Raw genomic sequence first — 55,615 nt, 5'->3', positions numbered from 1 at the left:
GGTTGCCAGAGAGCGTAGAGCTGCAAGACTAGCTCTCCCTTTCCCAACATGAATGACAAATGAATGCGTAAACAAAAAGAAGCGGATCAATGACCGCTTCTTTTTTCATGCCTTGCGCTTATTTTTCCACGCGCTCTAAATTTCCGTTTTCATCCATTTTGAAGATCGCTTTGTTGGAATCCTCTTCCTGTAAAAAAGCAAGCTTGCGTGCACGATCCATGATCTGTACCAAGGCACGGTAGTCATCATTGACACCCTGAACCTGATCCAGCTCTTTTCTAGCGCGTTCGTGGGCTTCTTTCAATTCTTTTAACTCCAACTCTTTTCCTTCCAACTCTTGTTCCAATTGTCGCAAACGACGAGTCATTTCTTTTTGATTGCCGAGCATGCGAATGACTGCTTCAATCTGCTGCTCCTCTACATCCGCGTACTTTTGTACCTCTGCTACTGGTGTTTCAGATCGTTTTGTGTGCAACGTGACGACCTCGACCTCAGCCACCACAGGAGGCGGTGCTTGAATCCTCCCGAGCTTTTTCAGCTGCTGCCTTTGGCTTTTCGCAATCGAAATGGCCGCATCGTACCGTTTGCGTACGCAACTATTCCAGCGGAAGCCGCACGCAGCTGCTGTCCTTCCTAACCTTTGACCCACTTCTTCAAATGCAGCAAGCTGTGTGCCGCCTTCGCGTATGTGGCGCAAGGTGACTTCCGCCAACACTAGATCGTCATCTTCGGTCCATGCGTCTTGTCTGGAAGCTACCATATGAGTCCCTCCCGTTACCTTTAAAAAGGATGATGTAATTCATCCTATGCTTTTCCCTACTCTTGTAGAATCGCTTTCTACTAGAAAAAGTATGTCCAAGCAAATAAATGTTTAAACGAAAAGGACTACATCGATCAGGACGTTGGGCGCTTAGTCAGGAAGCTTTCCACTACGGCGACGTGTTCAGGGCTACCCCATAGATGCGCACATTGACTCACTTCACGCCGGATTCGTTCTTCTTGAGGAAGGCCCATACGCTTCCACTGCAAGACCTTCATGTATGCCTCAATGCCAGCAAGCGGCTGGGCAGCGATTTTTCGAGCGAGTCGATATACTTCCTCATGCAGCTTTTCTTCTGTGTATACCTCGTCAACAAAGCCGTAGGACTTGGCTTCCTCTGCACGCAATCTGTCACCAGTCAACAGGAGAGCGAGTGCCTTTGATTCTGGCAGCAAGTCCAACAGTCGACTTCCTCCACCCCAGCCTGTTGTAATATGCATGCTGATTTGTACAAACCCGAAGGTCGCCCGGTCACTGGCAAAGCGAAAATGACATGCGCCCGCAAACTCACAGCCACCTCCGACCGCTGCACCGTTAATCATAGCAATCACCGGTTTCGAATACTGATCAATGGCGGACAAAAGCCCTGTTACTTTACTGAGCAAAGGATGCGCCTGTTCAAAGCCACGCGCTGCAATAAACTGATTCAGATCGCCTCCGGAAACAAAGCTTCTGCCTGTCCCCGTCACAATCAGAAGCTTTACCTCAGGATCGGCTTGGCAGTCTCGTAAGACCTGATGCAGTTCGTCAACCAGCTCCACGCTGATCGCATTATGTACATGCGGTCGATTTAATGTGATCGTGGCGATACCGTCCTGTTTTTGCAAAAGCAAAGTCTCCATAAGAACTCCCACCTTTTATCAGCTTGTGGCTTTATTTTACCCTTCGATGGACAAACAAAAAAGAGGAGGTCTTTCCCCCCTCTTCATTAGGACAGCAGATTTTTCATGGCAGAAGAATTGAATCCGACGATCAGGTTTTCACCATCAGTCAGGATCGGACGCTTCAAAAGCTGAGGCTCTTCACTAAGCATTTCGAGCAGTTCCTTCACCGACATATCATTAACATCGACATCCAAGTTTTTAAAACGCTGACTTCTCGTCGACAGGATCTCATCCAAGCCATTTGATGTCATTTTGATAATATCCAGCAGTTCTTCCGCTGTTGGTGGATTTTTGAACAAGTGACGCTCTTCGTAATTCACTCCGTTTTCTGCCAGCCATGCCTTCGCTTTGCGACAGGATGTGCAGCTAGGATAAGTGAAAAACGTTAATTTTTGTGTTTGTGTACGTTCAGCAACGGCCATTTGTTATACCCCTCCATCTCATCTATCACGAGTGATTTCATCTATAAAAGTGTTACCATTTGTAGTTCTTGATGTTTCGTTCAAGCTCTTACAAAAAGTTAGCCAATAAAATTTCTTTCCTTACTTTGGATTTTAATGCTTCATTAACACTATGTCAATAGTAGTTAGTTTAAAAACTAGATGAAAATTCGTGTGATATGCTGTTGTAGCACACTGCTACCTTAACAAGTAACACAAAATGGGATACACTTATGAGGATTGTTCAGATTTGATCTTATGGAGATTGTTTTGAGAAAGGGGTATCGGCATGGACCACGATGCGCAAAAGTTAACCAGTGCTTTAGCTGACCCCACCCGTTTTTCCATTTACCAATTTGTCGCCTACAGTAAAGATCCCATCACGGTTCAGGATATAGCTGATCATTTCTCTATCCACCCTAATGTGGCACGCTTGCATTTGACGAAGTTAGAGGACGTGAATTTACTCACTGCTGTTACAGACAAAAGTGGTAAGGGAGGACGTCCCAGTCGGTTGTACTCACTGTCTGAACAGGTTGTGAGTCTGCAATTCCCTCCTCGTGATTATCAGCTGTTGGCCGATATCGCGATTGAAAGTCTGCTCTCGCTCGGCGAGGCTGGCGAAGCCGCTCTAATTAAAATGGGACATCGCATTGGCACAGAGATGGCAAAACGGGCGGTTGTCCAAAGCGGAATCAATCTAGAAATAGCCTCTATGGAAGAAAAATTGGACCTGGTCCATCGGATTGTCGTGGCTCAGGGATTGAAACCAGACATCGAAGCAATGGCCGAAGGAAAGTTGCGTTTTCGCGTAAATAATTGCACCTTCTCCGACAGCGCAAAAAAATATCCGAATGCCGTATGCCAGATGCACAACGCTCTGTTGATGGGAATATTCGAAACGTACTTGGGGAACATTGAATTACGTGAGGATGATTCCAAAATTCGCGGATGCCAATCCTGCAACTATACGGTGATTCAGTATTAGCATCGCAAGTCCAGTCTCTCCTACCCGCGTGACAACAATCCGTCATACCTTTATCGTTTACACGTGTTCACCTGTCCTATATAATGGGGGAGGAATCTTGTAAATCTTACCGTTCGAGGCAAAAAGGGGGGACAAAAATGGATCGTATGTATCGCGTTCTTGGTTTCTGGACCATCGTGATCGCGTTGATGGCGTTTTGGGCAGAATTGTACCCGATGGCGCTCATCTTCTTCAGTTTGACTGCTTTCTTCGTAGCGCTGAGCTACATGAACCTGACTGAACGAGTATACCTAAACATTTTCTTCGGCTTCATGTTCCTGTCTTTTGTTGGATTCACGTATTACACATTCTTCGTGATGCCTGTTGGCCCACAAGAACACGCTTTGCTACAATTGATCATGTAAGAAAAAAGATGCTCGCCATGAGCATCTTTTTTTGTGTTCCCCTCTTCTTTTACTCCCGGGTGCCTTTCTCTTGAACCATGACCCAAAAACGCCCACCCAAGCCAGCGGGATCAATCAACTGCTGGATCGCCCGATTCCGTTTCATCGCAACGCTCGTAAAAGGGTCTGTATCCATATGCGCGACCGCTTTATGAAGCAAGCCATTCCGCATCAAAAACCGATCCTGTCTCATATAGTCTATTTCCCGTAAACCAGCCTTTTCTCCATACTGCTTCCACGCAGAAAAATTCACATGTGTCGTCATATCTTGTTCACCCATGTTGATATACGGATTCGTATGAGCCTGATGACGATGGTAGCACATCAGTGTTCCGTTTTTTCGACTGGGATGGTAAAGCTCTTCTTGCAGATCACCGTAATCAATCGTGATGACGAACCCTTTTTTCAATAGGCCGGAAACTTCTTGTGCTGCTTGCTCCATCCCCATATTTATCTCAATCCGCATTCCGATCGGCAGCTTCAAGTTCAGGCCGCGCAAATATTCTTCTAGCGCTGGTGTCATCTCCCCCAAAAACTCTTCCAACCCGTCCTCACCAACTCGCACCCATACTTCCTGCCAGCCGGATCTGGTTTTCTCCACAATATGTACTGGAAATGCGTCCAGCCACTCATTCGAGAAAATAACCCCTTCTATTTTTTCATGCTTGGCAGCTTCATTCACGGAAGAATACCAACGCTTCGGACCCTCGTGCCACTGGAGCGCCTCCTGCTGCATTTTCCGGTGATACGGACTCGCCTCTATCAAAATGACTGTCAGTTCTTTGTATACCTCTGGCTTACTCTCACGGATTCGTTCCAGCATGTGACGGCAAATAGCTCCGGTTCCACCACCGATCTCAACGAGCACAGGCGAAGTGATATCCGCCTTCTCCCATGATGCCAAGACTGCATCTGCGACTGTTTCCGCAAAGACAGGATGTACCGATGCACTCGTATAAAAATCTCCCGCTTTGCCAACTTTGGGTTGTTCAACCATATAATATCCATAAGTGTCATGATAGAGGGCCAACTCCATAAAGCGCGCGAACGTAATCGCTTTCCCTGGTTGGCTTGCTATTTCCTCGTGAATCAGTTCGATCATCGTCATAAGCTCTTCTCCTGCTATCCAAATTCAACTAGATAAGGCTATAATACGAAAAGAAGCATACAATATGGAAAGGCAAAAGCAAAAGGTGAAATCATGCGCAAACTTCTTCTCGTCTTGTTCCTACTTGTATGTCCACTGACGGTGTTCGCCCAGGAAGAGCCCTCTACTCCTTTGGAGCAGCTCATCCTGCAGCAGCATTTTACACAAAAAGAGCTGGAGCGAACCCTGACCTTACTCAAGGAAGAAGAGACGCGGACATACGGGGACATCGCTCAAATGGATCTCGATTTGCAACGGCAAAAGCTGGTGATGGAAGCGACACAACGCCGAGCCGGTGAAGTAGCGCGGGCCTATTACATGGGCGAGCGTACTAATCTTCTGACGTTACTATTAAATGCGGAACATTTCAATCAGTTCTTATTGATGTACGACTTCTACGAGATCTTGTACGAGCGTGACATGTCTCGACTAGAGTCCTATCATACTGAGCGCACCAAGCTCACCGCTATGCAAACCGACAAAAAGAATCGATTGGACCAACTTCAAACGCTGCGAAAAAAATACGAGCTTCAATTAGCAGAGATGATCGCCGTCGCCGCTGAAAAAGAAAAAAACGTACAAAAACTGGATGACCCGACAGTTGTGGAATCCATGATGAATCACTTGATTTTAGACTGGGAAAAACGTGGGTTGCCCGCTTTCCAGACCTTCTTCGGAATGCTCGCACAGGTCATGGTTCAAGTTCCCGAGTTGGCGACGCCCGATCGAATTCAGTCGGAAGGTCTCCTCAAGCATACGTTAACCATCAACCAGACTGACTTCAACAATTTTTTGATAGAGAAAGACGCCTTGTTCAAACAATCCCATTTCTCCTTTGAGGATAACAAGCTAACTGTGGAAGGCACATATGATCAGATGGAGCTAAAGCTCGTTGGTAACTATGAGCTCGTCTCTCCTACCCAACTCAAATTCCACATTACCGAGCTGTACTTTGACGGCTTTGCCTTACCTCAATCGACCGTGGAGGAAATGGAGGAAGCGTACGATCTCGGATTTTATCCGGAGCTGATCTCCCCCAATATCCAAGTACAAGGCATCACGCTGATGGACGAAGAATTAAAACTCCAACTGCAATTCAATCTTCCATTTGGATTCGGAAAGAAGTAAAGCCAGCTATTCATTAGCTGGCTTTTTTCTTGGATACAACCTTATTGACATGAACCGGCATTTCCTTCTGCAATTGTGTCATGTACTGGATCGCTTCTTTCGTCAGCGTAGGGTATTTCTGTCCCTGCTTCAGCTTTTCCAATGTTTCTGATACCGGGTAAATGACATAGTTGCGCTTGTTATTCTTCCGATAAAAATGAACGTAAGTCGGAATCATTTCAGCACTTTCGATGCTGGCCTCCCCTGACTCATTCTTGTACAGCACAAGCTTCAGGATTGCGCCAACATCCTTGTAGTCCCAACGCTGCGCAGAGATGAAATTACCCAAAGAGTAGGTGATCAGTCCTTTGTGTTGACGTCCATCTTCGAGGGTAACCGTCTTCCACTCATAAGGTTGTACCACATGTGGATGGGCCCCCAAAATCAAATCCGCTCCAAATGTTAGAGACTGCTCGGCGGTCTTGATTTGTTCAGGACTGGGCATGCGTTGATACTCATTTCCGAAATGAAGCGCTACTGCAACCAGATCGGCTCCTTTTTCTCTTGCCCGTGCGATGTCTTTTTTCATCAGCGCTGGCGAAATCAGATTGACCAGATACGGCTTGCCTTCTGGAATCGCGATTCCATTCGTTCCGTACGTATACGATAGCAAGGCTAGTGTGAATCCGTCCTTGGTCAACAACAAGGGCTCGTCTCGATCCTCGGGACTTGCAAACGTTCCCGTGTGCGGAAGACCGGCTTCATCGAGATATTTGATGGTTTGCAAAACCCCTTGTTCTTTGCGGTCCATCGAATGGTTATTCGCTGTCGATACCGCAGTAAATCCAATTTCCTTCAACGTCTGTGCAAGCGACTCAGGAGAATTAAACATCGGATAGCCTGAGTATTTTGCCTGGCTACCGCTCATCGTTGTCTCAAGATTGCCGATGACCCAGTCTGCCTCGCTGAACATCGGGATGACATTCGGGAAAAATCGTTTAAAATCATAGCTTTTCGTCGCTGGGTCCCAAACGGCATCCAACTGCTCCTGATGCATCATGATATCCCCAACGGCAAGAAGGGAGATGCGCTGTTCCGGAAATCTTGATGGCAAAGTCGGAGGTTGTTTCTCCTGATGATTGGGCGCTGTCTGAGGTGGTGTTTCGGGATCAGGCGCTTTCACGTTGGGAGCTTGGTTCGTCTTATCTGCTTGGGCGATGGGTGCCGCACACCCAACCAGACTCGTGCAGGCGATAACGAGAATGAGTGCCCATTTCCATGTTCGCTTCATAATGAATAGCTCCTTTAGTAAATGGTGACCCCCTTCCTTTTCTCCACCATCTGACAAAATCCTCTCCCAACCTTTATAAAGAATGATGAAATGACTTAGCGAAGCATGCCTGTGACAAACGGATTGTACGTTTTCTCGTAGTCGATCGACGTCTTCGGTCCATGTCCTGGATAAATGATGGTTTCATCATCAAGCTCAAACAGTTTGTCCTGGATGCTGATCATCAGTGTCTCATAATCTCCTCCGAAGAGATCCGTACGCCCGATGCTCTGGTTAAACAGAACGTCACCACCGAAGCAGTGCTGGCCAATGACAAAGGAACAGCTACCTGGTGAATGACCTGGCGTATGCAGCACCTGAATGTGAAAACCTGCCAGTTCCAGAGTCTGACCATCCTCCAGTTCGTGCTCGGCCCGCTCACATACGATGAGTTCAGGCAGATTCCAGCGTCGAGAACCGTTGAGATCAGGATTTGTGAGCCATTCCTGCTCCAGTGGATGAATGTAAACCGGTGCTTTTGTCAATTCTCTTACTTGGTTGAGACCACCAATATGATCCAAGTGGGCATGGGTCAAAAGAATGGCAACGACGTTTTTATTTACGAGGGCACGGAGCAACTGATCTGGCTCCATGCCCGGGTCAATCACAATGGTTTGGTTGGTAGCGGTGTTTGTCACAACATACGCATTGGTTTGAAATGCTCCCAACGCATAAGATTCAATGGCAAGATTTTGATTCATCATAGGAAACCTCCTTGATTTTTTGATACGATAGAAAAAACACGCCTGAAAAACATGGGGATATGACATGCGCCATATGTACGGAATTGAACTGAATGTACCAGCTGGGAAGCTCCCTGGCTTCTATGCTCAAGTCATACATAAAATCGGAGATCATGTCAATGTCTTTGATCGGGACAAACTGCTTTTTATTGTAGAGAATCAAGCCGAACAGGAGAAGCTGGAAACCATTTTGGAGAAGTCCAACATGTTAGGCGATGCCTTTTCCCTATTGCTACTCCCGTCTGTAACCACAATTGATCAACTCGATGATATCGGTTTTGTCTCCCAAAATGAACATTTGTATGTATATGCAGATCAAGTTGCGATCGTAACGCTCGGGGCTCCATCCCAATCAGAAGATCAGTGGGCTGCTATGGAGCAACTCCGCGAGCACGTTCTAGGCGTGATACCCGAAAATATACACCAACCCGAAGCCTACCTGATCGATCAGAGCTTGATTCCACTAGCGGAGGGAATCGCAAAGGCTTATCAAGTGAAGCTCGTTTGGCTCCATCCGACTAAATGAATCCTTTCCATGCAAAAAAGGGAGTTCCTGATAAGAGAACTCCCTTCTCCTTTTTTACGATGATTTCCGATCAAATCGGAACCACGCCACTTGATTGTCTATAAGACCAAAATTAGCGGTGTATTTGCTGCCTTCATATACCACTTCTTGTTCGCCTGTTCCTTTGCCGTACAGCTTCTCTAGCTGCTCAGCACTATCAAACATGGCGAGTCCTCGATATGTTTTGAATTTTTGCGCGTCCCCACGGGGAACTCCTCCTAGCATGATCGATGTCAATTCACCTTTGTGGACTTTGATCATCATCTGGGTCTGATCAACCAGCAGCATCCCCATCACTGCTTCTCCTGCCCCCTGCGCCATCTGCTCTACCGTGTAGCTTTGCCTTGTCACCATATCCATAAAATCAGCTTTTGTCGGCTTCAAAATGTCCATCGCTTCTTTTATGTTCTGTCCGAGATAAATGCCGTTCACTCCGTATTCCTTTTGATTTTCGGGGTCAAATGTAGCAGTTGGTTCCGACCGGCCCGAACACGCCACCAAGACAACTACTGTCAACACCCAAAACGCAGTCATTCGCAAGCATTTCCACATCATTTTGCTGTGCCCACCTTTGCTACCGCTCTTTTGGCTATCTTAGCGTATCCGGCAAGCATCGGGCAACCATAGGGAGATGAGGTTATTCTCGTGTTCCGCTGACTTTGCGGCGCGGTCGATTAGGCGGCAGATTACTGTCCACCGATTGTTTGAAGCTCTCTAGTATTTTGAGGAGTGATGCGAAAAAAGGCGAGCCAAACACCGCAACAATTCCCCACATCCAGGTTCCTAACTGCCACGAATTTTTTACATAAGCTGATTCTGAACCAGTTAAAATGAGAGCCGGGTCTAGACCAAGCATGCCAAAAATGACACCAGCAGCCAATACGGAAATAACCAAATTGAAAAAGCGCTTGTAATGCATCAATCGAGCAGCGTGATACTGATCCTCCCAGCAATTTTCTTTCGCCTCATAGTCCGTCGCCAAAAAGGGAATGACTGATTTAAAAGCTTCCGTAACTCCTGCTGCCGCGCTGGACACCGCTGTTATATAAATCAAAAAAGAAATAGATGAATCCAACGTAACCATCATGCTTCCCTCCTTTGTACATATGTATGGAGTTGGAGGGACAACTTGCAAATTTTTTTGCAGTTTGTATATTTCCCCTTTGTTGTTTATGCGGTAAGATGTGAAGTGCATGTAAATATGAGGAAGGGCAGGGATTGCTATGCAGGACTTTTCTTTTGTATGGAATCAGTACGACTTGATTCGCGGAATGTTTTTGGCGGGATTGACGGAAATAACCGAGGAAGAAGCAGATGTGGTTCCAGTTGGCTTTAAAAACAACATTCGCTGGAATATTGGTCATATTCTTCTGACACAAGATTATTTGCTCTTCGGACCAGAAGGAATGAAATGTCCTCCGCATTACGCAGCCATGTTCGCTCCAGGAACCAAACCTGCTGATTGGCAAAAAGAAGGGCCTTCCCTCGAAGCCTTAGCTGCCGAGCTAAAGGAACAACATGTGCGAATCAAAGAAGAATTGCATGCCCGATTGAATGATCCATTGCCAAAACCGTTTGAACTAGGAGACAAAGGCACTATGCATACTTATGGAGAAATGATGGTCTTCACTCTTTTCCATGAAGGAATGCACATCGGATGTATTTCGTCATTGCGAAAAGCGAGCGCGGCTGCTAAATAAGGAAAATCGGACAAAAACGCGGATCGTTTATCCGCGTTTTTCTTTTTGACTGCCAAATCCTCAAAAAATGAAAACCGCTCCAATGAGGAGCGGTCCTTGTCGAGCCCGAATTGCTTATGGGGTTCTACCGGTTATTCTCTTTGGCTCTTCAACCTCCATCGTAGAGAAAAGTAGCTAAAGGAATCGGTGTATTTCCATACGACTTTCGTCGATTGCTTGATCATGATTATCCACGGATCTTCGCCTCCTGCAAGGCATTTCGCCGTTTACTTACATGAATCATCGGGCTCGACAAAAATAGTATGACCTCCTCGCAGTTTTTCATACATCCTCTTTACAATAAATCTGCGGCCAGCTGTGCAAGCACACTCCGTTCGCCTTTTTCCAACTGGATATGTCCAGCCAGCTTTTGGTCTTTAAATACTTCTACCACGTAGGTTAAACCGTTGTTGCTCTCATCCAGATACGGATGATCGATCTGCTCTGGATCACCCATTAGCACAATTTTCGAGCCGTCCCCCACCCTCGTCAGGATCGTCTTCACTTCATGCTTTGTCAAGTTTTGAGCTTCATCAATGATAATAAATTGTTCTGGGATGGAGCGCCCACGAATATACGTCAAAGCTTCCACCTGCAAACTACCCATGCCTGCCAAAATTTTATCCAGATCACCTGGGCGTTTTGTATTAAATAAATATTCTAAATTATCATAAATCGGTTGCATCCACGGTCGAAGCTTTTCTTCTTTTTCGCCGGGTAAATAACCGATGTCTTTTCCAAGCGGAACGATAGGTCTTGCCACTAACAGTTTTTTGTACTTTTGCTGGTCCTCGATTTGCAGCAGGCCCGCTGCTAATGCCAGCAAGGTTTTTCCTGTACCGGCCTTCCCGGTCATGGTTACTAAAGGAATATCATCTCGCAGCAGCAATTCGGTTGCCATCCGTTGCTGCACGTTACGGGCTCGGATGCCCCAAATCGGATCATCATCTGACACAAGCATTTCTAACATTTTTCCGTCCGGGTCGACTTTTCCAATCGCTGAAATAGATGGGTTGCATTCGTCCTTCAGCACTAAAAATTGATGAGGGTAAAAGCGATAGCGTGGAAAACAGGAGGCCAGCTGCAGCTTTCTTGTCGCGTAGTAAGTCTTGATGATGTTGGACGCTACCATCATCTTCTGATACCCCGGGTAAATACTGGAGAACTCCCCCACAACTCGATCCGAAAGAAAATCCTCTGCGGAAATATTCAAAGCATCAGCCTTGACTCTCATGAGCGCATCCTTACTTACCAAAATGACTGGTCTTGGCTGTGGTTTTCCGTTTTCCTCCTCCTGTAAGTTTAGTGCGACCGCCAAAATGCGGTTGTCATTGCTCATTTCCGTGAATTGTTTCTGAAGGCGGTGGAAAGAGGAATGATTCAGTTCCACCCGAAACAACCCGCCTGTTTCTAGGGTAATGCCAGTGTGCAATTGCCCCAGCTCACGAAAACTGTCAAAGAGCCGAGATACGTACCGAGCATTGCGGCCAATTTCATCCATGTACCGCTTTTTGGAATCGATTTCTTCTAATACGACAGCTGGTATGACAATTTCATTGTCAGCGAAAGAAAACATCGCCCTAGGATCTTGCAGGAGTACGTTGGTGTCCAGTACGTAGATTTTCTTCAAAATCTCGCCTCCTATTACCCTTCTTATATACCCTATGCAATTTTTGTAGGGATGCTCAAGTGCGGCGACGTGATGTACTACAGTCTATGTTCAGGTAGACAGAGATAGACGACCCATTGGCAGAATGAAAATGGGCAGCCCAGAACAAAATACTTGTAACCCTGCCCTCCTCACGAAGGAAGGCAATACTGGGAAAGGGAGAATGCCTGTGAAACGGATCATGATCTACTGCCTCGGTTTTAGCTTGTTGCTTACAGCATGCATGTCGGGCAATAAACCACCGGCGAATCAGGCTGCACAGCCGAAGCATGCCACTCATACTCAACGCGTTCAGCAAACAGCTCCTGAGCCTGCTTATAATCAATCTTCTCAAGCCACCGCTGATCGTCTGGTCCAACTGGCAACTCGTGTGAAAAGGGTACACAGCGCGACTGCTGTGGTCTTGGGCAAATATGCCGTAGTCGGTATTACTGTGGACCCGAATCTGGATCGCCCAGAAGTCGGCGTCATTAAGTATACGGTTGCGGAAGCGCTGAAAGAAGACCCTCAAGGAGCAAACGCTGTCGTAACCGCAGACCCTGCCGTCGTACAACGGTTACGGGAGATGAGAGATGATATTCGTCGCGGTCGTCCTGTTGCCGGAATTACGGAAGAGTTAGCCGATATCGTTGGTCGGATCATACCGCAACTACCGCGCAGTGTGCAGCCCCGCGAACAAACCCCTTCTCAAGTAAAAGAAAAACGTATGCACAAAGAACCGCAAGGACAAAACAAGATCAACGCAAATCGTACAGGAACACCTTAAAAGAAAAAGAGGTATCCCCCGGATTTAAGCCCGGGAGAATACCTCTTTTTCTTTATGGACGATCGCTTCAGATGGCAACTGATCCAATGCTTGCTTCAAATCTGCCACCAAGTCATCGAGATCCTCTAAACCAGCTGACAACCGGATCAAACCATCCGTGATTCCCCTTGCAGCTCTTTCCTCAGCAGGCATCGCCGCATGCGACATCGTAGCTGGGTAGGAGAGAATCGTTTCCACTGCCCCGAGGCTGACAGCCACAATCGGCAATTTCACGCGATCAAACAACGCTTTTGCTCGCTCGCGGCTCCCAACATCAAAAGAAAGAACAGCCCCATGACCAGTCGCTTGTTGTGTTTGAATCAGATGGCCGGGATGATCCGCCAGTCCTGTATAGTAGACTCGGCTTACCTGTGGATGCGAAGACAACCAGTCAGCCAAGCTCGCGGCTGTTTTCGTGCTGACATCCAGTCGGGCTTTCAATGTTTTGAGCCCACGCATCACGAGCCAGCAGTCCTGCACACCCAAAATCGCTCCCATGCCATTCTGGATAAAGTAGAGCTGTTCCCCTAACGCAGCCTCTCTGGTCACAGCCAGACCTGCAACGACGTCGCTATGCCCTCCGATAAACTTCGTTGCACTATGAATGACCACATCTGCGCCAAGCTCCAATGGCCGCTGGTAATACGGGGTAAGGAATGTATTATCGACAATGACTAGCAAGCCGTGCTCCTTCGCGATACGAGAAACCGCTGCAATATCTGTCACCTTTAAGGTGGGATTGGAGGGGGTCTCCAGGTAAACCCCTTTCGTTGCAGATGTAATGGCCCCACGAACGGCTTCTGTATCTGTTGCATCCACGAACGTAACAGAGATGCCCATTCTCGACAATACCTTGGTCAAAAACCGAAACGTGCCACCGTATACATCTTCCGCCACTACAACATGGTCTCCAGCTGAAAACAACATGAACACGCTGGATATGGCAGCCATGCCAGATGAGAACGCGAAACCGCGTGCGCCTCCCTCCAGAAACGCAATGGCTTCCTCCAAAGCCTGCCTGGTCGGGTTGCCTGATCTTGCATAATCGAATGTACCTGGCTGATCGATATCAGCCTGATGAAATGTGGAAGCCTGATAAATCGGAACCGACGACGCACCTGTGAACGGGTCAATGCAAGTTGAACCGTGGAGGATCTTGGTTGCAAAATTCATCGTACACTCCCCCCTACGACCAAACTAGCATTCAATGCCTGAAACAAATCGGCTACGACATCATCTGGATGCTCGATGCCAACCGACAGTCGCAACAATCGATCACAAACACCGACATGCTCTCTTACTTCTTGCGGGATATCGGCGTGAGTCTGCGTCGCCGGATACGTACACAATGACTCGACACCACCCAGACTTTCTGCAAAGGACACGATTTGCAGATTTTGCAGGAACAATCCCACCTGCTCTGCATCACATACGCGGAACGATACCATCCCACTATGCCCAGTCGCTTGATTCACCTGTATCTCATGTCCCGGATGCTCTGGCAGACCTGGATAAAATACCTCCGCTACTGCCGGATGCTCACGCAGCTTTTCCGCGACAATCAAGGCATTGGATTGATGGCGCTCCATCCGCAATGCCAATGTTTTCATCCCGCGAACGAGAAGCCAACAATCTTGCGGTCCGAGTACAGCACCGATTGAATTGTGCAAAAACCGGATTTTTTCCGACAACTCTTCCCCTTTTGTTACGATGAGTCCAGCCAGCACATCGTTATGTCCTGCCAAATACTTGGTTGCACTATGTAAGACGATATCTGCACCAAGCTCTAGTGGGCGTTGACAATACGGGGTTAAGAATGTGTTGTCTACAATCGTCAGGAGCCCGTGCTGTTTCGCCAATCGTGTTACTACTCGAATATCGGTAATCTGCATGAGCGGATTGGTTGGCGTCTCGACGAAGATGGCCTTTGTATCCGGGCGAATCGCATCTTTGAGTGCACGAATGTCACGTAAATCCACGTACGAAAACGTCAGACCGTAACGAGAGAGCACTTGCTCGAACAATCGATAGGTTCCCCCGTACAGATCGAGTGAAACGATCAGATGATCCCCTTGGGAAAACAAACCCATGACGGTATGAACAGCAGCCATTCCGGAGGCGCAAGCAAATCCTGCATCTCCTGATTCCGCTTCAGCGATGGTCTCCTCCAAAATGGTGCGAGTAGGATTAGCTGTGCGTGTATAATCATATCCAGTGCTCTGGCCCAAGGCAGGATGGCGATAAGCCGTTGCATAGTAAACAGGAAAGCTCACCGCCCCTGTATTTTCGTCTCTGCCTACGCCCGCCTGAATCAATTTTGTTTCCAATTTCATGTCTATTTCTCTCCCTCCAATAATGTACGAGGGCATCAAAAAAGCCCCCTTTCCTCTGAAAGAAGGCTTTGTTTACGTCACCGTAAGCAAATCCTTCTCATCTTTCAGAGTTTGATAACTCTGCAGGAATTAGCACCATTATCTCCCTGATAAAATACAGGTGATTGGTTGCCGGGCATCATCGGGCCAGTCCCTCCGCCGCTCTGGATAAGAAGATTGCTATTCAATTTGATTGACCCTAATACTAAAGGATCGGCAGGATTCTTGTCAACAATTTATTTCCACCCGTTAATTTGCATCTTTCAAAGCGGTCATAACTTGATTGTCCAGCTTCGCTGCCGCGTTTTTGTCATACGTCTTTTCATATTGTGGTTCTACGGAAATACGGGAACCGTAAAACATAATATCACGAACAGCCTCAATCTTGATTTCTGCCATGGCCAGCTTGAGCGGAACACCTTCCAGTCGGTCTGTTTTGACGACAGCACGACCATTAATGGCGAAAGACGAGCCGGCACCGATCAAATGCAGGACAACTTGTGGTTCCTTCGCAATATTAGCCAAAATACGTGAGCGATTATCCACGGCAAAACGAATCGTATCGGCGCTGACAGCATACGTCCAGGACAAGGAGCTGAGCGATGGTGCCCCTGACTCATGGTCTACTGTGCCCAAGGTAACAAAACGCTCCTTTTGCAAGAGCTTGAATAAATCTTCGGAAAGAGATTGGGAAACAGTTTCAGCCATTTTAAAGCCTCCTAACAAACGTTTTGTACGTTCATTTTACCCTTCGCTTAGCTGATAGGCAAACGTTTCCTCTCCACCTTGATTCTGGTTGTCTTTTTCCCTAGACTGGTAGGTAACAATACCGAATGATGGAAGGGGATGGACAGCTTGTCGCCTACAGACCGCCTTATGCAGCAAATTGACCAAGTACTTGAAGAGCTTCAGGAAGTTCGGAAGGTAAATGAGCGGATGCATAAAATTGCGATGTTCCTGGAAGATATTCGACTAGCAGATGTGATCCAAAATTACACAGCCCCGCGCAAGCTGCTCTGGATTAATTTCCTCGCAGGTCTTGCCCGGGGTCTGGGATTGACAATTGGTACTGCTATCGTTTTGGCTTTCCTCGGCTCCCTCTTGACGCAATTTCTTTCGATCCCCATTCTGGGGGATTACATCAGACAATTGGTGGAGTACGTCGAGACTTACAAGCAGCGGCCTTAACGATAGAGACTAGTCTCTGTCGTCGTCACGATCGTCATCGTCGTCATGATCATCATCGTGGTCATCATTCCATTCCTTACCGTGCTTTTTCCAATAGCCATACGCGTTGCCGTTGGGATGCTTATCTTTTTGCTTCCCTTTTTCTTTTTTCTTTTTGTCATCATCATCGTCTTCATCGTCATCTGTTGGCTTCACAGGCTCGACAATGACTTTTGTGCTTAATGCAACGTCAGCTTTCTTAACCAGCTTATCGTCTTCATACAATGCGAATTGAATCGATTTGGCGCTAAAGGAACGATCCTTGTAAGACAACGTCAAAGAAAACTCACCTTTGTCATTCGGTTCAATTTCTTTTTTCTTCCCGTCAGGAGCGATCACAAACAATTCTGTATCGTCCTTTTTATTCCAGCCGCTTACTGTCCCCTTCACCTGAATGGATTTGGCGGCAGGATTGTTTACAGCAGTCGCCTTGATGGCATATACGGACGCTTGATCCTTGTCAGGAGCGTTAACGATTTCTACCTGAACGGATTCAGAATCAATCTTCTTGCCATCCTCGTAAACCTCAATCAAGGCTTTTTGATCTTTTGCTGCTTGTACATCCTTTACTGAAACCGTAAAGCTGCCTACGCCATCCCACAGCTTCTTCACGTTTGCGTCTTTTTTCACGCCATTATAGGTGACAGTTACTTTGTCTGCCCCCTGCTTGACAATTCCTTTTACTTTTAATTCCTTTTTCTTCGCATCCAATACAGACATGGTATGGATGATCATTTCCTTATCTTCTTCTGCTTTTGGAACGATCTTTACCTTTTCGCTATCAACCAACTTGCTGCCTGCATAGGCACTCACGGTTACATACGGTTCATAAGATGCATCAGGAGCTTCAAAGCTGACCGTAAAAGAGTGCTCGTTGGTCGGCACGACTTCAATGATGTCGGAATTCGGCTTTTTCACAACCACTTTGGTGACATCCGAAGTCACAATCCCCTTTATGTACACCTTGTTATTTTCAGTCTTGGCATTTACACTCACGATTTCTTGATCATTGTCTGTCAGGCGCACTTCCAGCCAAATATCGCTGTAGTACTCGTTGTAGATACGCTCCCACTCCGCTTTGTTTTCTTCCATAAACGTTTGGAGCTTCGTATTCAAGTTGATTTCTTCTACAATGATGTACAAGTTGTCCGCTTGATTTTTCAAGAGCATGTTCAACGTGGTTGGATCATTTTGGGCAAGTTCTTTCAGATTGTAGCGTGTGACTTGCTTGCCCTCGTCATTCATGACTACCTTTGTGGCACTTGGACTAGCAATCGAGCTTGCATTGGCAAAAATTGGCGTCAAACAGCCAAGAATACCTGCAGCTGTCACCACTGCTAATACGGGCTTGGTCATGTACTTTTTCAACGGTAGTTCCCCCTTCTAGTCTGCCAAAATCCCCCTGGTTGCTTGGGGCATGAATATTGACGGGAAATCATTTTCAAAAGTTGCATCATCCTAAAAACCGCATCTTATTACCTATGAAAAGCCCTTGATACAAAAAAACTCCCCCCAACCTCCGAATCATTTCGGCAAGTTTAGGGGGAGTCTTTGTCCCGGTTAGTTACAGTTGAACTTGGGTTCACTTTCAATCGCGACCAATAAAGATTCGACTGATTCAGCAGGGTATCGCACTTCCACGGACTGTGAATCAGCGTTCCCAAATAGCACGTACCAGCTACCTTCCTGACGATAGCCGATATCGCTCATTTGATGATCCTCTTGCAGCAATTGCAAGAAAAAAGCAGCTGTCTCCAAAGCAGAGCGATCTTCTGGTCGCGCATGGGCAACCACTTGAATTTGGAGCCAGTTAAAAAGTGCATCTTCACGCTTCACGTGGCTCTCCTCACTTTCGACCAGTTTGCTCCGGCTTGATCCGTACCTTTACAATCACGAGAATCGCGATCGCCACCAGCATTGCACTTTTCACAGGTAGCTGCACATCCAAAATAGCGAAAATGAGAGCTCCAGCAAATAAAAGGATGTACAAGAGTAAGGTTTTCAAAATTGGCATACGGATACGGGTAGCAAAGCCAAGATAATAGACAATAATTAATTCCACAAACAAAATCCAAGCCCGATATTTATCAGCCCATATGCGAAAGCTGTCATATCCTGTGAGCTGATCTGGATTAGTTGGCACATAGGTTGATGCGATTTGTATCCAGTCCATCACTTATCTCTCCTGTCTTCAAGCGGTGAAACTCCTACCACTTCACATGCCACCTCATAGGCGGAATGAAGCGAATAGTCACTCCTTTTTTCTTAGGAAAACGCTATCTTTCTTACTTTATCAGGTGGTGGATTCTGTGTCAAAAAACGGTAGGTCCTTCCATGTTGCTGGCATGAATTTCGCCGTACATGCTATGATGAGGATATGTCAGTAGAAAAAGGTGGGAATAAGATGAGCTTGTATGATATTGCTGTCAAAACGATTTCCGGTGAAGAGAAGACATTGTCCGCCTTCAAAGGGCATGTCCTGCTAATCGTGAACGTCGCCAGCCAATGCGGCCTTACCCCTCAATATAAAGGGCTACAGGAGCTGTATGAGCGTTATCAGGATAAGGGTCTCGTCATTCTCGGCTTCCCTTGCAACCAGTTCGCTGGACAAGAGCCAGGAACAGAAGAAGAAATCGCAACGTTCTGCGATCGCAATTACGGCGTGACGTTCCCGCTGTTTGCGAAGATCGATGTCAATGGTCCTGGTACTCACCCGTTGTATCAGTACTTGAAGGAACACGCCCCGAACGAAGAAAATCCAGATATCGAATGGAACTTCGCCAAATTCATCGTGGATAAAGACGGTCATATCGTAAAACGCATCAGTGCTCGTACTCAACCTGAAGAGCTCAGCTCTGATATCGAGAGTTTGTTGTAAGGACAAGCCCAAACAAAAACGCCACTTCATCCCAAACAGGATCAAGTGGCGTTCTTTTCTTTTCTATCTTACGCTTGCGGTTGTGCTTCATAGCGTCTTTGCTTCTCATAGCGCTCACGATCTGATTTGTTCAGATATTTTTTGCGCAGACGAACGGATTGAGGTGTTACTTCGCACAGCTCATCGTCGTTCAGATATTCCAGTGCCTCTTCCAAAGACAACATGCGAGGAGTCTTCATTTTGACAGTCTCATCCTTAGTCGCAGAACGTACGTTGGTCGCATGCTTTTCTTTACATACGTTAACGGTCAGATCGTTGTCGCGGTTGTGCTCGCCCACGATCATTCCTTCGTATACTTCTGTACCTGGCTGAATGAACATTGTTCCGCGATCTTCAACGGACATCAAGCCGTACGTGGTAGCTGTTCCTGTCTCGTGGGAAATGAGTACCCCTGCGTGACGTCCTCCTACCGCTCCTGGTACAAGTGGACGATAGCTGTCGAAGGAGTGGTTGAGAATACCGTAACCACGTGTAATCGTCAAGAACTCTGTACGATATCCGATCAAACCACGGGATGGAATAATGAATTCCAGACGAACTTGTCCGAAGCCGTTGTTGATCATGTTAACCATCTCGGCTTTACGTTGACCCAATGTCTCCATAACCGGCCCTGTGTATTCCTCAGGAACATCAATGATCAACAACTCAGCCGGTTCCATTTTTTGACCATCGACCATACGAATGATAACCTCAGGCTTGGACACACCCAGCTCAAAGCCTTCACGACGCATGTTCTCTACCAAGATGGACAAGTGCAATTCACCGCGTCCAGAAACCACATACGCATCTGGCGAATCTGTTTCATCTACACGTAGAGATACATCTGTCTCCAGCTCAGACATCAGACGATCACGCAGCTTGCGGGAAGTCACGTGCTTACCTTCGCGACCAGCAAACGGGCTGTTATTCACGAGGAACGTCATCTGCAGAGTAGGCTCGTCAATTTTCAAGAGTGGCAGTGCCTCTGGATGATCAACGTGGCAAACAGTTTCCCCGACGTTGATATCGTCAATACCAGAAATCGCTACGATATCTCCTGCTCTTGCTGTTTTTTGCTCAACACGTTGCAAACCGGAGAAACCGAACAGCTTTTGAATCCGTGCTTTTTTCACTTCGCCTTCGCGTGTAGTGACAGATACCATTTCATTCAGGTTCATGGTTCCGCGATAGATGCGGCCAATCCCGATACGACCCAAAAAGTCGTTGTAATCCAGCATGGTTACTTGCATTTGGAGCGGAGCAGATTCGTCTGCGTCAGGAGCAGGCATATGCTCTACGATGGTGTCAAACAGTGGGCGAAGGTCGCCTTCCAGCTTATCTGGCTCAAGTCCTGCAATCCCTTGCAGACCGGAAGCATATACGATTGGGAATTCCAGCTGGTCTTCCGTCGCATCCAGATCAATGAACAGGTCGTACACTTCGTTGATAACTTCTTGAGGACGTGCATTGTCGCGGTCTACTTTGTTCACGACAACGATAGGGGTAACTTTTGCTTCCAGTGCTTTTTTCAATACAAAGCGCGTTTGTGGCATACAGCCTTCGAAGGCGTCGACGATCAACAGAACGCCATCCACCATGCTCATGATACGCTCAACCTCGCCACCGAAGTCAGCATGGCCTGGTGTATCCAAGATGTTAATCGTGAAATCATTGTATTTGACCGAAGTGGTTTTCGCCAGGATCGTAATTCCACGCTCGCGCTCCAGGTCGTTAGAGTCCATCATTCTCTCTTCTACCTGTTGGTTCGAGCGGAATGTGCCCGATTGGATCAAAAGTTTGTCAACCAGCGTTGTTTTTCCGTGGTCAACGTGGGCAATAATTGCAATGTTGCGTATGTCAAGACGCTTCATGTGAACCTCCTCTATTATGCATACCTTCCATATTAACAGGTAGTGAAACGCGGCACAATGGGCAGTTTTTTACGGGAGCCACTTCCTGAGTAAGCGACTTTATTTTCGTCATACTAAGGAAAATGGAGGTGGCAAACGTATGAAACGGTACGGCCCGAAATGTTTGATTGGCTTGTTTATGATTGCAACCATGATGACCGGATGCGCAAGCTCGAGCAGCCATCCAAAAAATCAAGCACACACACAAAGTACCACCTATCAGCAAGCCCCAGATGCTAGGGCAAGCCTCGCTCATGATTATCATGCCTACACTGGCGGAATCAATGCCCGCAATTATCGAAACGGATATACGGTTAACGGTTTTAATCAGGATTTGGCTGAGCAGCTCACCATGGTCGCAGATGACGTGCCTGGTGTGGAACGTGCTACTATTCTCGTGAGCGGCACAGATGCCGTCATCGGAATTCGTGTTCGGAAAAATTTTGGCCCTGAGCAAACGCGCATAATCGAACAGCAAGTCCACTCAGCTGTTCGTTCACGTGTTCCCAACTTTTCGATCCAAGTAGCCTCCGACGCAGCCACATTTGACCGGATTCGTGCCATCCATGCAGATATTTATGAAGAAGCGACGCATCGGACCAATCAAGTTGATGTGAGACCCGACATAAAAAGCCAGATCACCAATACATCCACGGAATTTCGTTCTCTGCTCCACGATATTGGCCGCAGAATTCCTACTGTCACTCCATGATGACCAATATGAATCGAAGCTCCATATAAAAGAGGTGCGGAATTAGCCCGCACCTCTTGAAAACTTTTCCATTTGTGACTTACTTTGCCGCTTCAACCAGCTTCATTTCTGGCTCAACAACTTGCAGTTCACCCAAACCACGAACTAATTTCTTCGCGTAAGTTTTTTCCGGCTTCAGCACGGATACCAAGTAGTCGATGGCGATTTGCGGATCAACGGTTTCCCCACACGTGTAGCAATCCAGAGCAGCAAAGCCGCGCTCAGGATACGTATGAATGGACAGGTGGCTTTCCGAGAGAAGAACTAGTACGGTAGCACCCTGAGGAGAAAACTGCTTCGCTTGCACACTCAGTACCGTAGCACCGCATGCCTCAGCAGCCTCAATCATTTCCTTTTTCAAAAATTCTGCGTCGTTCAACAAATCAAACTGAACTCCCCATGTGTCAACAGCAACGTGTCTTCCGAAAGTCGAATATTCCATCTTTCGGTTCCCCCTTCCTAACGAGTGTAATGTTAAACATCGCTAGGACCTGCGTCATTCACTAACGGGGGCGGTTTCCGTTGTTATCCACCCTTTAAAGTGAATCCTGGTTCCTAATCCTGTTTCCAACGAAAACAACAATACCATGCTTTGGCCTAGTTTGACAATACCCTTTTTCAATAATCTATTTAGAACACTATAAATAGGCTGACGGCTATCTCTACAGGGTTGAGAGCAACCACCTGCTACAAGTGGATTTCACATGTTGTGAGATATGCTACACTTTCAGAAATGAATCAGAATGGAGAGGATCGCAAACAAATGATTACTATCCGTAATGCCAAAGCAGAAGATTTGCCTGCATTGATCGCCATCGAGCACCTTTGCTTCTCACCAGATGAGGCTGCGACACAAGAAGCATTTGAGAAGCGTATTCGTTTGATTCCTGACAGCTTTTTTGTAGCGGAAGCGGATGGGGTCATTGCGGGTTTGGTCAATGGACCCGTCATCGAATCCACCTTCATTACCGATGATCTATTTCAAACAATTAAAGAAAATCCGGCATCTGGCGGACATCAAACCATTTTAGGATTAGCGGTTTCTCCCGCTTTTCAAAATCGCGGCATTGCTTCCATGCTCCTATTACACCTAGAAGCATCAGCAAGAGAGTCCGCCCGTGAGACGATCACGCTTACGTGTAAGGAAAATTTGATTGGCTACTATGAAAGTCATGGATACCTCAACAACGGTGTTTCCAGCTCAGATCACGCTGGAGCAATTTGGTACAATATGAGCAAACCATTACAATTGCGCTAGTGAAGGGCAAATAGCAAAAGCGGGCACCTCTTGTTAGGAGGAAGCCCGTTTTTTGTTAATCACATACATAAAAAAGGGCGCCCCAGGCACCCTTTTTTCTCTAAACTTCTAATTCAAATAGACGTCGCGATAATGTTACTAATCGAACATCAATTGCTGGAAGTTTTTCCGGGGCAGTTCTCTTTGCCCAATTACGCAAATCCAGCCATCGGTCCGTTTCTTGACGTAAGGACTCAATCTCCTGCTCACTGCCATCCTGCTGGAACAACGCCTCCAGCTCATTGGCCATGTGCAGAGAGTTATTTTCAAAGATGGACACTTCTTCGTCTCCGGTAAGCTCCTGAATGCTCACAACCGATCCTTGATCGTAGTGATACACCATTGTGAAGCCGTCATAAATCCGGTGGACAATACCATAGCCTCGGAACGCTTTCATTGCTTTTCTCATTGCATTTGCCAACTGCCGATCTCGGATCAGATATGAGCTGTCGCAAGAGTAGCGGCTGCCAACCCGACAAAAACTCAATTGAATTTCGCCGTTCTTGTCATTCAAGATTACGTCACGATCGCCATTGTCACACACTTTGACTTGGACTGAAATGTGTTCATTGGTGAAAAGCGAAACGAACTGGTTCAGCTCTTCTTCATTCACCGTGAAATAGGCCTTGGCGTAATTAGTTGCTAAACGCTGTGCCATAAATATCTCCTCAATTCTTTTGGTTTGCATGGGCCGAGTACGACCGAACAGTTATCCAAATCAGAGGAGATACGCTAAGTGTCAACAAAAGAACGCTGTAGAACCTGGCCTTGCCCCGCGAATCGAAAATCGATTTGGGTAATGAAGGCGGATCACCTACTTTTTGTTTTTCGCAAAAAAGCCATTTTTGACATCTTTATTATACCTCAGGTGCCCTTAAAAGTCTTGAGCAAAATGACGATGAATTTTAGCAAAAAACCGGAATATCCGCAATCAGACGCAGAGAAATGAAAAGAACTCCCTGAATCATTCATATGCTTGCTGTTTCATTGAAATTCAGAGGGACTTATATCCCTGCGATTGAGGTCATCGCTTTTTTGATCGCAGCCTGTTCTTCTTCAGACAAATGATAGCTCGATGTCCCTTGCTCAAGCGGCTTGGCGTACACGCGAGATTCTTCTCGTCCAAAAATGCTGGTGATCACGACGCCGTTCCCAACGTCATCTGTTACCGCCAGCGAAAAGCTAAGATCACTGCCGACATCCCCGAAGGCATTGTAACGGATAATCGCTACTTTGCCGCATTGCGCTGCCATTCGTTGTGACAGACGATTGATGGCAAACTGCTGATCACTGTGCTGCTTTTTCATTTCTTCTACCTGATCCAGCAGTCTGTGCAAGCCCTCCTCGAGATTGGCTCCTCCCGTCCCTGTCATGATCCGGTTGATTGATTTCCTCAATCGACTAATCCGGACGGACTGCATAATCACGATCCATATCAGGATCAGTGTCAATGCGATGACGGCTAAAAGCAGGATCGCTACATTGGGGATTTGTGATAGGAATGCTTCCAAAACTTTTCTTCCTTTCCGGCGCGTGCGTAAATATGCTGTCAAAACCTTCTTTATTGTACAACCGCCGGGCCTCCCATTCAAACAAGTCTTTCATAAAAACAACAATTACTAAATAAGCGACTTGCAACCAAAAAAAGCGACACCCTCATTTGTTTGAGATGTCGCTTTTTCATTCCGTATTGGTTTGTGTCAAACTCATCGTCCTTTGGCTATCCTCCAGTCTGCCTACGCTTCCAAAAGCAACATTTCCCGACGGAGCTGTTTTAATCGCTCTGTAGACTGCTTCATTTGACTTTGGTCTTTGGCCTGCATGGCGTCATACAACGTTGCCAGTTCATAATCCAACTCCAGACGCAGCACCGGGATGCGTTCTTCCGAGTCACGTCGTTTCATCGCGGCAATTACTTGATCCATCGTTACATTGCAAAATTTTTCATAGATCACTTTTTTCTCAGCTCCTTTTAATTCCACTATTCTGACAACTTCTCCGTACTGGATTTGCTTCAGCAAGACGCACTCTTCAAAAGTGACCTTGATCATGGCATGCCCTTTTGCCCGCTCTACGAAGTGGTACAGTACGAGTGCCACTCGAGAATCATTGACAGGAATGCCTGTAATGTGCAGCTTATAGGACCCGTTTAAACGCTGCATTTTCCAGTCGGATCGGCCATCTGTGGTGTTCACGAGGAGGTGAAACTGCTCGGGAGATTCTTTCCACGTGACGCTCACCCCTGCTTCCACCAGGGCCTGCACCATCGCGTGCAATGTTTTGCGGTCAAACCAAACTACCAAATGAAAATACTCCAACTCCATGCCGAGATTCATCTTCTACAGGCCCCTCCCGTTGACAGAATACTCAGATATCATTTTTGCCGTAAGGGAGTGAGTGGTATATCATATTATTCAGGCTTTGGTTTTGCTATTCATAAAACTCGGCATGTATTTTTTTCCTGGATGGTATGATATCATATGGAGGATTCCAAGCTCCCTTGACGGGGACGATCGCCCTTTTCTTTCCAGTGGGGTTCGATGATGCTTAAAAGAGGTGTTTGTTACATGCCAACGTTTCCAGGCTTTCGTCAAGAAGATTTTGATGTTTTTGCCATTGATGGACTAGATGCTCGGATGGACGCGATCAAAACTAATATCCGTCCCAAATTCGAAGTACTCAGCCAACACTTTGCGCCTTTTCTCTCCGTAGCAACCGGGGATGAAATGTTTACGCACATAGCAAAACATGCACGCCGTACGGTGAACCCACCAGCTGATACGTGGGTTGCCTGGGCTAATGATAAACGCGGTTACAAAAAACATCCGCACTTTCAAATCGGCTTGTGGGGAACACATTTGTTCGTTTGGTACGCGGTAATCTACGAGTCTCCTTCCAAAGAGATCATCAGTCATGCGTTTAACAAGCGTTTAGATGAGGTCATCGCGATGGTTCCGGAACATTTTCACTGGTCTCCAGATCATATGCAACCAGCAAGCACGTCTCAAAAAGAGCTGGGCACGGTTGGCGTGAAAAAGTTGGTGGACAGGCTGGCACAGGTAAAAAAAGCGGAGTTGCTCTGTGGAATTACCATTGACCGTCATGATCCAATCCTAGCAGACGGAGAAGCATTGGTGAGTCGTCTCGAAGAAACATTTGGTGTGTTGAGTAAGCTCTATACATTAGGAAATTCTCGTGGATAGACCGCCTCCCGCTTTCTTTAGTTAAGTTATATGCAAAAGAACAGGTCCGCTTTCATTTGAAAAACGCAGGCCTGTTCTTTTGTTTTAGGAAAAAGACCGCAGTCGATCCAACGACTTATTCACATGGTTAAACATGCGGTCAAACAATTGTTGGACACTTGGTACATCATCAATCAATCCAATAACCTGACCAGCCCAACCAAAGCCACGCTGGCTGTCGCCCTCATAAATAAATGTGCAATTGTTCGCTCCACTGATGAGGCTCTTTAACTGCTCGTAGCCTGCCCCTTCTTTTTCCAATTGGAGAATGTGATCAGAGCCTGGTGTACGAACGACCCTCGCAGGTGTTCCCAATGTGCGCTTGATAACTGCGGTATCGTGCTCTGTTCCAGCAACCAACGCTTCTTTGTAAGCCAAATGCGCATGGACACATTCTTGCGTCGCAATAAATCGCGTCCCCATCTCCACACCCTCTGCACCCAGTGCAAGCGCTGCCAAAATCCCCCGACCATCACCGATGCCACCGCTAGCCAATACCGGAATTTCCACGGAATCCACCACACGCGGAATTAAAACAAACGTCCCGATATCATCTCGTCCCAGGTGCCCCCCACCTTCTTGACCAACAGCCATCACAGCATCCGCGCCAATCGATTCTGCTTTTTGCGCTTGGCGGGCAGACGCAACCAAGACAAGCTTTTTGATGGGATGACCATCGAGTCTGCGCAGCAGCGGCTCTGGATTGCCTCCTGTTACCGAAACAGCTGCCACTCCTTCTTCAATCGCCACATCCAGCATTTCTTCATACGGCCGACCGTGTTGACCAATGGCATAATTCACACCAAATGGTTTATCCGTCAATGCACGGACCTTGCGAATCTCCTCCCGCAGTGCATCCGCCGAAGGCAAGGACATAGCCGTAATTTGACCGAGTCCCCCGGCATTTGATACAGCCGCAGCCAGATCTGCGTAAGCCAAATAAGCCAAGCCACCTTGAACTACCGGATACGTAATTTGAAGGAGCTCCGTTACTCTCGTTTTCATCCATTTATCACCTCGTGTAAATGACCTTCTCGGCTTACAGGCCAAACTCCTGCCACCACTCGTAGGCATGAATAAAAATTCGCTTGCTTTCCCCCCCTATTTTGCTATACTCAATTTGTTTGTTTTTCCCCTTATTATTCTTGATTAGTAAAGTGAGGCGATCGTAGTGAGACAAATGAAAACTCCTTTGTTCAGCGGGTTGTTGGAGCACGCCAACCGGAACCCGATTCAATTTCACATTCCGGGCCATAAGAAGGGTATGGGTATGCATCCGGCATTTCGCGAGTTCATCGGGGACAACGCTCTTTCGATAGACCTCATCAACATTGCGCCATTGGATGACTTGCATCACCCGAAGGCAATGATTAAAGAAGCACAAGATTTGGCAGCCGAGGCATTCGGCGCTGACCATACATTTTTTTCCGTGCAAGGTACAAGCGGTGCCATCATGGCGATGATTATGGCGACCTGCAATCCTGGCGACAAAATTATCGTACCGCGTAACGTACACAAATCGATTATGTCGGCAATTATTTTCGCTGGCGCAATCCCAATCTTTATTCACCCTTCAATGGACGAGCGTCTGGGCATTTCTCACGGGATCACAGTGAAAGCCGTGCAAAAAGCACTGGAAGCCCATCCTGATGCTGCTGCCCTGTTGGTGATTAACCCTACGTACTTCGGTATTGCAGGTGACCTGCGTGAGATCGTGCGGGCTGCGCATAACTATGAAATTCCTGTATTGGTAGACGAAGCTCATGGTGTGCATATTCATTTTCATGAGGAATTGCCGATTTCGGCCATGCAAGCAGGTGCCGACATGGCAGCAACCAGCGTACACAAGCTGGGTGGCTCTTTGACTCAAACGTCGATCTTGAATGTACGGGAAGGCCTCGTCGATGTTGATCGGGTGAAAACTGTTATGAGTATGCTCACGACGACCTCGACTTCTTACATCTTCCTCGCGTCATTGGACATGGCGCGTCAGCATTTGGCCCTCAATGGGAAAATGCTCGCGGATCAAGCGATGGAATTGGCAGCAAAAGCACGCGATATGATTAACGAAATCCCGCGCATCTACTGCGTTGGCAAGGAGATTCTTGGAAAGCCTGCGACTTTTGCGATGGACCCAACCAAGCTCCTCATCCACGTACGCGATCTCGGAATCACTGGATGGGAAGTCGAGAACTGGCTGCGTGACAAGTACAACATTGAGGTAGAGATGAGCGATTTGTACAACATCCTCTGCTTCGTTACTGCGGGAGATACGGAAGAATCCATCCGTACGTTGGTAAATGGCTTGCGTGATCTGTCCGTTGAATTTTCGCACGTACAAGCAGAAGAGAAGCCTACCATCTCACTGCCGAATATCCCTATGCTGTCCACAACCCCTCGAGATGCATTCTATGCAGAAACAGAGACGGTTCCGTTGGTGGAAGCAGCAGGTCGAGTCATCACTGAGTTCATCATGGTGTATCCTCCAGGCATCCCGATCTTCCTTCCTGGGGAGGTAATCACTGAGGAAAATATCGCGTACATCCAGGAAAACATTCGTGTCGGACTACCCGTACAAGGTCCTGAAGATGAGACACTGAAAACGATTAAAGTCGTAAAAAGACAAACGGCTATTTCTGGCTAAGCGATCCGAACCCTAAACGGCTGCCTCTTTCACGAGAGAGCAGCTTTTTTTATTTTTTATGCAAACATTTTGAGATAAGATGAAAATAGGAAAAATCAGGAAAGGTGGGCGATGCTGCCATGCCAGACTGGTCGTATCAAACGATGTTTCGGCCACTTCTCTTTCTCATGCCACCCGAACGAGCCCGGTCTATTACCTTGCAGTCAATCGGCACTTTGGCAAAAATTCCGGGTGGTCCGCTCATCATCGAATGGATGGGACATATGGAGCCTCCCTCACAACTCTCCAAAACAATTGGTCCCGTCACGTTCCCTACTCCAGTCGGGTTGGGGGCCGGATTGGACCCGGATTGCATCGCCATTCAGGCGCTGTCCAAATTCGGCTTCGGGTTTCTAGAGCTGGGCCCTGTGTCCAAAAAACCGATTGATTCCCGCGGCACCGTTCAACGTGATATTGCCGCGATGAATATCCACTATCCCAGTCCACTGGTAAATAATGGTATACGTGCCCTTCAGAGGCGCCTGGAGGGGGCTTCTGGCATTAAAATTCCTATCGGAGTCAGATTGGCCTGCCGACCAGAAGCCAGCCTGAGAGAAGCCACAGAAGAGCTTCAGGAGCTGATCGACAAATTAGAGCGTTTTTGTTCGTTTTTCACAATAGATTCGCGAGCGAATATGGGACAGCCAGAATGGGGCCATACAGCTTGGAAGGAACATTTTTCCTGTTTGCGTAACCAAACGGATCTGCCACTCTTGCTGGCGATTCCTCCGAGCCTTACAGAAGCGGAAGCACTCCCGATTCTTACCTCGGCAAAAGAAGCAGGACTCAACGGCTTAGTTGTCGCTGGAGGTACGATTCAGGAAGATTCACCATGCGCGAACAACTCTGTTTACATCACGGGGAGAAGTTCACACGAGCAAGCCGTCAAATTAGTCTCTTGGGCACGGGGACAGTGGTCAGATGCCCTTATCATTGGATCAGGCGGCATTCTGGAGCCACAAGATGCGCTGACCTTTCTTGCAGCCGGTGCCAATTTTGTGCAGTTGCACAGTGGCTTGGTCTATTCTGGCCCTGGCTTGCCAAAACGAATTAACGAAGCCATCTTGCAAACACAACCAGACACTGACCCTCCTCAAGAAAAGCGACCTGCTTTTTTATTTCCTTCTTGGATATGGGGAATTTTGTTGGGCGTGGGCATGATGATCGGTGGGGCACTTGCTTGGCTGGTCGCAGCAACAACCGTCGTCCTTCCGTACGACGAACGCTTTCTCGGGATGTCAGCCGACCAGCTTGCGCTCATCAATGCGCAAATCCTCTCTTTTATGTCACACGATCGGATTAGCCTGGCAGGAACGATGATATCCATAGGAATTTTGTATAGCCAACTTGCTTACCATGGCCTACGTAAAGATATTCACTGGACGCGGACCATCTTGCTCGTCTCCGGTGCTGTTGGATTTTCCAGCATCTTTTTATTTATTGGATACGGGTACTTTGATTATTTGCACGCGATATTAGCGCTCGTGTTGTTCCCCATGTTTTTGCTCGCATTACGGACACCAGCAAAGGTTCATTTGACTCGCCTACCTCCTCAGCTTCACAACGATCGGGATTGGCGAATGGCTCTATGGGGACAATTGCTCTTTGTCATCATCGGATTTGGTTTGACAGGGGCTGGTATCATCATCTCGATCATCGGCGTCACAGGTGTCTTCGTTCCTTCCGACCTCGTCTTTCTCTGTGTGTCTGCTGATACCTTGCAGTCTTACAATGAGCGATTAATTCCGGTCATTGCTCATGACCGTGCTGGCTTTGGTGGGGCATTAGTTTCGAATGGCCTGGCCGTCTTGCTGATTAGCCTTTGGGGTATTAGGCGAGGAGAAGCGTGGATTTGGTGGACATTGTTTTTAGCAGGCATTCCAGGCTTTGTTTCTGGCATAGGTATCCATTTTACTGTTGGCTATGTCGATTTTATTCATCTCTTGCCCGCTTATGTCGCAGTCATTTTCTTTCTCGTAGCACTCGTACTTTTGAAGCCGTATTTATGCCGGACATAAAAGAAAACAGACGAAAGAAATTCTTTCGTCTGTTTTTCTCATATAGAGCCTGACTCTACTTACTCAGAATCAGTCCTCGTCATTTTCATCATCGTCGTCTTCGTCGTCTTCGTCATCATCAGCCGAAGAGAACGCCAACGTGTAAACATAAGGATCTTTGTCGCGATCATCTACCCAGACAATGCGATTTCCACCCATCCGCGGTTTTTCAACTTCCGCATCATCATCCCACTCGATATCGCTAAATGACCCCTCTTCGAAATCATACAGCTCAAAGTAGAACTGTTTACCTTTCCCGGATAGACGATTGTCTTCAAACAAAATCATATTTCGTGAAGCCTGTGGATTTTTCTGGTCGCCTTCCGTATAGCGTAACAGCGGATTGACTTTTTGACGGTCGATGTTGTAATAATACAAATCCCAACCTGTTTTGGAATTGCCAGTATCTTCGCTCCAAACCACGAAATCATCGCCAATTTCTGCTTTCTCTACTTTTACGTTTTTACGAATTTCTCTTTCTCTATCTTCCTCGATATCGTAGAGAACGATCGTTGCATTCTTTTTGCCTTCTTCGACTACCCAGGTTGCATAGTCCTGATAAATATCAACGCTTAACGGTTCACTTTTCAGCCTTGTTACCTCAGTATGCTTCCCAGTGGACAGATTTGTGATGATCACTTCTGCTCTGCGATCGACATTGACCCACAATAGACGCTCTCCATCGATTTCATAAAACTTCTCACTCGGCTTTTGATCATCATCTTCGTTTGTAACCTGCGTTTGGACACCTTTACGAATATCGTAGGAGAAGAGTGTGTCTTCCCGCTGATCATACCAGACAACAAAACGAGAACTTACGACAGGGCGAGCTGCATCGTGATCTGGGTCACTGATGGCTTTGCTCGTTCCTTTTACCATATCGTAAAGAACGATGGCATTGTTTTTCTTAGACTTGGATACATAAGCGACATAACGATCGTGACCAACTGGATCAATCGGATCGCCACCTACATTCCCCAGTGGAACTTGCTCTTTTTCGTCCAGATCATACAGGTGAAGCTGGAGCTTTTTATTACTGTCCTTTTTGGCATACAAAACGTAGTCACCATAAATTCGCGGCCCTACATTTCCATACAGGTTGGAGTCAATCTTCTTTTTGGACGATTTATCGACGGTACGATAGATCAGATCATTACCGTCAGCATACACATAATCGTCTTTGTACGTATGTACAAATTCTTTGTCAGTCGAACCGTTCGTCAATTCTTTGTTTCTGCCATTGCTGATGGTATGCACGTAGATTTGATTATAGGAGCGATTCTCGTACAAAATTTTGTTCGTGGAAAGAGTAGGACGTCCTTGATCGCCTTTTTGGACGACAGCCGCCTTTTCTTCTTTGGCTTTGATATCGTAATAGTAAATATCGCCGTTGCCATCACGATCATCTTCCCAGGCGACATATGCATCGCTTACCACTGGGTTGCTTGCTTTTCCACTCGCAGATACGACCTCTGTATCTCCTGTAGAAATTTTGTACAGATATACATCCCCGTTATCTGTCCAGACAACGTTTTTATCTCCTATTTCCACTCCATCGACAGAAGCTGACCCGTCTGACAAACGGGTTTCTTTTTGCTTTGCGATGTCATACAAATAGACGTCTGAACCTCCGTCACGGGAATCGATCCACACGACGTACTCACCATCGACTTTTGGATTCGTCTTTTCAGATTCCTTTTCGCCAATTTGAGTTTGCGTACCTTTATCAAGATTGTAAAGGGTTACGGTTTCTTCCCCTTCAACCATCCATACGGCATATTTTTTGGAAATGTCATATCCGGCTCCGGAAATTTCAGGCTTGCTTGCGTCGATTTTTTCTTCATCACCAATACTGTAGGCAAGCGCCGGTGTCCCGCTCCACAGAGATGTGACCAAAAGTGCAGCGGCCAACATTCCCTGCATCGGTTTTCGCTTCATGAAACAATTCCTCCTTTTACAACGATTTTCACACTTCTCCATTATCCTCCATACGGAAAAGGTTGTCAAAAAAAACAGGCCTCAACTTAGGCCTGTTGACTATTTTTTTATTCTTTTTCTTGTCTTTCACCAGGTCGACAGTCACAGTTGCATACCGCATAAAGCGTTTTCACTGAATTACATTCAAAATGCTCGATGATGGTTCCGCAAGTCTGACATACGATAGTTCCCATCTATGTCCCCTCCGCATTCAATTGATTCACATATTATCACAAATGTTATGTTACATTCATCTTAATATGCCATGTCATTCGGAGTCAATATGCATTTGTCGATAATTAGTATGTCACATTAATGCGAAATATTGTCATTCAACCAGTTCACGATTTTTTGCAAGACTTCTTCCTTTTCAGGCTCATTCAAAATTTCGTGCCGCAAGCCCGCGAATCGTTCAAACATTTGTCCATCTGGAAGGCCCGCTGTAAACTGCTCCACTGCATCCGCATCAACCAATGTATCAGCACCAGCCTGCAAAACAAGGACAGGATGCTTGATCCGATTTCTTTCCTCCCACGCCTTTTCCATAGAGCGATTCAATTCCGTGAACCATCTGACACTTACCTTGGAATAATTGAGCGGATCGTTCTGATAAGCAGCCTGAACAGCTTCGTCACGCGATACCATGTCAGGAGTAATTCCATTAGGCATGACAAGTGTTGGCCAGACCTGATCGAGAAACTGTGCCAATTGCTCTTTCCACGCCGGTACAGTCAGTTTCAGTTTTAAGCATGGAGATGTTAGAATTAAGCCAGCCAACTCTTTACTCTGCTCATCCGTCTGAATAAATCGAGTCGCGATGAGCCCCCCCAGACTATGCCCCATTAAAAATACTGGCTTCTCTCCTGACGCATCAGCAAGAGCGGTACTCGTCCACTCACGTACACGGGACAAATAGTCTTCGAATGATTGAATATGCCCCCGTCTCCCAGGAGAGCGCCCCCATCCGGGCAAGTCTTCTGCATATACGTCCCAGCCTGCCTGATTGAAATAAGCCGCTACATGCTCATAGCGCCCATGATGCTCTCCCGTTCCATGGACGAGAACAATCGCTCCCCGAGAATCTTTGGCCGACCATTTATGTACACCCATTCTCCCTGTTCCTCCTACTGCTTGATTTCTTTCGATTATACTAAAAAACGGAAGGCCGTATTTTACAGAAAAACCAAAACGAGCAGAAGATAAACTTCTGCTCGTTTGCTAATACTGATTTTCTTCAAATGGAATGGATGGTAAATGTTCCTGCAAAAACTCAGCAAGTGCGACTGCCTCGTTCTCTGAATCCAGCCTGAAAATTTTTTGCAGGTATCCTGGATTCACCGCATCTTCAGAACTGAGAAGAGTCGATTGCCCTGTCTGCATACAGATCACCAACGGCTTCCCATAAAACTTGTGTGTAAATACCATGCCAAAGTCGTAGCGTGTTCCCTCTGAAATAAATCCAAGGAAACGTACATTAGCATTCTCCGAAACGTCGTATAAGTGGTCGTAGTGCTCCATCAGCAATCCCTCCTCAACAGTATTTTGGCCTCCGAATTTCGTAAAATATTCGGATTATTCACTAGTATAAGCGAAATATCACGTTTTTGCCACCCAAACAGCATCATTTACCAGACGCGTTGGGTTAATGACCCTGTCTTCCCCTTCTTGAATCCATCTCACTTTTTCTGCACCATGCAACGATTGCGCGACAAAGGAGAGACATTCAAAGAACAGTTCAACTACTGCTGTACTGTATCGTTCCTCCATTTTCTCCAATGCATACGTCAATCTAAAAATATCTGGTACACTTCTTCGACTGGCTTCCAATACTTCTTTTCCTTTTTCAGTCGGGTATACGTGAACCACACGCCCATCCAACTCCGACTTTTCGATCGTCACCATGCCTTTCTCCATTAATTTCTTGATATGAATGACAATCGATGAGGGATGCCAGAAGGTCCAATCTGCAATTTGCGTGACGCGTACACCTTCATAACAGTAGATGATCCAGAGAATGTTTAACTGTACGGAGGAATCCAATTCGGCTTCCTTCGCTGCCCGCTCCCAGTCTTCTTTGTTCACCACATCGATGGCGCGCATGGTGTTTAAAGCTTCGAATACGTGTCTAATTGAGGCCTCCTGCATGCGTATATTCCTCCATGATCCTTTATCGTTCATCTAATGGCATATTAATATGATATATATTTTACACTTTTCAGAAAAAACGCGCAATTGTTTTCGGTCACCAACTGCCTCATTGCCAAAGAGTGGAAGACAATGCTACACTTAACGCACAGAATACCGGTACTAGGAGTGAGTGCAGTCGTGAAACTTCAATCGGCCTACATCTATTTCGTTGATGGTTCTACCTCAGCATCTGTAAGTATTGACGACGTGAAAGCCAAGTTTACGCGATACGTTGACATGACCTCAAAAACAGGAAAGCAGTTGGGCTGGACCTATGCTGACGCCGCTTTCCCTTACACCCTAGAAGAACGCCCTGAAGGAAAAGACTCGTGGTTCCTTCTCAAAGGAAAAGATCTAAACATGTATAAAGCTATCGTTGTTGGAGTCGGTAGCAAAAATGAAAACGGTTCCGAAAAGCACTACATACAAGTGTCCCTCCCTGAATCGGCCACACATGGCGATAAAAACAAGGCGAATGAGTACTGTCGATACTTGGCACGTGATTTTAAAGCAGAGCTCCATCTCTTCAACAAGCGCATTCAATACTTCCAACCTCGAAAGCCATAAAGAAAAACGTAAAAACAGTCGAGAAATATCGACTGTTTTTTCATGTTCAAGCCTATTCCCCCTGACCTCTTTTTTTCATACGAATAACAAAGACTGGAAAGGGGTGTGCTTATGGAGGCGCAAGCATTTATTCAGTTGGTTGCTGACCATGCCAGAAACTCTTATCTGAACCATCGTATATTCCCCTCCATTATCATAGCGCAAGCCATACTCGAGTCAGGTTGGGGTAAAAAAGTACCTGTTGACCCTGCCACTGGGACATCCTCGTACAACCTCTTTGGAATGAAGGGAACGGGACCTGCCGGCTCTGTCCCCATCGAAAGCAAAGAGGTGGAAAACGGAAAGACGGTCACACGTACTTCCCAGTTCCGCGCTTATGAAAATTACCAGCAATCCATGGAAGACCATGCCCAGTTTTTACGTAAGCCCGCATATAAAAACGTGCTGGCAGCCGCTACTCCTGCACAAGCCGCACAGGCTTTAGAAGAAGTCGGCTACGCTACCGATCCTGCGTACGCTGAAAAGCTGACGCGCCTCATTCAAACGTACAACTTGCCTCAGTACGATCAATTCGCCTCAGAAGTGCCACAGGCGTTTCCTCCATGGAAATTGGAGCTGGGCAATCGAGCGTTACAGGAGGGCTTGCTGACCTCGCCTGAATGGCTAAATAAGTTAGACGAACCAATGCCAGTATGGGCTGTTTTAGCGGTTGCCCTGCGACTGCTGGACAAACAACGAGAGAAGCCATGAGTCATATATAAAAATCAAAAGCCCCATTGCCACAAGCAAATCTCGTGGATAATGGGGCTGTTCCGTATAAAAATGCAGTTGCCTCAGTCGTACGTTGCTTGAGCACGTTGATCAAATCATTTGAGACCTGGACAGCGAATAAAACCTTCCGTCCACCATCCGAATTCCCAGATCGACGCAATATTCCAATCCTTGCGTCACTCCGTACAAAATCCATTCGGAAGAACGGTGGTTGATATCAAAATCAGTGTAAAGGTCAGTGCCATCATTTCGGATCTCTTTGCGGTACGTCACATCAAAAAGGCGTAGGACAAAAGGCAGTTCAGCAAACGGAATAGCAAACTTTCGCTCTATTTCTTGCTCGAACTCCTTCGTCATGCTCCACTCTGCCTGAATGGATTGCTCATCTTTCCAGGCAATGCGTATACTCGGGCCTTCTACATCCGTGGACGATCGCGGGGGATTTGTCTCCATTCGCTCCCATCGTTCCTTTCTTTCATGTACTTGCTATCACCAAGTATATTGGCTTTTCCGTATATTATAGCACGGGGACATACAAAGTGGAAACGCATCCAAGCCATAATTTTTAACGTCCAACTGTAAATGTATTTTCCCCGACGGTTACATAAGAAGTGAATTTCTCGGATTTCATTTGAACTTGTACTTTATAAGTGCCGTATGCTTCGAGTTTCGTAGATACAAAAGGCTCAGAAAAATAGAAGCTGTTTGCATTTTGTGTGGAGTATTTCCACTCTTTCCCTTTGGACACTTCTTTGCCATCCGGTCCGACCAACACGAGTTGCATGCGCAAGTCTTTGGCTACAGGCGCGTCATCAACCTCTACGAACACGTTAAACGTACGAGGCACATTTTTGTCGCTGTATCCTTTGACAGGGTTGCTGAAAACGACATTTTTATTGCGGGTCTGCTGAATTCCTTCGACCACAATAATATTTACGTTTGGCTTAATCACTTGCAATTTGCCAGATTGCTGATCGTAATCGGCGAAACCACCGAGCTTGTTCACTATTGTTTCTACCGATTCGGCCTTGGATGCTGGCATTTCACTCGCTACGGTTTCCGCACCGAAAAATACGCGCATCGCACCCTCTCCCAGCGCAGTAGTGCTCCCCACCCCTGCTGCTACAGTCAACGCCAACAAGGCCGATAACCATGCTTTTTTCATGTCAATAATCCTCCTGTATGTGTGCGCGGCAGCGCTTGTTTTTCCGGAATTTCTTCTCTCTAGTTTATACGTTTGGAAAAGGAAATAGTTGTGCTGCCCTGATAAGTTTTTTCAACAATATCCACAATATCCACAAGCACAAAAACCTTAGGAAGAAAGACTTATGCACAGAGATGTTAGTAACTACTTCTTACTCTTGACCAGAATCAGAATACGTTTGGGAATGACACAGAAAAAAGAGCGGCTATCCAGCCACTCTTTTTTGCTCCTGACACCTGCTACTCCTGTTGCGAAAGCCATGTAAAATACCGGGAGACCAGTCGAATAGCCACCTCGATCGCGTCTTCGTTCGGCTCAATTTTGGAATGGTGCAAGCCGTATGGCGTTTGCACACCCAGCCAGAACAAAAAGCCGGGAATTTCTTTCAAAAAGTAACCGAAGTCTTCTCCAGTCATGGCTTCCTTGCAGGTAATGAGAGTTACATCTTCACATTGTTCCTGTACCCATTGCATGAAGTCTGTCGTTAGCTGCTCCTCGTTGTAAACCTGGCAGTAGCCAACACCGTAGTCAATCGTTGCCTGGCAATCAAAGCCTATTTCCACTCCCTTAACGAGAGATTCAATGCGGCTCTTGACGAGTGCCATCGATTCCATAGAAAAGGTTCGGATGGTCCCTTCTAGCCTGGACTTCTCTGCGATGATGTTCTGCTTCGTCCCGCTCTCCAGCTTGCCAATCGTTACGACAGCTGAATCCAATGGATCCATATTGCGCGAAATAATCGATTGAAGCTGTGTCACAAGATGGCTTCCTGCAACCACCATGTCATTCGCCTTGTGCGGGAAGGCTGCATGCCCACCTTTGCCAACCAAATCAATGTACAACTCAGAAGTGTTGGCAAACAAAATTCCTGGCTTCGTCGCAATATGACCAACTGGATATTCTGGCGCGATATGCAAGGCAAAAATGCAGTCCGGTCGCCACCCTGCAAACTCTTCACTTCCCATCATCGGCTCAGCACCGCCAGGACCTTCTTCTGCCGGCTGGAAGAGGAACAGCAAATCATCTGCTATCGGATGCTGGGTAAAATGCGTCAGGAGGCCAAGAGCAATTGCCATATGCACGTCATGCCCGCATGCATGCATGTATCCTTCATGAAGCGAGCGAAACGGGTAGGACGTTTCCTCTACGATCGGCAGGCCATCCATATCCGTCCGCCAGGCAATTGATCGTTTAGGCTTTGTTCCTGCCACTTTGACCAAAATGCCTGTCCGCCACGTTTTGATCTCGATTCGCTCTTGGGGCAGCTTTTTCAAATAATCGAGCAAGTATTGTTGCGTCTTCACTTCAGCGAAGCCTGGCTCCGGTATTTGGTGCAGGTCTCGGCGAATTTGTGTAAACAAGGAAGTCGTCATGCCCTACGCCTCCTTTTTCGTACCTGATCTTACTTTTAATTGCTCCTCAAACACGGCAAGGAAACGGTCCACATCGGCTTTTGTCAACGTCAGTGGCGGAAGCAAACGAACAATCGTTTTCTGCGTCACGTCAACGAGAATTCCTTCGTCAAGCAACGCTTGCTGCAAGTGGCTGACCTCTTCCGGGGTGGAAGAGAGCGGAATTCCAACCATCAAGCCTTTTCCGCGAAGGGATTGCAGCTGATCCGGAAGACGCGTACGCAATGCTTCCAAGCCCGACCACAGGTATGCAATGACTTCTTCTACGTGAGCGATGAAGGCTGGATCAAGCAATTCGTCCAACACGACATTCCCCAGGGCAGCAGACAGTGGTGATGGTGCGAACGTCGTTCCGTGATCCCCCGGTTTGAACTGGTTCATCAGCTTTGGACCAGCAATGACACCGCCGAGGGGAAGCCCTCCCCCTATACCTTTGGCGAAAAGGATAAGGTCTGGCGTTACGCCTGCATGCTCATAAGCAAACAGCTTTCCTGTTCTGCCCATTCCTGTCTGGATCTCGTCCATGACAAAGAGCATGCCTTCTTGTTCACAGATCACAGCTACCTCTCGCAAGAATGCTTCCGTTAACGGCACGACACCGCCGGAACCCAAGACTGGCTCCATGAGGACCGCAGCAGGCCTTGCTTCTTGGCAAATCGCTCGCAATCCTTCCGTGTCTTCCACATCCAGTTCATAAACAGGAAAAGCCGGCTGAGGAAAGTCTTGATAGACGTGAGCCTGTCTCGTCAAACGCACTGCTCCGAGTGTTCGCCCGTGAAAGCTGTTGCGTAAGACAACGATGCCTTCACGACCTGCGCCCTCGTTCTTCGTCCATTTGTGAATCAGCTTGATCGCAGTCTCTGTAGCCTCTGCACCAGAGTTGGTGAAAAACACCTTCCCACTAATGCTGTTCGCAACCAGACGCTCGGCCAAACAAATAGCCGGCTTGTTTAAAAATACATTGGAAATATGCAAGAAGCGCTCTCCCTGCTCACGCAAAGCCTGTACAATGCGCGGATGAGAATGCCCCAGAACGTTTACCGCGAGTCCGGTAAACAAGTCGAGATAGCTCTTCCCGTTCGTATCGTACAAGTAATTTCCTTCGCCTTTTTCTATGGCAATCGGAAGTCTTTTGTAAGAGGAGACGATATATTGTTCATCGAGCGAACGCCAGTCCATGTGCACTCTCTCCCTTACAGCTGACGTAGCTCCTGCTTGATCTCTGTCTTGGAACGAGTTTTTTCATCGATTTGCTTGATCACACGTGCAGGCGTTCCCGCAACTACTACGTATGGAGGTACATCTTCAATCACGACAGCACCCGCTGCAACGACAGCACCTTTTCCTACGCGTACACCTTCCAGAATGACAGCATTTGCTCCGATGACAACATCGTCCTCGACAACAACTGGCTGTGCAGATGGCGGCTCGATAACGCCCGCGATAACTGATCCCGCGCCGATGTGGCAGTTTTTCCCGATGGTTCCACGTCCACCTACTACAACATTCATGTCGATCATCGTACCTTCACCGATCACTGCACCGATGTTAATGGAAGCACCCATCATAATGACCGCATTGTTACCGATTGTCACTTGGTCACGGATAATTGCGCCTGGCTCAATACGCGCTTGAATCCCTTTTGTATCCAGCAATGGAATAGCGGAGTTGCGACGGTCGCTTTCTACCACATAATCTTCAATTTTGTCTGCGTTAGCCGCGAGCACTGGCTCAATCTCTTTCCACTCACCAAAAACAACACCAGTAGGACCAGTAATGAAAGCTTTGGAGCTCGCACCGAAGTCGATTCCCTCCAGGTTCCCTTTCACATATACCTTCACTGGTGTTTTCTTTTCGCTTTTTTGAATAAACGCGATAATTTCGTTAGCATCCATCATGTTCATAGTTACATCCTCCTCAAAATAACAGCATGGTAAATCAAAAAAAGCAATGAGTGCATTCGCTATCTCATTGCTTTTGATACTACATAAGCAAATCATAAATAGCGCTCCACAAAAAGACTTGAGGTCCCTTGTGACAGGATGATCATTTTTCATGAGACACCCCAGCCTGTGCTACGTAGGGGCATAGCATAAGCTTCGGCGCTTTAGCCTTTCTTCCTTCTCCTGCCCCCTGGCAGATTACGAAAAGACTTACTCTTCTTCGGCGCACCTCTATTTTAGAGTACATTATTATAATTTTATTTAACTCTACCAAAATCAATGAAACGTGGCAATAAGAAAAAAGTTATTGACAACGATTCTCATTTTCATTAATTTTATTTGTGAGAATGATACTCATTATCTAATTGGAGGTCCGTTTTATGAGCATTTTGATGGTATACGCGAGCATGACAGGGAATACTCAGGAAATTGCTGAAGCAATTGCAGAAGGTATTCGTTCAACTGGTGCTGAGCTGGAGATAAAAGAAGTGATGGATGCGAACGCAAAAGAACTCGAAGCTTACGATGGAATCTTGCTTGGTGCCTACACATGGGGCGATGGTGAACTGCCAGACGAATGCCTGGATTTTTATGAGGAAATGGACGATATTGACCTCAGCGGGAAAAAGGTAGTTGCTTTTGGCTCTTGCGACTCCGCTTACGAGCATGTCGGTGCAGCTGTTGATATTTTGCTGAAAAAGGCGAGCGAGCGTGGTGCGGAAACTCCTTTGGAAGGTTTGAAAATCGAGCTTTCTCCTACTGCAAAAGAAGTGGAAACTTGCAAAGCATTTGGGGTATCGTTTGCTGAATTGCTCGGCTAATTGATGTTTCCCAAATACTCTGGCACATGATATACTATCAATCCAACTTTTTAAGGAGGATTGATCTCATGTCACTACATACAGACGAGATTCTCTTACGGCCTCTCCAACAACAAGACGCAGCCGAGCTCCTAGAGCTTCGGCTGCGTAATCATGACTTTCTCCAACCATTTGAACCGATCCGCCCCTCGTCATTTCTAACCCTCCCAGGACAGCAAGAACAGATTTCGCAAGCACAGAATGATTTTGAACGTGGCACAGCCTATGCTTTCGGCGTATTCACCCGAGAATCCGGAAAGATGATTGGACGTGTAGCGTTGTCGAATGTCGCACGCGGCGCGTGGCAAAATGCTACGATTGGCTACTTTATGGATCAGGAGTGCAATGGCAAAGGCTATACGACATCAGCAGTAAATCTCGCCCTTCATTTTGCTTTTTCTGATGCTAAACTGCACAGGGTACAAGCTGCTGTTATGCCTCGCAATCAAGCTTCCATTCGCGTCTTGGAAAAAAACCGTTTTCGCCAGGAAGGGCTTTCGTTACGCTATTTGCAAATTAACGATGTATGGGAGGACCATCTCCTCTACGCTCTTACAGTTGAGGAGTTGTCTCAGTAATTTCCTCGCTCTTTTCGCTCTCACGCAGCCGCTCCAGGATGCGCCGTTTGCGGTACAGCATCATCCCCGCTTCGGCGACATCCTGTACGGTTGAGCGGTTCAAATACGCCCCAAACAAAATACCTGCAATGGGCACCATTTGAAATAACTTTTTCCACCCAAAGTTCTCTGTGTACGTTACCACGACTTCACGCCATCCCTGCAATTGCGCCATTACCTCTCTCTGCGCATTTGGATCATCAAAGCGGGAGAGCTCAGCGAGTATCGCTTTTTTCCCTACGATATCTGATGAAGCAAACTGCAAGCATTTGACAACGAACAGCCGCTCCCTCTTCTCTTCAGGTCGATAGCCATAGGCAAGAGCCATCTCTTGTAATACTTTTAGGGATGTACCCATCAATAACGGGATATCGATCGCGAGGGTAAAAATTCCTCCGAAGCCAGTCGTGGCACCTTGTACCGTGGCAAAATTCGCACGTGAATCCTTTAGCTCCATTGCGACATTATTCATGATCGTAAGCGGTACAGCAGCAATCTCCTCTTTGCCAATAACAGACGTGCCCTGTCCCTCTAACCGTTTGCCAAACCTCTTGTAAATCGGTTCATCCTGCACCAAATAAGTTCCACCTGTCTCAAGAAAGGCTGCCATTTCATCTACGGCTTTTCCCAGCTTCTCTTGAACGAATGCAGGCGTAATCCGATCCAACAGAACAAAAGGAAGTCTGCCAAGCTTTTCCCAGAACCACAAGTCGTTCTGGTCCTTCTCCCAAGCCTCCACTTCACGTAATGCCGTAACTAATGTCTCCCTAGACTCCCTCAAATCCAACAACCTCCCTGGCTGCTCATTCAGATACTCCTCGCCTCCACTGACATTGGTTGCGCAAGATAGACTTGATGTAGTCCTGCAACTCTTCTGATGTGGCGTGAGAGACGAATTCTTTTTTATTTCTTACGATTCCCAGCTTCAAATGTTTCACTTCCTCTCCTTCGATCCGAAACCCGAACTTTTCCAAGATCGCTTTCTGCTCGTTTGTCACAGGACTTCCTCCCCTTGTAGTCGAAAACCCCCATGCCAAAATGCAAGGGGGTCTACCTACCTACTTCACTTCAATTGTAATCGTCAATGTTTCATTGCGCTCATTTACATCGGTTTTCTTATTGTACTTTCTTTTGGAGTTGATAACCGTGCAGGTCTTGTTTGTGAGCGTATTCGTTACCTTGATCTTGTATTCTCCAGGCTTATCCATATCGATATACCTTTTCAAATTCAGTGATTCAAGCCCCTCGCCATCGTCGCCATCACCTTTGCTAGGCTTGATGCTAGCGATCTCTTCCTCCCCGGAAAAGATCTCGATCCGATTTTCTGAGGAAATGGTACCGTTACTGTGCTTCCGACTGGCACCAATACCGATCTCGCCATGTTTCCATTCAAATTTCGGCATATAGTAGGCCTTCTTTTCGCTCTTATCCCTGATCTTTTTGGATCCGACAAGCTCAGCATGAGTAGCGATCAGCCTTAGTTCTTCCCATTCTTCGAGATCATCGCCTGCGTTCACGGTAATCTTTTGTCCGTCCCGGTATTCCTTGCCGCTCTCGCTTCGAAGAAGAAGTGGTGAACTTGGCGGACTTACGCCTGTATCACCCGGCTCACATGCCGGATACGACTTGATTGGAGGCAAATCTTCTATCACTTGAACGTAGCTGCACCATACTTGCGCCGGGTCTCTTTTGCTGTAGTAGTTGACTTTGTAGCGCCCTGGCTTATAGCCGGACAACAGCAATGCCGTGTGATCCCAATTCAATTTGCTCTCATCGACAATGACGTTATCGATCGCCCATACACCCGGCCCCTCATCATCATCCGCTTCGCTTCCATATTCGACGTGCTCGGCAGCAGTTGCCAGCCAGATCACATGAACAGGATTCTGATACAGCTTGACTGTATTATCAGAGGAATACAGGTTCATCTTTTCTACCCTCGGTGTTGATTGCTCGTTCTGCTTCATCAACACATCCATCGTAACATTTCCATTAGCAGGGCCGCAGGCATTTGGTGCACCTGGTATTTGTATTTGAACCGTTGTCGCCGAAGTATCGCCCCACATAGACGATGTCTCTTTTTGCGCCGAAACAGGCTCAAAGGTAACAGCGATTGTGATTCCAGCCAGTCTCTCAGGAATGTCCACCTCAAAATGTTGCGCGTCTGTCAAGGTTTGTCCTGTTCCGTTCACCGACCATCTTCCTGGGATGGGCGAATACAATGAAACCTTCCCTGGTGCTGCTGGAGCTGTTATTTTCTGATCTTGCGTCAGCTTTTGACCGCTTGTATCTGTTCCCATGTACAGCTCTGCAACGCCTACCTGAATCGTCGTCATCCAAGGTGACATGGTTGTATCATCTGGAACAAAGAGGAGTTCATATTGCCCCGTCAACAATGTCCCCGTCGAAAATACTGTCGCAGGAACAGACCTCATCTCTGTACTCGTGGACTTATTAGTTAATTTCCATGTGCCCGGTACAGAACTGGTAAAGTCATGTGAACCCATCATTCCAAAAATCGCCGTTTGCCCGCCACTTGGTACTGGTTCTCCCTCTGCCTTTTCCCCATTAAATATGCTCGGGTAATTTTTGGCCTCTACCAGAAATCGCACATGCAATGTGCTGCTCTTCCCCTTGTCATCCGTCACAATAAAGGTCAAGGTATGCGAGCCAGCAGACAGCTTTTGTGCTGGAATAGTAAACCGAGGTACTTGCCATTTGAAAGAAGTCTGAGACGAGGTATTTTCGGCTTGATACTCCGATAACTCTACGCCATCCAATAAAACTTGCTTTCGATTGAGGTTGGTTCCAGTTCCATAAGTGGTCTGTATCACGTCAATATCAAGTGGTGTCTCTGGAGGAAGAATAAACTCGTCGTTCTTCACCCAGTTCCAACCATTTGAATCCAGTCCTGCAACCTGATAATCGTTAAAGATAACCATATCGTGAACAGGCTGCTGCCGGATTGGCTTTGATACTTGGCTGTTTTTTTTCATGGATGCTGTTGCCCCGGCCCCCATGGCTGACGGTACTGACACACCTGATAAAAAGGTGCCCGTTGCCAAACACACTAAAAGTGCTTTTACAACCCATTTTTTCACGAATTGTCCTCCTACTTTCTTCCTTACAATTTTTCAACTGTGATCATTCGACAAAAACGGCGAAATATCCTTTACAATCATAAAGCTTTTTCGCGCGCTTGATATAGTTAAATACTATTCGGTTTATAATTTATATAGATTTGACTTATATCTCCCCAGTCGGTAAAAATGGATGAAAAGGAGGGGAATCAGATGGTACAAACCAATCAATGGAATGCTGGACTGTACGACGCCAAAATGAATTTCGTTTCTGAATACGGCAAAGGGTTAGTGGACTGGCTACAACCGGCTCCTGGAGAAAGCATTCTTGACTTAGGCTGTGGAACAGGCGACCTGTGTGCTCAACTATCGCTTGCAGGATCAAATGTGACAGGAATCGACTTTTCTACCGCCATGATTGAGACTGCTTGCCAAAAATATCCTCAGTTTGCCTTTGAAGTAGCCGATGCGCATACATATCGTACAGATGTCAGTTACAACGCTGTCTTTTCCAATGCCGCACTCCACTGGATGAAACGCCCTGCAGAAGTCGTTGAAACCATTTGGTTGGCTCTTGCTCCCGGCGGACGCTTTGTTGCCGAATTTGGAGGACACGGCAATTGCGGACAAATCACAAAAGCATTACGAACTGTATTGGCGCGAAAAGGAATATCTGCTGATGAGCGCTTTCCTTGGTATTTTCCCAGCATTGGAGAGTACACGACCCTTTTGGAGAAGCAAAGCTTCCATGTCGTACTTGCCTCCCATTTTGATCGTCCGACAGTCATGGCTGATGGGGACTTGGGGCTTTCCCATTGGCTGAATTCTTTTTGCAGTCCTTTTTTTGCGGGACTGTCCTCAGATGAAATCCAGCAAGTATGTAGGGAAGTCACTGACTTACTGCGTCCTGCCCTGTTTCAAGAGGGTCACTGGGTGCTCGATTACAAGCGTATTCGCGTCCTTGCCCATAAGAAATCAGAGAATGATACTCTTCATGGGGGAGCTGCACGATGACCCGTATTGCCTGTCTCCATGGACATTATTCGAATATTTCCCTCTTATCAGATGCGTTCGCAGCCTTTGACGTAGAGCTCATTCATTTTGTTGATCCAGGTTTACTCCTGCAAAATGCGGGAACCCCTATCTATACCAAGGAACAAGCACATGTCAAATTACGTGATCAACTAGCCTGGATGCAGAGCTGCGCGGTCGATGCAATCGTGATCACTTGCACGCAGTATGCCGCACTGGTAACACCAGAGGATGAGGCAACTGTCACTGTTCCCATCTTCACAATCGATGGACCTTTTTTTCACGAGCTTGCCCGGCATTCTACGCCACAAGTTCTGCTGTTCTCCAATCCCGCTACTGTCCAACCTACGATGGAGCGTCTCGCGCAATACGCCCACTCCCACAACCTTCATCCAGAGATACAAGTAACCATCGTTGAAAATGCTTTTGCCCTACTCATGGAAAACAAGCAGGAAGCGTACAGAGAAGCGATTAAAGGCGACCTGTATCAACTCCATCAAACGTTTCCAGACCATCCTATTGCAGTGGCACAGCTCTCCATGGCACCTGTTGCTGATCAGTTTGCGAAGGAAAACGGCTGTACAATTTCCCATCCTTTACATAGTTTGACGTCGCAAATGTCCGCAACGTTACGATTGCGTTCAAACCGTTGAAAAGTGTACGCGTGTAAAAAACAGCCCCGTTTGCTCAGGTCTTTGGCCAGTGGCAACGGGGCTGTCGCTATAAACGAATTCGATTGGCTTTTACATGCCTTCGGAGTTGGTCACCAGAACCTCTTCTCCCTCTTTCAAGCCGCCTTTGATTTCAATAAAATCATATCCTTCAATACCGATTTCTACGTCTTTCGGCATTGGATCTCCGGTACTCGGATCTTTCACCATTACCGTTCCCTGACCTGGCCCCAAAATTTCAACCGCATTGCTGGGCAAGCGCAGGACATTCTGTGCTTGGGCGACGATAATATCGTTATCTCCCGTCATCCCATGCTTAAAATCAGCCTTGTCTAGCAGCTCCACTTTTACCGCGAAACGAACTTCCTTTTCTTCCTTCTTTCCTTCTTTCGGGAGCTCTACGACTTTGCCTTTAAACGGCTCGGTACCAAACGCATAGACATAAACATCGACATTTTGTCCGATTTTAATCGCGGGAATATCAAGCTCTCCAACGGCTGCCATAAAGTAAACAGAAGTCGTGTCCATAATAATGGCTGCAGGTTCTGACCCTGGCGCTTCGCCTTCTTTTACACCTAGCTTGGTGATTACACCGCTAATTGGCGCTGTTACTTGGTTCTTCGCAATTTCACGTTTTTTCTGCTCCATGTTCAATAAAGACGTTTTTAGCCCGAGCTCTTTTTCCATCAGCTCCATACCGGACGCTTCCATATCCATCTTGAACAGTTGTTGTCCTACTTTGACTACATCGTCCTTTTTTACGTCGACCTTGCCAATTTTTCCGTGAGTACCCGCCAAAATTTCTATTTCATCAGGCAACTGGAATTCTTTCTGATTACGGCTTACATATAAGAGGCCCTTATCATCCGTATACTGTACCACACCCTTGTCCCCAACATAAATGGCCCCAGGCTTCTTAACCAATACCTCGACATTGTGAATACCGCCAGCACCTTCTACTTTTTCACCTATTCTATCCACTTCCGTGACAACACCATCTACAAAATACATGGAAGTCGGAATGAATACCTTCACTTTTTGACCTACACTGAATCGTTCAGACTCATAGGAGGTAAATTGCCCAATTATTTTCAAATAGTCGGTATTAGCAAGCTTGACTACTACCTGCTCCGGTCTTACATCTTGCCCTTCTTCTACAAGGACCTCAACCACTTTTCCTTCTTTAGTAGCCGTGATCTTGTCTTTCTTTTGTTTAATTTCACTTAGCTCTTTTTTCGCCTTTAAAATGTCCAGCTCCAGCTTTTGAATTTCTAACTGTGCATCCGAGCTATCGATCGTGAACAAAACATCGCCTTTTTTTACGGACTGCCCTTCCTTAACTAGCACACGTTGCACCTTGCCGCTGAGCTCTGGCTTGACTTCCTCTCGCGCCTTCGCTTCCACTGTACCTGCTGAGTTGATCGTCTTCTTCACGTCACCACGTTCCACGGGCGCGGTCGGGAAGTTCGGTTTTTCTTCAGGCTTTTCTTCTGTAACCTCTTCGCCCTTGAAGTACGAATAGCCGTAATAGCTTCCTCCTCCAAGAACGGCCACGACCGTGGCGATAATGATCCATTTTTTCTTGTTCATCTTACGTTCCTCACATTTCATCACTTATTCAGATCGAATTGCTTGCAGTGCACTTAAACGAGACGCACGGATCGCCGGGAAGATTCCCGCCAACACCCCAATAATAAAGGAGAAGCCAATCGCAAAGAATGCCAGCCAGCTCGGAATGACCGCCAATTTTGTTGGCTCAGCCTCTGGATCACCACTACCACCACCGTAGCCCATGTTCAGACTATCCAAGAGACCGCCAGACGCTCCGAAGTAATTCACGAGCTCAACCGCTCCCCACGCCATGCCGAGACCAGCCAGTCCACCTATTAAACCAATAAAGCCTGATTCCATTAAGAACAGCCAACGAATATTCAACACAGTGGCTCCGATTACTTTCATGATACCAATCTCTTTGGTTCGCTCTAAAATCGACATGATCATCGTATTGACGATTCCAATGGTTGCGACGAGCAAAGAGATTGCTGCAATTCCTCCGAGGACCATCTGAATCACGAAGAAGAAGTTATTGATGGTTTCCAGCTCACGTGCAGGCGACCATACTTCAAAGCCCTTTTCCTTCAACGCTTTGACTACACCCTCGACCTTTTCACGAGATTCTACCTTGACTGTAATTCTGTCAAATTCAAAGGTATCCTTTTTGGCTTTATCGCGTGAACGGCGCGATGCTCCCTCTTCGACTTCGTCACCTCGACTGCGCGTAACCCACTCGTTCAGCTCTTTCACAACGCTAATCGGTACATAAACCGCGGCTGACGAGTTACGTTCTTCAGACTTCTTTAATTGACCGACAACCTTCACACGCAGTTCTTTTTTCTCGTATTTCGGTTCATCGTCGATGCGATATTCGCGTGACAAGATGAGAGTCCCTGCTCTGTCTACGAGATTGAAGGCCAGTGCTTCTCCGCCCCCTATATCAGGAGGTGGCATCTGGGACATTTCATGCCGTCCAGCTCCGGCCTTTCTTCGCCGTTCCTCGCGCTTTTCCTTTTCTACGTCGCGCAATTCTCTGGATACATCGAAAGCAACCACTATCTCTTGTGGGGCCCCTGTCAGATAGCTTCCTTTTTCAATGTCATTTTTGCGATAGGCAGCCGACTCATTCACATCCACCCCAATAAGCTGTACGTAACCTTCTCGTCTACCTACCTTCAGCTTCGCTTGTTCTCGTAATTCTTTTATCGGCATAACTGCCTGAATACCAGGAATCTTTTTTAAATCCTGCACCGCTTGCATATTCAGCTTCTTGACTTTATCCTCTGGAACATCAATCCATTCGCCATTTTCCTCGTACCAACGCAATGGCTCGACGTCCATCTCTGTCAAGTTACCGAAGTTCTCCAAGCTTTTTACCGCACTTTCCTTAAGCCCTAAACTAAGTGCCATCATCGCGACGATTGCAGCCGTCCCGATCATGACACCAACCGATGTGAGGGCTGTCCGCAGCTTCATTCGCCACAGGTTCCTCCAGACGATGCGAAAAGAATCCATTACCTTCACTGTTTGTTCACCTCATACCCTCGCCTACGCTGGTCTTGTCCTTTTTTGTACAACCCGTCCGTCCTGGAGATAAATGACGCGGTCGGACTGTTCCGCTACTTCCTGCTCATGGGTAACGATGATGAACGTAGTCCCATTTTCCTTGTTCATTTCTCTCATTAATAGGAGAATCTCTTGTTCCGTCTTCGAGTCCAGGTTCCCCGTCGGCTCATCCGCCAAGATAATGCCAGGCTGATTGACGAGCGCTCTCGCGATACTGACACGCTGCTGCTGTCCACCACTAAGTTCATTGGGTCTGTGGTCGATACGACCTTCCAGCCCTACGCGATGTAGGATGTCCGTTGCTTTAGCCCGACGTTTTTTCTTGCTTTCGCCTGCAAAAATCAAGGGAAGTTCCACGTTCTCCAATGCTGTCAGATTTGGGAGCAGATTGTATGACTGGAAGATAAAGCCCATATTTTTACGACGAAACATGCATAGTTCATTTTCGCTGTAGCTGGAAATCTGTGCTCCGCTAACCGTGACACTCCCTTCCTCCGGCTTGGTCAAACCTGCAAGCAAATTCAAGAGCGTAGACTTGCCTGATCCCGACGAGCCACACAAAGCCACGAATTCTCCCTTGTTGATATGAAGGTTGATATCATACAGCACGGGTACTTTGATTTTTCCCGTTCCGTAGCTGTGATTGACCCCTGTCACCGTCAGCTCTCCTGTTGAATTGACCATCGTTTGTCGCACCTCATTCGTTCTTTCAAAATGGAAACTTTCGTAAACATCACATACTAAAGACGTAACATTTCGCAAAACGTAACGCTTCTTTCGGAAACAATTTACGATTTACAGAATAACCATATATTCTTCAAAAATATGTAACAGCTATGTAACCTTTTGCAGGCTGTTACGTAATACAATGTAGATGTCAACAAACCATGGAGGGTCGAAGAAGATGACTATCTATCGCTTTTTATTTGAAACAGCAACACGCAGATGGGTTGAAATCATCAAGGCACCCAGTATGTTTGAGGCAGCAAAGCAAGCCAAACAACTTGCAACCAAGCGTTCCAAGTCCATGTCCACTACCATCAGCTTCTCTTTTCACCACGCTGCTTCTCAAGCATAAATGCACACATACATAAACCGCTTGCCCGCTATGGGAGGCGGTTTTTATATTTTGGGGATATTATTGACAGCACCGATTTCTTCCTCTTTAATATAGAGAGAGGCATTACAGTGCATGACAGTATAGATCCGCTTCGATTGTGCAGCGGTATACAAAGGGAGATAATCACAATGACCATGAAGAAAGCACTCACCATTGCAGGTTCCGACACCAGCGGCGGAGCTGGTCAGCAAGCAGACCTCAAAACGTTTCAGGAGCTTGGTGTTTTCGGGATGACCGCCCTCACCGTTATCGTAGCCCAAGATCCACATAATGAATGGTTTCACGAAGTGTTTCCGATCGATGTCGCGATCCTGGAAAAACAAATCGAAACCGTACTCGCAGGAATTGGCGTAGATGCTGTAAAAACAGGGATGCTCGGAACCACTGAACTGGTTGACCTCGCTACCCGTAAAATAAAACAATACGATTTGAAAAATGTTGTCGTTGACCCTGTGATGATCTGTAAGGGTGCAGATGAAGCACTCCATCCAGAAATTGCAGTCAGCCTGCGTGAAGTCTTGCTCCCGCACGCAACAGTTGCGACTCCTAACCTGTTCGAAGCTGGTATTCTCAGCCAAATGGGCGCACTGAAAAGTGTCGATGACATGAAGGAAGCGGCAAAGCGCATCCACGACTTCGGCACCTCTTATGTCGTTGTAAAAGGCGGCAGCAAGCTTCAAAGCGGCAATGCCGTAGATGTTTTCTATGACGGGAAAACAATCGAGGTATTGGAATCAGAGCGCTTTGAAACGAGCTTTACTCATGGTGCCGGCTGCACGTTCTCAGCTGCAATCTGTGCGGAATTGGCAAAAGGAAGCTCCGTACACAACGCAGTAGCTGTTGCCAAAGAATTTATTACCGAAGCGATTCGCCACTCGTTTGCGCTCAATAAATATGTGGGACCTACTAATCATGGTGCGTACCGCATGAAAAAGCACGGCGAAGCGATTTGCTAATTACGTCCTTGTAAACAAAAACTCCTGACCATATCCGAGTCTTCCTCGGTGGGTCAGGAGTTTTCTTACGTTTACGCTTGTTTTTTGATAGCGACCTTGGGATTGATTAGGGTAGCTTTTCGTTTCTTGTGTACGGAAGACACCGTAAATACGATGAGCGCAGACCAGATGAATCCAAAGCTGATAAGATGTGTTTGGGTGAAAGGCTCTCCAAACAAGAAAACAGCTGATAAGAGCGATATGGTAGGCGCCAAGTATTGAATGAAGCCCACAACGGAAAGCGGGAGTCTAGCCGTTGCTTGGGCGAACCAGTAGAGCGGCATGGCAGTAGCTACCCCCGCCAACGTCAGCAATAAAAGCTGCCACCATGCTAAGGATGTCATGGTCTCCGTGCCATTGACCTGTAGCATCAACAGATAACCGAAAGCAATAGGAGCCACAAACAGCGTCTCCCACGCCAGTCCGATCATTGCCTCCATCCGGACAAGCTTTTTCGCCAAGCTGTAAAAAGCAAAGGTCAGGGCAAGTGATAGAGAGACCCAAGGAATCTCACCGTACTGGAAGGTGATGAACATGACTCCAAAAGCCGCGAGTATTAGCGCGAGCCATTGCCCAGCATGCATTTTTTCTTTTAAGAAAATGACTCCGAGCAGTACGGTGATGAGAGGATTCATGTAGTAGCCAAGACTCGTTTGCATGACTTGATCGTTATTCACTGCCCAGATAAAAATGAGCCAGTTTGCGCTGATTAGCAGTGAACATATCGCTAATGCTGCGAACATTTTAAAACCAGTAACCGCTCTCCACATACTACGCCAGCGTTTCGTTACCTGAATAATGATTGCGACAAAAATAATCGACCAGACGATTCGATGAGAGAGTATCTCCCATGCCCCCATTGCCTGAAACAGCTTCCAATAGAGCGGGAGTAACCCCCAAGCCAAATACGCCACAATTGCGTAAATAATCCCCTGTCTCATCCTTGCTCCTCCATGTGTTTCGCCTTCTCTTTCTCTATTGACGACTTTTTAAACTTCTTCTCTATGGTGTAGTGTAACGGAAATATGAAAAAACAGCTATGTATTCTCACATAGAATAAGGAGTCAATTACACTTTCATCCGTTACCATATTACCAATGCATGCAGCTAGCTAATTACCTTAGTAGCACAGTAAAGAGCGGACAAAAATTTTATTGTACCACTTTTAGACCTGTAGTACAATAGTCATTATTCTTCCGAGTTTAGTCATACGAAAGGAACTTTTACTTATGACATACTGGCGATCTATCTTCTTAGTTTTACTTGGTGCGTGCAGTTACGGTGTCCTCTCGATCTTCATGAAGCATGCTTTTCAACTCGGCTTTACGCCCTTTGAAATGAGCGGAAGCCAATTGATTTTTGGCGGATTGATCATGACGGTCATGGCCATCTTTTTCTCCAAGCAGCGGTTTTCGTTCAAGTATTTCTTGCTTTTGGCACCAGCCAGCCTCATGATGGCCTCAACCAGTCTTTTTTACCATCAGGCTGTTAGCCGGGTCTCTGCTTCGCTCGCAATCGTTCTTCTCTTTCAGTTTACCTGGATCGGTGTCTTGCTGGAGGCGATTGTGGATCGCAAATGGCCGACCGCTGAAAAATGGGTGTCTCTGGTTATGCTTGGAGCAGGGACGGTTCTTGCAAGCGGACTTGGCGAAAGCGGCATTCAGAATGTAGACATGGTCGGACTGATCTTCGGTCTGATGTCGGGCGCGACCTTTGCCTTGGTTATTTTCTTCAGCGGGCGAATTCTCCCTGGAATGGATCCATACTTGCGAAGCGCGATTTCGATTAGTATGGCTGCCCTGATGCTCTCGATCGTTTATCCACCGACTTTCCTGGTAAATGGTCAGCTTCTGCAAGGTTTGCTGCCACTCGGTCTTTTGGTTGCGATCTTCGGTTCGGTCATCCCGATCTTCTGTTTGGCTGTCGGTGTTCCGCGGATCGGCAATGGACTGGCTACCATTTTAAGTGCAGTCGAATTGCCTACAGTCGTACTCTTGTCGAGTTTCGTGCTTCAAGAGACTGTATCTCTCCCTCAATGGGGTGGCGTATTCATGATCCTCGCTGCCATTTGTGTACCGCAAGTAAAATGGCGGAAACTATTCTCCCCTTCTCACACCCTCGAGCAGGAAAGAATGTAGCGCCGTTTCCTATACAAAGCTTTAGCGTGCAGACGAGCTGGTTCTGCACGCTTTTTTGTTGATACACCCCCTTCTCTATAGAAGGAAGGTAGATTCACTGACTCGAATCTATATGCAAAGACTGCCCAGAAGATACAAGCTGCTTACAAGGATCGATTAGAAGAAGAATTTCCCGCAACTGAATCCGGCATGCATACGATTGCACAAGTGCTTGTCCGAACGATCTTTCACGAAGGGGTGCACCTCGCTTCCCTCAATACAATCCGGAGGTTTCTATGCAAATGAATCAGAACATAACGCCGATTTTTCGTATGTTTGACGTTGAGAAGGCAAGAGAGTTTTATGTGGAGTTTCTAGGTTTTCAAATTGATTGGGAGCATCGTTACGAGGATCATTTTCCGTTGTACATGCAAATTACTTCTCCATGGTGCACGCTTCATCTATCCGAGCATCACGGGGATGCTTGTCCTGGCTCAGCGATTCGCGTACAGGTAGAGAACATTGAGCTTTTTCATCAGTCACTGTTGCGTCAAGGATACAAGTACGCTCGTCCCGGTCTAGAGGAGACGCCGTGGGGAACGCGTGAAGTGAGCGTGACCGATCCTTTTGGCAATCGTCTTCATTTTTATCAGCCTGTTGATCAATCGTAAGACAGATATAAAGAAAGCCCAGCCGGAGTTCCTTTACAGGAGCCACCGCTGGGCTATTTCATTTTACATTTTGAACATATATGGGGCGATCGATGGGACTTGAACCCACGAGTGCCGGAGCCACAATCCGGTGCG

At 47.0% G+C, this 55,615-nt stretch carries 62 protein-coding genes and 2 riboswitches (1 of these 64 cut by a window edge); of the genes, 24 read left to right on the top strand and 38 right to left on the bottom strand.

Annotated elements, in window-relative coordinates; genetic code table 11:
* Window positions 1–32, top strand: partial view of an N-acetyltransferase gene (locus PMI05_RS15580; RefSeq protein WP_007723302.1) — the 3' end only. The gene continues 436 nt to the left of window position 1, outside the view; the window shows 32 of its 468 coding nt (coding positions 437–468); the start codon falls outside the window, past its left edge; its stop codon occupies window positions 30–32.
* Between the two features lie 86 nt (window positions 33–118).
* On the opposite strand, the gene PMI05_RS15575 is transcribed toward PMI05_RS15580, so the two are convergent.
* The 3 genes from PMI05_RS15575 to PMI05_RS15565 all read right to left on the bottom strand — a co-directional run bounded on the left by PMI05_RS15575 (window position 119) and on the right by PMI05_RS15565 (window position 2,126).
* The gene (locus PMI05_RS15575) at window positions 119–760 is read right to left on the bottom strand and encodes an RsfA family transcriptional regulator (RefSeq protein ID WP_007723301.1); all 642 of its coding nucleotides are present in this window, start codon (window positions 758–760) and stop codon (window positions 119–121) included.
* Window positions 761–894: 134 nt separating this feature from the next.
* Window positions 895–1,662 carry an enoyl-CoA hydratase/isomerase family protein gene (locus PMI05_RS15570; protein WP_007723300.1) on the bottom strand — a complete coding sequence of 256 codons (768 nt, stop codon included), beginning with the start codon at window positions 1,660–1,662 and terminating at the stop codon, window positions 895–897.
* Window positions 1,663–1,748: 86 nt separating this feature from the next.
* A complete protein-coding gene (locus PMI05_RS15565; RefSeq protein ID WP_007723299.1) occupies window positions 1,749–2,126 on the bottom strand; it encodes a Spx/MgsR family RNA polymerase-binding regulatory protein in 378 nt (125 codons plus the stop codon).
* A gap of 307 nt (window positions 2,127–2,433) precedes the next feature.
* Between PMI05_RS15565 and PMI05_RS15560 the strand changes: the two genes are divergently transcribed.
* Both PMI05_RS15560 and PMI05_RS15555 read left to right on the top strand, forming a co-directional pair.
* Window positions 2,434–3,132 carry a metalloregulator ArsR/SmtB family transcription factor gene (locus tag PMI05_RS15560; RefSeq protein WP_007723297.1) on the top strand — a complete coding sequence of 233 codons (699 nt, stop codon included), beginning with the start codon at window positions 2,434–2,436 and terminating at the stop codon, window positions 3,130–3,132.
* Between the two features lie 137 nt (window positions 3,133–3,269).
* Entirely contained in the window at window positions 3,270–3,536 is a 267-nt protein-coding gene (locus PMI05_RS15555; protein WP_007723294.1) for a DUF2626 domain-containing protein, read from the top strand.
* A 49-nt stretch (window positions 3,537–3,585) separates the two neighbouring features.
* Here PMI05_RS15555 and PMI05_RS15550 read toward each other — a convergent pair whose 3' ends face one another.
* Window positions 3,586–4,683, bottom strand: coding sequence for a class I SAM-dependent methyltransferase (locus tag PMI05_RS15550; protein ID WP_007723291.1), 1,098 nt, complete (start codon window positions 4,681–4,683; stop codon window positions 3,586–3,588).
* Between the two features lie 93 nt (window positions 4,684–4,776).
* On the opposite strand from PMI05_RS15550, the gene PMI05_RS15545 reads away from it, so the two are divergent.
* Window positions 4,777–5,850 carry a hypothetical protein gene (locus PMI05_RS15545; RefSeq protein WP_007723289.1) on the top strand — a complete coding sequence of 358 codons (1,074 nt, stop codon included), beginning with the start codon at window positions 4,777–4,779 and terminating at the stop codon, window positions 5,848–5,850.
* 13 nt (window positions 5,851–5,863) lie between these two features.
* On the opposite strand, the gene PMI05_RS15540 is transcribed toward PMI05_RS15545, so the two are convergent.
* Both PMI05_RS15540 and PMI05_RS15535 read right to left on the bottom strand, forming a co-directional pair.
* A complete protein-coding gene (locus tag PMI05_RS15540) occupies window positions 5,864–7,120 on the bottom strand; it encodes a CapA family protein (RefSeq protein ID WP_007723288.1) in 1,257 nt (418 codons plus the stop codon).
* Between the two features lie 95 nt (window positions 7,121–7,215).
* On the bottom strand, window positions 7,216–7,863 hold the full coding sequence (locus PMI05_RS15535; protein ID WP_007723287.1) for an MBL fold metallo-hydrolase: 648 nt from the start codon (window positions 7,861–7,863) through the stop codon (window positions 7,216–7,218).
* Between the two features lie 64 nt (window positions 7,864–7,927).
* Here PMI05_RS15535 and PMI05_RS15530 point away from each other — a divergent pair, with 64 nt between their 5' ends.
* A complete protein-coding gene (locus PMI05_RS15530) occupies window positions 7,928–8,428 on the top strand; it encodes a hypothetical protein (RefSeq protein ID WP_007723286.1) in 501 nt (166 codons plus the stop codon).
* Between the two features lie 54 nt (window positions 8,429–8,482).
* On the opposite strand, the gene PMI05_RS15525 is transcribed toward PMI05_RS15530, so the two are convergent.
* The gene (locus PMI05_RS15525; protein ID WP_007723285.1) at window positions 8,483–9,022 is read right to left on the bottom strand and encodes a hypothetical protein; all 540 of its coding nucleotides are present in this window, start codon (window positions 9,020–9,022) and stop codon (window positions 8,483–8,485) included.
* An 82-nt stretch (window positions 9,023–9,104) separates the two neighbouring features.
* Entirely contained in the window at window positions 9,105–9,551 is a 447-nt protein-coding gene (locus tag PMI05_RS15520) for a hypothetical protein (RefSeq protein ID WP_039960866.1), read from the bottom strand.
* 139 nt (window positions 9,552–9,690) lie between these two features.
* Between PMI05_RS15520 and PMI05_RS15515 the strand changes: the two genes are divergently transcribed.
* On the top strand, window positions 9,691–10,167 hold the full coding sequence (locus PMI05_RS15515; protein WP_007723278.1) for a DinB family protein: 477 nt from the start codon (window positions 9,691–9,693) through the stop codon (window positions 10,165–10,167).
* A gap of 334 nt (window positions 10,168–10,501) precedes the next feature.
* On the opposite strand, the gene PMI05_RS15510 is transcribed toward PMI05_RS15515, so the two are convergent.
* A complete protein-coding gene (locus tag PMI05_RS15510; RefSeq protein ID WP_007723274.1) occupies window positions 10,502–11,836 on the bottom strand; it encodes a PhoH family protein in 1,335 nt (444 codons plus the stop codon).
* Between the two features lie 202 nt (window positions 11,837–12,038).
* Here PMI05_RS15510 and PMI05_RS15505 point away from each other — a divergent pair, with 202 nt between their 5' ends.
* Entirely contained in the window at window positions 12,039–12,641 is a 603-nt protein-coding gene (locus PMI05_RS15505; protein WP_039960865.1) for a YhcN/YlaJ family sporulation lipoprotein, read from the top strand.
* Window positions 12,642–12,665: 24 nt separating this feature from the next.
* Here the strand turns inward: PMI05_RS15505 and PMI05_RS15500 are convergent, their stop codons facing one another.
* The 3 genes from PMI05_RS15500 to PMI05_RS15490 all read right to left on the bottom strand — a co-directional run bounded on the left by PMI05_RS15500 (window position 12,666) and on the right by PMI05_RS15490 (window position 15,760).
* Complete coding sequence (locus PMI05_RS15500; protein ID WP_007723269.1) at window positions 12,666–13,853, bottom strand: PLP-dependent aspartate aminotransferase family protein; 1,188 nt, start codon at window positions 13,851–13,853, stop codon at window positions 12,666–12,668.
* Window positions 13,850–15,013 carry an aminotransferase class I/II-fold pyridoxal phosphate-dependent enzyme gene (locus PMI05_RS15495; RefSeq protein WP_039960872.1) on the bottom strand — a complete coding sequence of 388 codons (1,164 nt, stop codon included), beginning with the start codon at window positions 15,011–15,013 and terminating at the stop codon, window positions 13,850–13,852. Before PMI05_RS15495 ends, PMI05_RS15500 begins: the two co-directional genes overlap by 4 nt.
* A 94-nt stretch (window positions 15,014–15,107) precedes the next feature.
* A riboswitch (SAM riboswitch) is annotated at window positions 15,108–15,227 on the bottom strand.
* 74 nt (window positions 15,228–15,301) lie between these two features.
* Window positions 15,302–15,760 carry a pyridoxamine 5'-phosphate oxidase family protein gene (locus PMI05_RS15490; RefSeq protein ID WP_007723265.1) on the bottom strand — a complete coding sequence of 153 codons (459 nt, stop codon included), beginning with the start codon at window positions 15,758–15,760 and terminating at the stop codon, window positions 15,302–15,304.
* A 138-nt stretch (window positions 15,761–15,898) separates the two neighbouring features.
* Between PMI05_RS15490 and PMI05_RS15485 the strand changes: the two genes are divergently transcribed.
* The gene (locus tag PMI05_RS15485) at window positions 15,899–16,240 is read left to right on the top strand and encodes a DUF5665 domain-containing protein (RefSeq protein ID WP_007723262.1); all 342 of its coding nucleotides are present in this window, start codon (window positions 15,899–15,901) and stop codon (window positions 16,238–16,240) included.
* Between the two features lie 9 nt (window positions 16,241–16,249).
* On the opposite strand, the gene PMI05_RS15480 is transcribed toward PMI05_RS15485, so the two are convergent.
* The 3 genes from PMI05_RS15480 to PMI05_RS15470 form a co-directional block, all read right to left on the bottom strand.
* Entirely contained in the window at window positions 16,250–17,647 is a 1,398-nt protein-coding gene (locus tag PMI05_RS15480) for a hypothetical protein (RefSeq protein ID WP_007723258.1), read from the bottom strand.
* Window positions 17,648–17,839: 192 nt separating this feature from the next.
* On the bottom strand, window positions 17,840–18,115 hold the full coding sequence (locus PMI05_RS15475; RefSeq protein ID WP_007723256.1) for a hypothetical protein: 276 nt from the start codon (window positions 18,113–18,115) through the stop codon (window positions 17,840–17,842).
* A gap of 10 nt (window positions 18,116–18,125) precedes the next feature.
* Window positions 18,126–18,452 carry a YlaH-like family protein gene (locus PMI05_RS15470; protein WP_007723254.1) on the bottom strand — a complete coding sequence of 109 codons (327 nt, stop codon included), beginning with the start codon at window positions 18,450–18,452 and terminating at the stop codon, window positions 18,126–18,128.
* 231 nt (window positions 18,453–18,683) lie between these two features.
* Here PMI05_RS15470 and PMI05_RS15465 point away from each other — a divergent pair, with 231 nt between their 5' ends.
* Window positions 18,684–19,157 carry a glutathione peroxidase gene (locus tag PMI05_RS15465; RefSeq protein WP_007723252.1) on the top strand — a complete coding sequence of 158 codons (474 nt, stop codon included), beginning with the start codon at window positions 18,684–18,686 and terminating at the stop codon, window positions 19,155–19,157.
* Between the two features lie 68 nt (window positions 19,158–19,225).
* On the opposite strand, the gene typA is transcribed toward PMI05_RS15465, so the two are convergent.
* Window positions 19,226–21,067: a translational GTPase TypA gene (gene typA / locus PMI05_RS15460; protein ID WP_007723249.1), complete on the bottom strand. Its 1,842-nt coding sequence runs from the start codon at window positions 21,065–21,067 to the stop codon at window positions 19,226–19,228.
* Between the two features lie 139 nt (window positions 21,068–21,206).
* On the opposite strand from typA, the gene PMI05_RS15455 reads away from it, so the two are divergent.
* Window positions 21,207–21,818 (top strand): YhcN/YlaJ family sporulation lipoprotein, encoded by a 612-nt coding sequence (locus tag PMI05_RS15455; RefSeq protein WP_007723247.1) that lies wholly within the window; start codon window positions 21,207–21,209, stop codon window positions 21,816–21,818.
* Window positions 21,819–21,897: 79 nt separating this feature from the next.
* Here the strand turns inward: PMI05_RS15455 and speD are convergent, their stop codons facing one another.
* Complete coding sequence (speD, locus tag PMI05_RS15450; RefSeq protein ID WP_007723244.1) at window positions 21,898–22,299, bottom strand: adenosylmethionine decarboxylase; 402 nt, start codon at window positions 22,297–22,299, stop codon at window positions 21,898–21,900.
* A 321-nt stretch (window positions 22,300–22,620) separates the two neighbouring features.
* Between speD and PMI05_RS15445 the strand changes: the two genes are divergently transcribed.
* The gene (locus PMI05_RS15445) at window positions 22,621–23,115 is read left to right on the top strand and encodes a GNAT family N-acetyltransferase (protein ID WP_007723241.1); all 495 of its coding nucleotides are present in this window, start codon (window positions 22,621–22,623) and stop codon (window positions 23,113–23,115) included.
* 100 nt (window positions 23,116–23,215) lie between these two features.
* Here the strand turns inward: PMI05_RS15445 and PMI05_RS15440 are convergent, their stop codons facing one another.
* The 3 genes from PMI05_RS15440 to PMI05_RS15425 all read right to left on the bottom strand — a co-directional run bounded on the left by PMI05_RS15440 (window position 23,216) and on the right by PMI05_RS15425 (window position 25,490).
* On the bottom strand, window positions 23,216–23,812 hold the full coding sequence (locus tag PMI05_RS15440; RefSeq protein WP_007723238.1) for a hypothetical protein: 597 nt from the start codon (window positions 23,810–23,812) through the stop codon (window positions 23,216–23,218).
* Window positions 23,813–24,158: 346 nt separating this feature from the next.
* Window positions 24,159–24,665 carry a DUF4446 family protein gene (locus tag PMI05_RS15430; protein ID WP_007723233.1) on the bottom strand — a complete coding sequence of 169 codons (507 nt, stop codon included), beginning with the start codon at window positions 24,663–24,665 and terminating at the stop codon, window positions 24,159–24,161.
* A 225-nt stretch (window positions 24,666–24,890) separates the two neighbouring features.
* Window positions 24,891–25,490 (bottom strand): hypothetical protein, encoded by a 600-nt coding sequence (locus tag PMI05_RS15425; RefSeq protein WP_007723230.1) that lies wholly within the window; start codon window positions 25,488–25,490, stop codon window positions 24,891–24,893.
* A gap of 231 nt (window positions 25,491–25,721) precedes the next feature.
* Here PMI05_RS15425 and PMI05_RS15420 point away from each other — a divergent pair, with 231 nt between their 5' ends.
* Complete coding sequence (locus PMI05_RS15420; RefSeq protein ID WP_007723228.1) at window positions 25,722–26,357, top strand: YktB family protein; 636 nt, start codon at window positions 25,722–25,724, stop codon at window positions 26,355–26,357.
* An 84-nt stretch (window positions 26,358–26,441) separates the two neighbouring features.
* On the opposite strand, the gene PMI05_RS15415 is transcribed toward PMI05_RS15420, so the two are convergent.
* On the bottom strand, window positions 26,442–27,401 hold the full coding sequence (locus PMI05_RS15415) for a nitronate monooxygenase family protein (protein ID WP_007723227.1): 960 nt from the start codon (window positions 27,399–27,401) through the stop codon (window positions 26,442–26,444).
* Between the two features lie 166 nt (window positions 27,402–27,567).
* Between PMI05_RS15415 and PMI05_RS15410 the strand changes: the two genes are divergently transcribed.
* Together PMI05_RS15410 and PMI05_RS15405 are read left to right on the top strand one after the other, a co-directional pair.
* The gene (locus tag PMI05_RS15410) at window positions 27,568–29,040 is read left to right on the top strand and encodes an aminotransferase class I/II-fold pyridoxal phosphate-dependent enzyme (RefSeq protein WP_007723225.1); all 1,473 of its coding nucleotides are present in this window, start codon (window positions 27,568–27,570) and stop codon (window positions 29,038–29,040) included.
* A gap of 119 nt (window positions 29,041–29,159) precedes the next feature.
* Window positions 29,160–31,097 carry a dihydroorotate dehydrogenase gene (locus PMI05_RS15405; protein ID WP_007723216.1) on the top strand — a complete coding sequence of 646 codons (1,938 nt, stop codon included), beginning with the start codon at window positions 29,160–29,162 and terminating at the stop codon, window positions 31,095–31,097.
* A 69-nt stretch (window positions 31,098–31,166) separates the two neighbouring features.
* Here the strand turns inward: PMI05_RS15405 and PMI05_RS15400 are convergent, their stop codons facing one another.
* From PMI05_RS15400 to PMI05_RS15385, 5 genes are all read right to left on the bottom strand, one after another.
* Window positions 31,167–33,074 (bottom strand): hypothetical protein, encoded by a 1,908-nt coding sequence (locus PMI05_RS15400; RefSeq protein ID WP_007723215.1) that lies wholly within the window; start codon window positions 33,072–33,074, stop codon window positions 31,167–31,169.
* 107 nt (window positions 33,075–33,181) lie between these two features.
* Window positions 33,182–33,307 (bottom strand): GapA-binding peptide SR1P, encoded by a 126-nt coding sequence (locus tag PMI05_RS30070; RefSeq protein WP_007723214.1) that lies wholly within the window; start codon window positions 33,305–33,307, stop codon window positions 33,182–33,184.
* A gap of 118 nt (window positions 33,308–33,425) precedes the next feature.
* Window positions 33,426–34,223 carry an alpha/beta hydrolase gene (locus PMI05_RS15395; RefSeq protein ID WP_007723212.1) on the bottom strand — a complete coding sequence of 266 codons (798 nt, stop codon included), beginning with the start codon at window positions 34,221–34,223 and terminating at the stop codon, window positions 33,426–33,428.
* A gap of 108 nt (window positions 34,224–34,331) precedes the next feature.
* Complete coding sequence (locus PMI05_RS15390; RefSeq protein WP_007723210.1) at window positions 34,332–34,631, bottom strand: DUF3055 domain-containing protein; 300 nt, start codon at window positions 34,629–34,631, stop codon at window positions 34,332–34,334.
* Between the two features lie 78 nt (window positions 34,632–34,709).
* Complete coding sequence (locus PMI05_RS15385) at window positions 34,710–35,258, bottom strand: MarR family winged helix-turn-helix transcriptional regulator (protein ID WP_007723208.1); 549 nt, start codon at window positions 35,256–35,258, stop codon at window positions 34,710–34,712.
* Window positions 35,259–35,438: 180 nt separating this feature from the next.
* Here PMI05_RS15385 and PMI05_RS15380 point away from each other — a divergent pair, with 180 nt between their 5' ends.
* Both PMI05_RS15380 and PMI05_RS15375 read left to right on the top strand, forming a co-directional pair.
* Entirely contained in the window at window positions 35,439–35,867 is a 429-nt protein-coding gene (locus PMI05_RS15380; protein ID WP_007723206.1) for a DUF1885 family protein, read from the top strand.
* A gap of 111 nt (window positions 35,868–35,978) precedes the next feature.
* Complete coding sequence (locus PMI05_RS15375) at window positions 35,979–36,617, top strand: glycoside hydrolase family 73 protein (RefSeq protein ID WP_007723205.1); 639 nt, start codon at window positions 35,979–35,981, stop codon at window positions 36,615–36,617.
* Window positions 36,618–36,728: 111 nt separating this feature from the next.
* On the opposite strand, the gene PMI05_RS15370 is transcribed toward PMI05_RS15375, so the two are convergent.
* From PMI05_RS15370 to dapD, 5 genes are all read right to left on the bottom strand, one after another.
* Entirely contained in the window at window positions 36,729–37,091 is a 363-nt protein-coding gene (locus tag PMI05_RS15370; RefSeq protein ID WP_007723202.1) for a DUF4912 domain-containing protein, read from the bottom strand.
* Window positions 37,092–37,203: 112 nt separating this feature from the next.
* Window positions 37,204–37,803: a hypothetical protein gene (locus PMI05_RS15365; RefSeq protein ID WP_007723201.1), complete on the bottom strand. Its 600-nt coding sequence runs from the start codon at window positions 37,801–37,803 to the stop codon at window positions 37,204–37,206.
* A gap of 278 nt (window positions 37,804–38,081) precedes the next feature.
* Window positions 38,082–39,215, bottom strand: a complete 1,134-nt coding sequence (locus PMI05_RS15360) for an N-acetyldiaminopimelate deacetylase (protein ID WP_007723200.1) — start codon at window positions 39,213–39,215, stop codon at window positions 38,082–38,084.
* A gap of 3 nt (window positions 39,216–39,218) precedes the next feature.
* Entirely contained in the window at window positions 39,219–40,433 is a 1,215-nt protein-coding gene (locus PMI05_RS15355) for an aspartate aminotransferase family protein (protein ID WP_007723198.1), read from the bottom strand.
* Between the two features lie 14 nt (window positions 40,434–40,447).
* On the bottom strand, window positions 40,448–41,158 hold the full coding sequence (gene dapD / locus PMI05_RS15350; protein WP_007723196.1) for a 2,3,4,5-tetrahydropyridine-2,6-dicarboxylate N-acetyltransferase: 711 nt from the start codon (window positions 41,156–41,158) through the stop codon (window positions 40,448–40,450).
* Between the two features lie 91 nt (window positions 41,159–41,249).
* Window positions 41,250–41,439, bottom strand: a riboswitch (Lysine riboswitch).
* 138 nt (window positions 41,440–41,577) lie between these two features.
* Here dapD and PMI05_RS15345 point away from each other — a divergent pair.
* The gene (locus PMI05_RS15345) at window positions 41,578–42,018 is read left to right on the top strand and encodes a flavodoxin (RefSeq protein ID WP_007723194.1); all 441 of its coding nucleotides are present in this window, start codon (window positions 41,578–41,580) and stop codon (window positions 42,016–42,018) included.
* Window positions 42,019–42,086: 68 nt separating this feature from the next.
* Window positions 42,087–42,635, top strand: a complete 549-nt coding sequence (locus PMI05_RS15340) for a GNAT family N-acetyltransferase (RefSeq protein WP_007723192.1) — start codon at window positions 42,087–42,089, stop codon at window positions 42,633–42,635.
* Here PMI05_RS15340 and PMI05_RS15335 read toward each other — a convergent pair.
* From PMI05_RS15335 to PMI05_RS15325, 3 genes are read right to left on the bottom strand one after another with little or no spacing between them, the layout of a single operon-like run.
* Window positions 42,610–43,464 carry an EcsC family protein gene (locus PMI05_RS15335; RefSeq protein ID WP_039960858.1) on the bottom strand — a complete coding sequence of 285 codons (855 nt, stop codon included), beginning with the start codon at window positions 43,462–43,464 and terminating at the stop codon, window positions 42,610–42,612. The two genes, PMI05_RS15340 and PMI05_RS15335, sit on opposite strands and share 26 nt — an antisense overlap.
* Window positions 43,465–43,477: 13 nt before the next feature.
* Window positions 43,478–43,672, bottom strand: coding sequence for a hypothetical protein (locus tag PMI05_RS15330; RefSeq protein WP_007723188.1), 195 nt, complete (start codon window positions 43,670–43,672; stop codon window positions 43,478–43,480).
* Between the two features lie 60 nt (window positions 43,673–43,732).
* Entirely contained in the window at window positions 43,733–45,775 is a 2,043-nt protein-coding gene (locus tag PMI05_RS15325; protein ID WP_007723186.1) for a hypothetical protein, read from the bottom strand.
* A 192-nt stretch (window positions 45,776–45,967) separates the two neighbouring features.
* On the opposite strand from PMI05_RS15325, the gene PMI05_RS15320 reads away from it, so the two are divergent.
* Both PMI05_RS15320 and PMI05_RS15315 read left to right on the top strand, forming a co-directional pair.
* The gene (locus tag PMI05_RS15320) at window positions 45,968–46,768 is read left to right on the top strand and encodes a trans-aconitate 2-methyltransferase (RefSeq protein WP_007723185.1); all 801 of its coding nucleotides are present in this window, start codon (window positions 45,968–45,970) and stop codon (window positions 46,766–46,768) included.
* The gene (locus PMI05_RS15315; protein WP_007723184.1) at window positions 46,765–47,439 is read left to right on the top strand and encodes a hypothetical protein; all 675 of its coding nucleotides are present in this window, start codon (window positions 46,765–46,767) and stop codon (window positions 47,437–47,439) included. The genes PMI05_RS15320 and PMI05_RS15315 overlap by 4 nt, the downstream gene beginning before the upstream one ends.
* A 90-nt stretch (window positions 47,440–47,529) precedes the next feature.
* On the opposite strand, the gene PMI05_RS15310 is transcribed toward PMI05_RS15315, so the two are convergent.
* Genes PMI05_RS15310 through PMI05_RS15300 form a run of 3 tightly spaced genes read right to left on the bottom strand, consistent with a single transcriptional unit; the run spans window position 47,530 to window position 51,261 of the window.
* On the bottom strand, window positions 47,530–49,047 hold the full coding sequence (locus PMI05_RS15310) for an efflux RND transporter periplasmic adaptor subunit (protein WP_007723183.1): 1,518 nt from the start codon (window positions 49,045–49,047) through the stop codon (window positions 47,530–47,532).
* 24 nt (window positions 49,048–49,071) lie between these two features.
* Entirely contained in the window at window positions 49,072–50,535 is a 1,464-nt protein-coding gene (locus PMI05_RS15305) for an ABC transporter permease (protein WP_039960852.1), read from the bottom strand.
* Between the two features lie 24 nt (window positions 50,536–50,559).
* The gene (locus PMI05_RS15300) at window positions 50,560–51,261 is read right to left on the bottom strand and encodes an ABC transporter ATP-binding protein (protein ID WP_007723179.1); all 702 of its coding nucleotides are present in this window, start codon (window positions 51,259–51,261) and stop codon (window positions 50,560–50,562) included.
* Between the two features lie 220 nt (window positions 51,262–51,481).
* On the opposite strand from PMI05_RS15300, the gene PMI05_RS31105 reads away from it, so the two are divergent.
* Together PMI05_RS31105 and pdxK are read left to right on the top strand one after the other, a co-directional pair.
* Complete coding sequence (locus tag PMI05_RS31105; RefSeq protein ID WP_007723176.1) at window positions 51,482–51,655, top strand: hypothetical protein; 174 nt, start codon at window positions 51,482–51,484, stop codon at window positions 51,653–51,655.
* Window positions 51,656–51,825: 170 nt separating this feature from the next.
* Window positions 51,826–52,653, top strand: coding sequence for a pyridoxine/pyridoxal/pyridoxamine kinase (gene pdxK, locus PMI05_RS15295; RefSeq protein WP_007723175.1), 828 nt, complete (start codon window positions 51,826–51,828; stop codon window positions 52,651–52,653).
* A 71-nt stretch (window positions 52,654–52,724) separates the two neighbouring features.
* On the opposite strand, the gene rarD is transcribed toward pdxK, so the two are convergent.
* Complete coding sequence (rarD, locus tag PMI05_RS15290; RefSeq protein WP_007723174.1) at window positions 52,725–53,633, bottom strand: EamA family transporter RarD; 909 nt, start codon at window positions 53,631–53,633, stop codon at window positions 52,725–52,727.
* Between the two features lie 288 nt (window positions 53,634–53,921).
* Here rarD and PMI05_RS15285 point away from each other — a divergent pair, with 288 nt between their 5' ends.
* Both PMI05_RS15285 and PMI05_RS15280 read left to right on the top strand, forming a co-directional pair.
* On the top strand, window positions 53,922–54,830 hold the full coding sequence (locus tag PMI05_RS15285) for a DMT family transporter (protein WP_007723173.1): 909 nt from the start codon (window positions 53,922–53,924) through the stop codon (window positions 54,828–54,830).
* Between the two features lie 281 nt (window positions 54,831–55,111).
* A complete protein-coding gene (locus tag PMI05_RS15280) occupies window positions 55,112–55,480 on the top strand; it encodes a glyoxalase superfamily protein (protein WP_039960870.1) in 369 nt (122 codons plus the stop codon).
* The last annotated feature ends 135 nt before the right edge of the window (window positions 55,481–55,615 follow it).

This window comes from Brevibacillus sp. BC25 (assembly GCF_000282075.1).
Lineage (GTDB): Bacteria > Bacillota > Bacilli > Brevibacillales > Brevibacillaceae > Brevibacillus.
Note: the sequence above shows the minus strand (reverse complement) of the source record. Positions and strands in the feature narration are given on the sequence as shown.

Bases quoted from the DNA above. Each gene is read 5' to 3' on its own strand.
- PMI05_RS15355 (WP_007723198.1), bottom strand. From the start codon at position 40,433: ATGGACTGGCGTTCGCTCGATGAACAATATATCGTCTCCTCTTACAAA.
- PMI05_RS15495 (WP_039960872.1), bottom strand. From the start codon at position 15,013: ATGAAATTGGAAACAAAATTGATTCAGGCGGGCGTAGGCAGAGACGAA.
- PMI05_RS15400 (WP_007723215.1), bottom strand. From the start codon at position 33,074: ATGAAGCGAAAACCGATGCAGGGAATGTTGGCCGCTGCACTTTTGGTC.
- PMI05_RS15515 (WP_007723278.1), top strand. From the start codon at position 9,691: ATGCAGGACTTTTCTTTTGTATGGAATCAGTACGACTTGATTCGCGGA.
- PMI05_RS15575 (WP_007723301.1), bottom strand. From the start codon at position 760: ATGGTAGCTTCCAGACAAGACGCATGGACCGAAGATGACGATCTAGTG.
- PMI05_RS30070 (WP_007723214.1), bottom strand. From the start codon at position 33,307: ATGGGAACTATCGTATGTCAGACTTGCGGAACCATCATCGAGCATTTT.
- PMI05_RS15365 (WP_007723201.1), bottom strand. From the start codon at position 37,803: ATGAAAAAAGCATGGTTATCGGCCTTGTTGGCGTTGACTGTAGCAGCA.
- PMI05_RS15285 (WP_007723173.1), top strand. From the start codon at position 53,922: ATGACATACTGGCGATCTATCTTCTTAGTTTTACTTGGTGCGTGCAGT.
- PMI05_RS15490 (WP_007723265.1), bottom strand. From the start codon at position 15,760: ATGGCTGAAACTGTTTCCCAATCTCTTTCCGAAGATTTATTCAAGCTC.
- PMI05_RS15405 (WP_007723216.1), top strand. From the start codon at position 29,160: ATGCCAGACTGGTCGTATCAAACGATGTTTCGGCCACTTCTCTTTCTC.
- PMI05_RS15565 (WP_007723299.1), bottom strand. From the start codon at position 2,126: ATGGCCGTTGCTGAACGTACACAAACACAAAAATTAACGTTTTTCACT.
- dapD (WP_007723196.1), bottom strand. From the start codon at position 41,158: ATGAACATGATGGATGCTAACGAAATTATCGCGTTTATTCAAAAAAGC.
- PMI05_RS15455 (WP_007723247.1), top strand. From the start codon at position 21,207: ATGAAACGGTACGGCCCGAAATGTTTGATTGGCTTGTTTATGATTGCA.
- PMI05_RS15470 (WP_007723254.1), bottom strand. From the start codon at position 18,452: ATGGACTGGATACAAATCGCATCAACCTATGTGCCAACTAATCCAGAT.
- PMI05_RS15525 (WP_007723285.1), bottom strand. From the start codon at position 9,022: ATGATGTGGAAATGCTTGCGAATGACTGCGTTTTGGGTGTTGACAGTA.
- PMI05_RS15420 (WP_007723228.1), top strand. From the start codon at position 25,722: ATGCCAACGTTTCCAGGCTTTCGTCAAGAAGATTTTGATGTTTTTGCC.
- PMI05_RS15520 (WP_039960866.1), bottom strand. From the start codon at position 9,551: ATGGTTACGTTGGATTCATCTATTTCTTTTTTGATTTATATAACAGCG.
- PMI05_RS15440 (WP_007723238.1), bottom strand. From the start codon at position 23,812: ATGGCACAGCGTTTAGCAACTAATTACGCCAAGGCCTATTTCACGGTG.
- PMI05_RS15540 (WP_007723288.1), bottom strand. From the start codon at position 7,120: ATGAAGCGAACATGGAAATGGGCACTCATTCTCGTTATCGCCTGCACG.
- PMI05_RS15550 (WP_007723291.1), bottom strand. From the start codon at position 4,683: ATGACGATGATCGAACTGATTCACGAGGAAATAGCAAGCCAACCAGGG.
- typA (WP_007723249.1), bottom strand. From the start codon at position 21,067: ATGAAGCGTCTTGACATACGCAACATTGCAATTATTGCCCACGTTGAC.
- PMI05_RS15530 (WP_007723286.1), top strand. From the start codon at position 7,928: ATGCGCCATATGTACGGAATTGAACTGAATGTACCAGCTGGGAAGCTC.
- PMI05_RS15280 (WP_039960870.1), top strand. From the start codon at position 55,112: ATGAATCAGAACATAACGCCGATTTTTCGTATGTTTGACGTTGAGAAG.
- PMI05_RS15320 (WP_007723185.1), top strand. From the start codon at position 45,968: ATGGTACAAACCAATCAATGGAATGCTGGACTGTACGACGCCAAAATG.
- PMI05_RS15535 (WP_007723287.1), bottom strand. From the start codon at position 7,863: ATGATGAATCAAAATCTTGCCATTGAATCTTATGCGTTGGGAGCATTT.
- speD (WP_007723244.1), bottom strand. From the start codon at position 22,299: ATGGAATATTCGACTTTCGGAAGACACGTTGCTGTTGACACATGGGGA.
- PMI05_RS15385 (WP_007723208.1), bottom strand. From the start codon at position 35,258: ATGCAGGAGGCCTCAATTAGACACGTATTCGAAGCTTTAAACACCATG.
- PMI05_RS15485 (WP_007723262.1), top strand. From the start codon at position 15,899: ATGGACAGCTTGTCGCCTACAGACCGCCTTATGCAGCAAATTGACCAA.
- PMI05_RS15560 (WP_007723297.1), top strand. From the start codon at position 2,434: ATGGACCACGATGCGCAAAAGTTAACCAGTGCTTTAGCTGACCCCACC.
- PMI05_RS15425 (WP_007723230.1), bottom strand. From the start codon at position 25,490: ATGAATCTCGGCATGGAGTTGGAGTATTTTCATTTGGTAGTTTGGTTT.
- PMI05_RS15300 (WP_007723179.1), bottom strand. From the start codon at position 51,261: ATGGTCAATTCAACAGGAGAGCTGACGGTGACAGGGGTCAATCACAGC.
- PMI05_RS15375 (WP_007723205.1), top strand. From the start codon at position 35,979: ATGGAGGCGCAAGCATTTATTCAGTTGGTTGCTGACCATGCCAGAAAC.
- PMI05_RS15370 (WP_007723202.1), bottom strand. From the start codon at position 37,091: ATGGAGACAAATCCCCCGCGATCGTCCACGGATGTAGAAGGCCCGAGT.
- PMI05_RS15340 (WP_007723192.1), top strand. From the start codon at position 42,087: ATGTCACTACATACAGACGAGATTCTCTTACGGCCTCTCCAACAACAA.
- PMI05_RS15345 (WP_007723194.1), top strand. From the start codon at position 41,578: ATGAGCATTTTGATGGTATACGCGAGCATGACAGGGAATACTCAGGAA.
- PMI05_RS15545 (WP_007723289.1), top strand. From the start codon at position 4,777: ATGCGCAAACTTCTTCTCGTCTTGTTCCTACTTGTATGTCCACTGACG.
- PMI05_RS15360 (WP_007723200.1), bottom strand. From the start codon at position 39,215: ATGACGACTTCCTTGTTTACACAAATTCGCCGAGACCTGCACCAAATA.
- PMI05_RS15555 (WP_007723294.1), top strand. From the start codon at position 3,270: ATGGATCGTATGTATCGCGTTCTTGGTTTCTGGACCATCGTGATCGCG.
- PMI05_RS15500 (WP_007723269.1), bottom strand. From the start codon at position 13,853: ATGAATTTTGCAACCAAGATCCTCCACGGTTCAACTTGCATTGACCCG.
- pdxK (WP_007723175.1), top strand. From the start codon at position 51,826: ATGACCATGAAGAAAGCACTCACCATTGCAGGTTCCGACACCAGCGGC.
- PMI05_RS15505 (WP_039960865.1), top strand. From the start codon at position 12,039: ATGCCTGTGAAACGGATCATGATCTACTGCCTCGGTTTTAGCTTGTTG.
- PMI05_RS15415 (WP_007723227.1), bottom strand. From the start codon at position 27,401: ATGAAAACGAGAGTAACGGAGCTCCTTCAAATTACGTATCCGGTAGTT.
- PMI05_RS15390 (WP_007723210.1), bottom strand. From the start codon at position 34,631: ATGGAGCACTACGACCACTTATACGACGTTTCGGAGAATGCTAATGTA.
- PMI05_RS15395 (WP_007723212.1), bottom strand. From the start codon at position 34,223: ATGGGTGTACATAAATGGTCGGCCAAAGATTCTCGGGGAGCGATTGTT.
- rarD (WP_007723174.1), bottom strand. From the start codon at position 53,633: ATGAGACAGGGGATTATTTACGCAATTGTGGCGTATTTGGCTTGGGGG.
- PMI05_RS15445 (WP_007723241.1), top strand. From the start codon at position 22,621: ATGATTACTATCCGTAATGCCAAAGCAGAAGATTTGCCTGCATTGATC.
- PMI05_RS31105 (WP_007723176.1), top strand. From the start codon at position 51,482: ATGACTATCTATCGCTTTTTATTTGAAACAGCAACACGCAGATGGGTT.
- PMI05_RS15570 (WP_007723300.1), bottom strand. From the start codon at position 1,662: ATGGAGACTTTGCTTTTGCAAAAACAGGACGGTATCGCCACGATCACA.
- PMI05_RS15310 (WP_007723183.1), bottom strand. From the start codon at position 49,047: ATGAACAAGAAAAAATGGATCATTATCGCCACGGTCGTGGCCGTTCTT.
- PMI05_RS15465 (WP_007723252.1), top strand. From the start codon at position 18,684: ATGAGCTTGTATGATATTGCTGTCAAAACGATTTCCGGTGAAGAGAAG.
- PMI05_RS15315 (WP_007723184.1), top strand. From the start codon at position 46,765: ATGACCCGTATTGCCTGTCTCCATGGACATTATTCGAATATTTCCCTC.